Raw genomic sequence first — 56362 nt, forward strand, 5'->3', positions numbered from 1 at the left:
TACGGCAATACTCGCTCAGCTCGATCTCCGAAAGCGAGGCGGTTTCGATAACGACCGCCAGCTTGGCTTCAGCGGGCCAATCCTCGGCGCGATTCTTGTCTCCTGGCACTGCGGCTCCTCCGGCTTTGGCCTGTTTGCGCCAATTGTACAGAGTCTGCTCGGAGAGACCTTCCTGACGTGCCAGCTCAGCCACGGTCATGTTGAAAGGCGGTAACAGCTTCTTGAGTAAGGCCTCACGGCGCTCAGGTGAATAACGTGCCACGACATGGATCTTTCACCGCCCCCGGATGATGAGTTGATTCGATCTGAAGATACGACAACTACCCTAACACCGGGGGCCCTCGACGAAGCTGAGCAGCGGCTAGGTGAGTTTGAGGCCAAGTGGGATGATGAGTATTTGCCGATTGGTCAGTCCTGGCGGCGCAACTGGGCTCGGTTAACGCCATTCTTCGACTACCCGCCGGAGATCAGGAAAGTGATCTACACCACCAATGCCATCGAGTCGGTGAATATGAGTCTGCGAAAGCTGACCAAGAATCGGGGCTCGTTCCCGAGTGATGAGGCGTTGCTGAAACTGTTCTATCTGGGGCTGAGGAACATCAGTCAGAAGTGGACCATGCCGATTCGGGATTGGAAGGCAGCGCTGACTCGCTTTACCATTCAGTTCGAGGAACGCATTCCACAGGCGTAACCCAAACCCCGTTTACACAAAAATTCGGACAGGCTCTGCGTTGGCGTACATCCGGGGGAGTAGCGCGTTTCAGCGTGTCTGCATCCGAGGCTTGGCGGCGTGCTGCCAGCCAAGCCTCGACTTCGGCAAGATCCCACACGACGCAGCGCGGTGTCAGATTGAAGCGTCTCGGAAATTCGCCACGGCGCTCCATGTCGTAAATCGTTGTATCGGCAAGCGGAACCAATTGGTGCAGTTCAGTTCGGCGGATGGTGCGCCGGAACGGAAGGGGGGGGACAACAACAAGCCGGGGGCATTCTTCGTATCCTGCCACTCCGCGAGGTGATTCGGCCAATGTGCAGCGAACGTCGATGGGGTCGAGCTGCCTTGAATCCTGGTTATCCATCTTTTACTCCCCCAAGGGACGATGCTTGATGAGCCATCGTTCGAATTTGGTCACGTGGAGTAATGGTGGCTATCAACAGCTTTATCGACAACTCGTTCGGGCGTACTTGGGCAAGGAACTGCCAAGTTACCCTCCTGCCAATTTGACAAGTGTCAGAAGTATTCGCATAATTCTAACAAATAGGAGCGTTTCGTCATGCAAACCATTGCCAAACAAGTGCTGAAACACGCGGCCGGGTTGCCGGAAGGCACTCCTTTGGTCGCGAAAGAGCTTCTGCATTTGGGCGGTAGAGCTGCCGTTGATCAGGTGCTCTCTCGCCTGGTGAAGCGCGGTGCCTTGCTGCGGGCTGGGCGAGGTATTTACGTCTTGCCCGTGGAGAGCCGTTTCGGGGCACACGCTCCGTCCGCCAGCAAAATGGTCGAGGGGTTGGCTAGCCTGCGAGGGGAAACGATCGTGCTCCATGGGGCTGCCGCAGCCAATGCGCTTGGCCTCACCACCCAAGTGCCAATGAAGGCCATCTATCTGACATCCGGGCGTAATCGGCATCTGAAGGTTGGTGCGCAAACGGTCGAGTTTCGACACGCTCCCATCTGGCAACTGATCTTTCCCGGCCGTCCTGCAGGGGAAGTCGTGCGGGCGCTTGCTTGGTTGGGACCTGAGAAGGCCGGCGAAGCGCTGAGCAAGCTTCGCGCTAAACTGCAACCGTCCGAACTTGAAGAAGTCGCATCGGCGCGGGCGCGCCTGCCGACCTGGATGGCGCAAGAAGTTAGCGCTTTGCTGGCGCATGGCTGAGCTTTTCAAGCTCTCCGCTGATGAGCGTCTGGAGGCGCTCAACGCGGCTGCCAGTAGCTCCGGCCGTCTGCCTCATCTGCTTGAAAAAGATATCTGGGTCGTCTGGTCGTTGCGGCACCTGTTTGATGGCCCGCATGCTGATCATCTGGTTTTTAAGGGTGGCACCTCTCTGTCCAAGGCATATGGTGTCATCCGCCGGTTTTCTGAGGATGTTGATTTGACCTACGACATCCGTGCGATCGCTGGTGATCTGGTTGGAAGCGCCGATGCGCCCTTGCCAGTTACCAAGAGCCAGGAAAAGAAGTGGAGCAAAGAGATTCGAGCGCGCTTGGCCAAATGGGTTGCCAGCGAAATCGTGCCGAGGTTCAAGCAGGACCTTGAGCTACAGTCTCTACCCGCATCGGTACGCTCCGAGGATGACAAGGTTTTTATCGACTACGTTCCTTTAACCGCTGGTACAGGCTACGTAGCCCCGGCTGTCATGCTGGAGTTCGGTGCCCGCTCTACCGGCGAGCCCAGCGAACCGCGCCTCATCAAGTGTGATGCGGCTGCATATCTGCCGATGCTCGTTTTTCCCACGGCTACGCCGCAGGTGATGCGCGCCGAGCGTACCTTCTGGGAGAAGGCTACGGCGATACATGTTTTCTGTGCCCAAGGTACTTTCCGTGGCGGCGAACGCTTTGCCCGACATTGGCATGACGTGGCTCGTCTTGATTCTGCCGGATTCGTTGATGCAGCCATCGCGGACATGGCGCTCCGCAAGGCAGTTGCCGATCACAAGAGCATTTTTTTCGCGGAGAAATCTCTGCACGGTGAACTGATCGACTACCACGCGGCAGTTTCTGGCGGCCTACGACTTGTACCTGACGACGGTGCACTGGCAACGCTGGCTTCCGACTATCGGCACATGGTCGATGACGGCTTGTTTCTTGATGACGCCGAGCCTTTCGAAGCTTTGCTACAGCGATGTCGAGTCATCGAACAAAAGGCAAACAGTCCCGACAAACCATGGACGAAATGATGGGCGCGCCAACTCCGAAAGCTGCTCTCGACACCTTGAGAGACCGCATCGCTGAAGGAATCGCGGGAAATGTGAAGGCCTACAACGTCCCGGCAGTTTGCGTGCGGGTCGGCATTCAAGATGGTGTTGAACCAGGCGATGCTGACGAGGCTTTCCGCAGCCGAAGAGTCTATGTTAAGAACCGGCTCGTGCAGCTTGATAGGGGTGCATTACTGACGATCGCCGCAGCCCTCTTGAAGGAGTTCGACATCCCCAATTTGGCTGAGATCGTTAGCGAGCTGACTGTGCATGCGACGCACCGCATCACCGAAATTACGCGCAGAGACGCACTGAAGGTCTTGAGTTGCCTCGATACGCTGTTTAACGACGTTGATCTTTTCGACGGGCTCAACATCGTCTCATCTGAACACCTGTCGCATGATGGCATCGACAACAACCTTAACTTTCTTCCCTCTCTCGTCAGAGACATCGTTCAGCACTATGTGCGTAACTCGGATTACTCGACCGAAGAACTACTGATCCGGTGTGGTGCGGTGACGTGCAGTCAGACAAAGTTTTTCGCGTTATTGGAAAAATGGCTTCACCCGGTTGTTCGACGAGGCGATGAGCAGGTCGAGCTAGCAACCCACTTGAATGCCGTTCTAAGGCCCGATGGATTTCAGGTCGCTGTCGTCGGAGAGCAATCCACGCATCCGATCCCCTCCGGCCGCCAGGCTTGCCGATCATACGAAGTTGGGACGGCCGGGGAAAATTCAAGGAACCCGCTAGCTGGTGCCGCACGAAAGCTATCGCTTGGTGTACGAAATCAGGGGCGAAACCGTGTGGATGCTGGCCTTGGTTCCCACTGCGCACCAGTGGCCATTGGTCCGTGATTGAGTGAACGGAACGAGTGACTGAAATTTGCGGCTGACCGAGCTTGATATGACCGAATGTTGGTCGCTAACTCTTGCTAACGAATGAACATGGTACTTTTTATGGCATCGTCTGGGCTGGTAGGCTTGAAAGCCGCGCCGCAATTGGTTGTTTACGGTACATTGATAATTGAGTGGGAGTGATTCCGCGTCTGGCAGTGGCTGGCACGCACTAGCGCCCCCCCCGAAACCCGCATTCGTGCGGGTTTTTTCATGTCTGCGTCTGGCAAAAATTGGCACGGCCAAGCACTTACTTTTCGTGGCAACAAGTGAGCTGACAGGGTATGCCGGGGAAGAGACTCGCTTCCCATCCCCGGCGCCGGATGCCTGACGTCTTCACCCCTCCCTGTTCTGCCCGATCCATCCCTCTACGCCTTCGTGGCGCCGCCGGTTTTTCTTGCGCGCCAGGTTCACGCCAATCCGTTTGCCACGTCCTTGTAATAGACATGCACATGAGGGTCTGCCATGCAGATGACAACGTTACTGCTGCTTGCAAACCTGCTCGCCCGGGTAAGAAAACGGCCGGCGAAAAGTGAAGACGTGTCCCCCAGCCCGCCACCGGATCAGCCTGCAAAGGATAGCGTCATGCCTAACGAATTCGATTTTCTGGACAAGCATTTCAACGAAACCACCGAACCCTACCTCGCCGCCCAGGATGCATACGAGCGCTTCGGCAACTATCCGGCGGCGCGCACGAGCACCGTCGTCTACGCCATGAAGTGGGACGCTCTGGTCACGGACATCACCAATGCCGTGATCAACTATTCCTACGGCACGATCTTCAACTCGAACTGCTTCGCCACACTAGGCGAATACAAAGGCAGGCCGCAGTGGAATATCATCCTGACCGGGGTGAACTACGTGAACGCCGTGAAAGAGGTTGCCGGCGTCAAAATCTACAACTACACCAATGGCACGGTAATCATCAATGCCGATGTCGTCGGTGGCAACCCGCCCGGCCTCGGCGATATCGTGCATCTGCAAGCCGCGGTAGGGAGCTGCAGCGGCGAGATTCCACTCAAAAACTGAGCAGACCGGCAAACCCGGGCCGCCGCCACGCCCTGTCGCGCGGCGGCTCCCGCCGATCATCCATCCCCCCACCTTCCGTAACGCCCGCATGCGCCCCGCCCTGCTTCACGGGTGCAACACGGCGCAATCGTGGTCCTGCAATTCTTCGGCGGATGCGCGATCGCCGCTTGCCGGATCGGCGCGGTCGGCCAGCAGCACGAAGCCCTGGCGGCCGTCGGCAAAGGTCGTCGCGAGCATGGCCAGGGTGTAGCGCCCCATCTCGTCCCGCGCGGATGCAATCCCGTCGGCAAGCAGGCGGAACGGATTGGGCATGGCCGCATCATGCGGGCCGGCATCGATGCGGCGCGCCAGATAGCCGTGGCCGAGCAGCTTGCCGGGAAAAGGCTGCCAGCGCGAATCCAGGCGGTCCTGCACCTCGGCGAGACGCCGCCTGACTTCTGCCTTGACGCAGGAAACATGGATATGCAACTGCTCCTGCGTGCGGCCTGAAACCGAGTTGATCGCCAGCGAGACGGCCTCGCGCGGTATCGGCCGTCCATATCGGGCCGCCATGAAGCGGCGAGCCTCCCAGGCAGCCGCCCAGTAGCCGGGCGCATCGGCACCGAGCAGGGCCGGGCTCTCGATACCGCTCAGGCGAGCGGTGGGAATCAGCAGATACTGCAGTTCGCCCGTACGATCCTTGAGAATCGCATACCCGCCGCCTTCGTCCTGCGCGGACACGACCTCGGCGCATGGTGCGGGCACGCCGCCCTTCAGCTGGTTGGGTACGCATTGTTCGTGAACGATGCGCCACAACGCATTCGGGTCGGCGGCGATGCGAGCCGAAATAAAGGCGCCGGCCAGCGCCAGCCCGATCATGAACCATGATTTGCGCATTATCCTCCCCCGTCGATCGTGGCAACCGCGCCAGTATCGCCCATGGCAGGGGACGGCGGGAAGGCGACGTGGCAAAATGAACGCTCGCGCGGCGGCGCAAGACGGCACTGCCCGCGGCGGGCATTCTGATCTAACATGGAGGCTGCCTTCCGTCGCCGACGAGGCAAGAGACCCAATCCGTTGGAGAAACCTTCGAATGAATGATTTGTCGGCACTGCAGCACGCTGCCCTGCTCGAGTTGCTGAACGGCGGTTGCCGTGATGCGAAGACGGCATTGAGCGCGATGCGGCGCGAACCGATCGAGCTGTCCCTGTCTGACGTGCGCCTGCAGCCGCGTGCCGCGGCGGTCGCCGCGCTCGTCCGCCGCGACGCAGGACTCGTGTATGGGGTGATGCAGGAGCTCGGCGGCGAGCTGGGCGGAAACGCCGTCTTCGTCCTGCCCCGGGATCAGGGGCTGGGGCTGGTCCAGCTGCTGCTCGGCCGCCGCCTGCAGCCCAATACCTTGAGTGCGCTGGAGCAGGAGGCACTGCTTGAAGTCGGCAACGTCATCCTCGGCGCCTTGCTCGCGGCGCTGAGCGACAAGCTCGACCTGCCCAGTCCGAGCGCCCTGCCCACCCTCTACCAGGGCAACGCGGCCAATCTGCAGGAAAGCGGCGATTCCGACGACGAGGCGCTCAGCCTGCATCTGAGCTGCAATCTGAAATTCCATCGCGTCGAAAGCGATGTCCTGCTATTGCTGGATGCGCCGTCCTGCCTGCGCCTGCGGCAACAGCTCGAACGCTTCGCGCCGCCAGGAGCCGCGTCATGACGTCCAGCCTACCGATTTTTCCCGAGGTATTCGATACCCTGCCGCTGGGGCTGATGATCGTCGATGCCGAACGCCATGTCCGCCACTGGAACCGCTGGCTGGAAAACGCCTCCGGCCTCGCCCGCGAGCAGGTCGTCGGCCAGCGCTTCGCCAGGCTGTTTCCGGCTCTGGCACCGGGACGGGTCGGACTCGCGCTCGATGCGGCGCTCGACAACGGCCATGCGGCGCTGATTTCGCAAGCTCTGCACGGCGCCCCCTTCGACCTGAACACGGCGCAGGGGAGCAGTCGACCGATGCAGCAGACGGTACGCATCGTCGCGCTGACATCGCAGCAAGGCGAACGTTTCGCACTGCTGCAGATCAACGATGTCACCGACCAGGTCGTGCACGACGAGGACTGGCGCCGACAAGCGGTCGAGCTGGCCAGGTTCTCCCGCCTTGACGCGCTGACCGGACTTTGCAACCGCAAGGGGTTCGAAGAACGCCTCGAAATCGAATGCCAGCGTGCGCAACGCTCATTGCAGCCGCTGGCCGTGCTGATCATAGACATCGATAACTTCGAGGCCTACCGCGAAGAAATGGGTTCGCTGGCGGCTGACCAGTGCCAGGTCCGGCTGGCACGCGTGCTCACCGGCATCGTGAAACGGCCGGGCGATCTGCTGACCTGTTTCAACGCCGGCGCTTTCGCCGCCATTTTGCCGTCGACGATCGAAGCCGGCGCCGTCAAGGTGGCCGAGCGTGCGCTGGCCGCCGTAGCGCAGTTGGCCTTGCCGCATCCCCGCTCGGCGGTTGGCCCCCATATCACGGTCAGCATCGGTGCCGCCACCAGCGTCGACGGCAAGGAAACGGCAGACCGCCTGCGCAAACGGGCCGATGCCGCCCTGCGGCGCGCCCAGGCCTCGGGCCGCGCACGCCATGCGCTGGCCCCGGTGCAACTGAGTCCGGACGGATTCCGTCGCTTGCCGTGAGCGCCCCGATGCGAGCGGCGGCAGTATGATCGGGCCATGCTGACTTCCCCCCCCCTGCCCCCGAAGGCGCTCGCCTGGCTGGCCGAACTCGGCATCGCCGAGCGCGAACAATTGCTCGCCGCCGGCGTGGTGGCGACGTTCTTGCGGCTCAAGGCCGCCGGCCATACCGCCACCGAACGCCTGCTGTTCGCGCTGGAGGCTGCCGCACGCGGCGTGCACTGGTCCATGCTGACCGACGCGGATCGCGCGCGCCTGCGCGCGGCGCTCATGCAGCATCCCCCCGTGCGCCTGCCTCCCGACACCGGCGAGAGCCACCGCTTCATGCAGGCCGCGCTGGAGCTGGCCGCCCAGGCCGCCAGCAAGGGCGAGGTGCCTGTCGGGGCCGTCGTGGTGCGCGCGGGCGAAATCGTCGGCCGCGGCTACAACCGCCCGATCGCGCGCTGCGACCCATCGGCTCACGCCGAGATGCTGGCCTTGCGCGATGCGGCGGCACGCACAGGCAATTATCGTCTCGCCGGCTGCGACCTCTATGTCACGCTGGAACCCTGCCCCATGTGCGCGGGCGCCATCCTGCAATCCCGTCTCGACCGGGTCGTATTCGGCGCGCGCGATGCCAAGGCCGGCGCGGCCGGCAGCGTGATAGACCTGTTCGCCGATAGTCGCTTGAACCATCAGACCGCGCTGTTCGGCGATGTCGAGGCGCAAGCCTGCGCCGGACTGTTGTCCGGCTTTTTCCGTCAGCGCAGAGACAAGAACTGAACGGGGCGCGGCATCGCGCCCCGGAACGGGATCAGGATTTGTGATGCGGGAGCATGCGGCGCAGCGTATCGTCCTTGACGACAAGGTGATGCCAGAGGGCGCCGACGACGTGCAAGCCGACCAGAAAATACACGGCATTGCCCAGCAACTCATGCACGGCTTTCACCGCTCCGCGCAGTGACGGGTCATGTCCGACCAGCACAGGCAGGGTCCAGCCGAACAAGGCGACATCGCGCCCTCCCGCCTGGCTGAACACTATCCCGGTGACCGGCAGCAGGAACATCACCAGATACAAGGCCAGATGCACGAGCGCGGCCGCCTTGTCCTGCAGCGGCGAGCTGACGATCGCGGCGGGGACGCCGACGCGCCAGCGCACGCCCAGGCGGATCACGGCAGCCAGCAGAACCAGAATCCCGACACTGATGTGCCAGTTGCGCAATTGGTCGCGCAATGCCTGCCCGGTTTCGCGCGGGATCGTCCCGCGCAGTTCGATGAACAACAGGGCGGCGGCGAAAAGCAGGAACATCAGCCAGTGCAGGACGATGGACAAGGGATGGTAACTGGAACGGGACATAGAAACATCCTTCAGAATAGGGTTATTCCGTTCATGGTAGTCACTCCAGCTTAACTGAATATTAACGGTGGCGGCACCGGCGCGCCGCCACCGGACGCCAGTTTTCAGTCCAGTGCGATCTGTGCGATTTTCACCCGCCATTCGGCCGGCCCGCTCTGATGCACCGCCTGACCACAGGAATCGACCGCGACCGTCACCGGCATGTCGCACACATCGAACTCGTAGATCGCCTCCATGCCCAGGTCCTCGAACGCCAGGACGCGCGAAGCCTTGATCGCCTTGGACACCAGATAGGCGGCGCCGCCGACGGCCATCAGATAGACCGCACGGTTATCGCGGATCGCGTCGATTGCCAGCTGCCCGCGTTCGGCCTTGCCGACCATGCCCAGCAAGCCGGTCTGCTCGAGCATCTGGCGCGTGAACTTGTCCATGCGCGTCGCCGTGGTCGGGCCGGCCGGACCGACCACTTCGTCGCGCACCGGATCGACCGGTCCGACGTAATAGATAAAGCGGTTATTAAAGTCGACAGGCAGCGACTCGCCGCGATTGAGCATGCCGATCAGGCGCTGGTGAGCCGCATCGCGCCCGGTCAGCAGTTTCCCGTTCAGCAACAGGACTTCGCCCGGCTTCCACGACGCGACTTCTTCGCGCGTCACGCTATTGAGATCCACGCGCCGCCCCGCCGACGTGTCGTAGTCGATCTGCGGCCAGTCGGACAGCGACGGCGGCGCCAGCTCGACCGGACCGCTGCCATCGAGGTGGAAGTGGACATGCCGGGTCGCCGCGCAGTTCGGGATCATGGCGACCGGCAACGATGCCGCATGCGTCGGATAATCGAGAATCTTGACGTCAAGCACCGTGGTCAGCCCACCGAGGCCCTGTGCGCCGATGCCGAGAGCATTGACCTTGGCCAGCAGTTCCAGCCGCAGCTCTTCGACCCGGCCCAGCTTTTCGCCGCGCGCGGCGCGCGCCTGCAACAGGTGGATGTCGAGCGGAGCCATCAGCGACTCCTTGGCCAGCAGCATGGCCTTCTCCGGCGTGCCGCCGATGCCGAGACCGAGAATGCCGGGCGGACACCAGCCGGCGCCCATGGTCGGCACCGTCTTCAACACCCAGTCGACGATGGAGTCGGACGGGTTGAGCATGACCATCTTGGCCTTGTTCTCGGAACCGCCGCCCTTGGCCGCGCAGATCACCTCCAGACCGTCGCCGGCAACCATCTCGTAATGAACGACGGCCGGGGTATTGTCGCGCGAATTGCGGCGCGCCCCAGCAGGGTCGAGCAGCACGGATGCACGCAAGGTATTATCGGGATGGGTGTAGGCGCGGCGCACCCCTTCGTCAACCATCTCTTGCACGCTGAGACGGGCATCCCAGCGCAGATTCATGCCTATCTTGAGGAAAACCACGGCAATGCCGGTGTCCTGGCAGATCGGACGGCGGCCTTCGGCCGACATGCGGCTATTGATCAGGATCTGGGCCATCGCGTCGCGCGCGGCCGGGCTTTGTTCCTGTTCGTAGGCAGCGCCCAGCGCCTTGATGAAATCGACCGGGTGATAATAGCTGATATACTGAAATGCGTCGGCAATGCTCTGGATGAAATCGTCCTGGCGGATGGTGGTCATGGCAGATCCCGCAACGAGTTGAACACGATGGTCCCGCCCTGTGTCCGGGCGGTCCTCTTCAGTGTATCACAACGTCATCCGCTTGCCGTTCCGTTTTGCACCAAAATTGTGCATTGCATTGAAAATCATATCGCAGTCGAGTAAATTGAATACTATGTCACCCGCTTCTTCCGCCCCCAACAGTCGGGAGCGCCTGTTGGCCGTCGGCGAAGCCGCCGTTCTCGCGCAAGGCTTCTCCGCCCTCGATCAGGCCGCCTTCCTCAATCGCATCGGCGTTCGCCCCGAGGCTTTCCTGCGCGACTTCGCCTCCTGGGACGCATTCGGTGTCGCGCTGCTGCAACGCTATTTCCTGGCCTACGACCTGTGGCAGGAAAGCACGCTGACCCGCGGTCAGGGCACGATGCGCGAACGGCTGCTCGCCTACTTCCACGCCTGGTACGACGTCTATGCGGGGGGCAAGGAAAGCCTGGATGTCAAACTGTCGGGCGAAGCCGGCAAGCTGTCGGAAGCCATGCTCAAGGCCCTGTCAGAAGGCATGAACCAGATCATCCGTCGACTTTCCGACACTGTGCGCCGCGGCCAGATGGAGGGCTCGCTGCCGTGCATGTTATCGGCCGAACCTTTCGCGCAGATGCTGTACGGGCTATGGCTGGGCAGCTCGCAGCTGAGCCGGGTCCAGCAATCGGCGCACGTGCTCGAAATCGTCCTCGCCCAGACCGACGCCCTGCTCTCCCGGGACGATACCCTCTGAATCCCTCCGGCGCCCATGGCGCCGAACTGGCCGTCCCGGCCTGCGGCTGATAAACTAGAGGGTTGCATACTGGCGCCGGGTGATATCGATCCCGCGTGCCCGCCCACACCTCGACTGTTTATCGATGGAACATACCATGACAAACCCGCAACAAAAAGCGCTGGTCGTCCTTTCGGGCGGGCAGGATTCGACCACCTGTCTGTACTGGGCGATCGAACGCTTCGGCCACGGCAACGTCAGCGCCGTCACCTTCGACTATGGCCAGCGCCATCGCGTCGAACTGGAATCGGCACGCCATATCGCCGCCATGGCCGGCGTCCCGCAGACGGTTCTCCCCATCGACACGTTCGCGGCCATCGGTGGCAATGCGCTGACCGACGACGCCATCGTGCCCGAGACGGAAAAGGCCGCGCCCGACGCCTTGCCCAATACCTTCGTTCCCGGCCGCAATCTTGTATTTCTGACTTTCGCCGCCGCCCTCGCTTACACCCGCGGCTGCCGCCACCTGGTCACCGGCGTGGCGCAGACCGACTATTCGGGCTACCCCGACTGCCGCGAGAATACGCTCAAGGCGCTCGAACTCGCCTTGCGCCTCGGGATGGACTCGCGCATCGAGCTGCACGCGCCGCTGATGTATATGACCAAGGCCGAAACCGTCCATCTCGCGCAGCAATGCGGGGCAATGGAAGCGCTGGCCTGGAGCCATACCTGCTATAACGGCGAACAGCCCCCCTGCGGCCATTGCGCATCCTGCCTGCTGCGCGCCCAGGGCTTCGCCGAGGCCGGAGTGGCCGACCCGCTGGTCGAACGCTTCGGGCGGAACTGATCATGTACGCACCTCTGCTGCTGGCCGGAACCCGTTTCGAATCGGCACGCCATCTCGATGGCGCGCCGCCCCATGGCCATAGCTTCCGCGCCCTCGCCCGCGCGGACAGCTCGCATACCGACAGTGACACGCTGCGCGCCGAGTTGCAGGCCGCCGCCGCGCCGCTCGATTACACCCTGATCAACGATGCACTCGCCGATGCCGACGACCTCGGCATCGCCCGCTACCTGGTCGACAGTATTTCCTGCCCGGTCGCGCTGGCGCTCGCCAGCGCCCCCGCTTGCGGCGTCCTGGTCGAAAACGGCGATGCCATGCGTTACCTGAATACCGGCTTCGAAGCGGCACACCAGCTGCCCCATGTTCCCCCCGGCCATAAATGCGGCCGCCTGCATGGACATGGCTTCGGCGTCCGTCTGGTCACCGATGCTGCCCGCACACGCCTCCAGGACCTGGAACAGGCGTGGCAGCCCCTGTACGAGCAACTCAATCACCACTATCTGAACGACCTGCCCGGGCTCGGCAATCCGACCAGCGAAGTCATGGCACAGTGGCTTTATCAGCGGCTGTCGCTCACGCTGCCCGGGCTGAAATGGGTCGAAGTGCGCGAGACGCACAGCGCCGGCAGCCAGTTCGACGGCGTGCGTTTCCGCATCTGGAAAGAACAGCGCTTCGAAAGCGCCGTTCCCTTCGACGACGAAGGCAACTACACCGGCCACAGCTATCTGATTCGCCTGATGCTGGCCGGCAGCCTGGACCAGACCATGGGTTGGTTGATCGACTTCGGCGACGTCAAGGACCGCTTTCACCCGATTTACCGGCAACTCGACCACAATCCGCTAGACAAACTCAGTGGCATACGCAATGGCTCGCTCGCCTCGGTGGCGGAATGGACACATGCCCATCTGGCGCCGCTGGTGCCAGAGCTCGCGCGCATCGATCTGATGGAAAACCCCGGCTGCGGCATCTCCCTGCCGTTCGCCGACGATATGCGCTGGCCGCTGCTTCTGGAGTAGGCATGTACACCGTCAAGGAAATCTTCTACACCCTGCAAGGCGAAGGACGGCATGCGGGGCGCCCGGCGGTATTCTGCCGCTTCTCGGGATGTAATTTGTGGAGTGGTCTGGAAAGACAGCGCGCCGATGCCGTCTGCCGCTTTTGCGATACCGATTTTATCGGTGTCGGCCCCGATGGCGGCAAATTCGCCAGCGCCGATGCTCTTGCGCAACGCCTGGCCGATGCCTGGCCGGCGGTTGACGGCGGTCGGCGCTTTGTCGTCTGCACCGGCGGCGAGCCTCTGCTGCAGCTCGACACCGCACTGATAGAAGCCTTGCATCGTCATGGATTCGAAATTGCCGTCGAAACCAATGGCACGCTTGCGGCGCCCGACGGGCTGGACTGGATCTGCGTGAGCCCGAAGGCGGGGGCGGAGCTGCGACAACGGCACGGCGACGAGCTCAAACTGGTGTACCCCCAGGCCGGGCTCATGCCCGAGGCCGTGGCCGATCTGGACTTCAGCTACCGCTACCTGCAAGCAATGGACGGCCCCGACGCACACGCGAACACCCAGGCCGCGATCGCTTACTGTCTCGCACACCCGCAATGGATGCTATCCCTGCAGACGCATAAAATCACCCGGATCCGCTGACGCCGCTCGCGCCTGCGGCATGGCATAATCGGGGTATCGCCCACAACCCGCTCCGGCCAAGCCGGAACCGACGACCCCGATTATTCCGATGAACCAGCCTGCCTGCACCCTGGTCGTAATCGCCCCGGCATTCGACCCCGAACGACTCGACCTTGTCGCCCGCCTCGCCCACGCGGCTGCACCGCGTTTGACGAGCGCCGGCACGGCACGCTTCGATCGCGCCGATCCCGCTACCCGCCCGGCCGTCGCCGCCCAGTGCGAGCAATGGGGATGGGATGCCGCCTTCGTGCCGACCGGCATGCGTTTTGCCGATCTTGGCCTGATCGTGTCGGACATGGACTCCACTCTGATCACCATCGAATGCATAGACGAAATCGCCGACATGCAGGGGATCAAAGACAAAGTCGCCGCCATCACAGAACGATCGATGCGCGGCGAACTCGACTTTTCCGCTTCGCTGACCGAGCGCGTGGCACTGCTTGCCGGTCTGCCGGAAAGCGCGCTGGAAACGGTGTATCGTGAACGGTTGCGCCTGACCGATGGGGCGGAAGAACTCATTGCCGCCTGCCATCGGCATGGGGTTCGCTTCTTGCTGGTTTCCGGTGGCTTCACCTATTTTACCGATAAACTGCAACACCGCCTGGGCCTCGATTACACCTGCGCCAACCGCTTCGAAATTTGCGATGGACACCTGACCGGCCGCATCGACGGTGCGATCGTCGACGCCGAGGCCAAGCGCGGGCTCCTGCTGCGCTACCGCAGCGAGCTCGATCTCGAGCCACAGCAGGTACTGGCGGTGGGGGATGGGGCGAATGATCTGAAAATGCTCGCGGAAGCGGGCATGGGCGTGGCATTCCGCGCCAAACCGGTGGTCAGAAGCCAGGCCGATGTCGCGCTGAACTTCAGCGGGCTGGATGGCATTGTGCGACTATTTGCCGATGCATAACTGCAATCAGCCGTCAGGCTGGACCGAGGACAGCATGCCGCAACTTCCCGAACTCGATACCGTCAGTTTCGACGCCAATCTGCCTTTCGGCGCGCAACTGCTGCCAGGAGGCGTCTGTCCGCAATCGCTGCGCCGCGAAACGCGCCTCGCGTTGCGGGTTCTGGCCGCGCCGGTGGAAACCACGGAAAATCCGGACCCTCTGTTGCTACGCCTCGAGGCCAAACTCGATCTCGCGCTCGAGGTTTCACTACTCGACCGCCACCCGGAGCGCCCTCCGCTGCAACCATGCCGACTCGGACTCGAACAGCTCGCCTGGCAGCAGGATCAGGCGCAAGCGCCGGGCGAGAGCGTACTGATGACGCTCTACCCGAACGCGGATTCGTCCCTGATCGTCTTTATCGCGGGCCAGATCGTCGATTGCCGCGCCGTCGGCAGCGAGGGCTACCACATTCGAGCCGACATCAGCCGCGCCTTCGACGAAATCACCCGCCCGCTATGGGAAAAATGGGTGTTCCGCCGTCACCGCCGCGCGATACTCGGGCGCTGACCCCTCCCTCAGGTCAGGCGCGCGCGGCCGCCAGCCGTGCAAGCAGGGTTTCATGGATGCCGTTGAACCCCCCGTTGCTCATCACCAGAATCTGATCTCCGGGGCGAGCCTCCGCGACGATCGCATCGACCAGCGCATCGAAGTCGCGGAAGGTTGACGCACGGTCTCCCAAGGGCAGCAAAGCCTGCGACGGGTCCCACTCCAGCCCGACCGCAGAACAGAACACACGGTCGGCATCGATCAGCGATCCGGACAAGGCGTCCTTCATGGTGCCCAGCTTCATGGTATTGGAGCGCGGCTCCAGCACCGCCAGAATCCGTGCGGTGCCGACCCGCTGTCTGAGCCCGGCTACCGTCGTGGCGATCGCCGTCGGGTGATGGGCAAAATCATCGTAGACGGTAATGCCGGCCACCGTGCCGCGCACTTCCATCCGCCGCTTGACGTTCGCGAAGCGCGACAGCGCCGCGATGGAGGCAGCGGCCGGAACCCCGACATGACGCGCCGCCGCGATCGCGGCCAGCGCGTTCATCCGGTTATGCTCGCCCGACAAAGCCCACTGCACGACGCCTTGAACGGTGTCGGCCAGCAGAACCTCAAACCCGCCGTCATCCGCGACCTGCCCCACTTGCCAACCCGCCTCGACGCCGAAGCTCTCGCACGGTGTCCAGCACCCTCGCTCGAGAACGCGGGCCAGACTGGGCTCGCGGCCATTGACGATCAGGCGCCCATTGCCGGGCACGGTGCGCACCAGATGGTGAAACTGCGTTTCGATCGCGCGCAGATCGTCGAAAATATCGGCGTGGTCATACTCGAGGTTATTCAGTATCGCCGTGCGCGGGTGGTAGTGGACGAACTTGGAGCGCTTGTCGAAAAAGGCGGTGTCGTACTCGTCGGCTTCGATCACGAAAAACGGACTGCGGCTGGCCGGGTCCTGCGCCGGCGTTCCAGGCAGCCGCGCCGACACGCCGAAATTCTGCGGAATGCCCCCGATGAGAAAGCCCGGTGCGAGGCCGGCGTCTTCCAGTATCCAGGCAAGCATCGAGCTGGTCGTCGTCTTGCCGTGGGTACCGGCCACCGCCAGCACCCAGCAGGATGCGAGCACGTTTTCGGCCAGCCATTGCGGTCCGGAACGGTAGGGCAGGCCGCGGTCGAGGATTTCTTCCATCAGCGGCGTGCCGCGCCGGACCACGTTGCCGATGACAAAGACATCGGCGCCGATGTCGGCCTGCTCGCGACCGTAGCCCTGCATCAGTTCTATCCCCATCTCCTGCAGTTGCGTGCTCATCGGGGGATACACGTTGGCGTCGCAGCCGGTTACGGTATGGCCGGCCTGGCGGGCGATGGCGGCGATCCCCCCCATGAAGGTGCCACAAATGCCAAGGATATGGATATGCATAAGGTTCGAATCAATCAGCAGGCGTCAAACGGCGTAGCTTACGCGCGATTGACGCCCCCCTCAAGCTTCAGAAAAACAGCAGGGTCAGCACGGCGAACAAGGGCAGCAGTATGCTGCCCGACCATAGCAGATAGCGGAAAAACCCCGGCATGCGAATCCCCGCCCTCTCGGCGATGGCCTTGACCATGAAGTTGGGGGCATTGCCGATATAGGTCGCCGCTCCCATGAATACGGCGCCCATGGAAATGGCCAGCAGCGTCGTGGACAACGGGCCGCTGAGCACAGCGGCATCGCCTGATGCGAGATTGAAAAACACCAGATAAGTCGGGGCATTATCCAGAAGGCTGGACAGGATGCCGGTCAGCCAGAAATAGCGTGCATCCCACGGCGCGCCGGACGGGTGCGTGACGACGCCGGCGAGCCCGGACAGCGCGCCGCGCTCGCCGGCGTGCAAGATCGCGATCACTGGAGCGATGGTGACGAAAATACCGGCGAACAACTTGGCGACTTCGGCAATCGGCGCCCATTCGAAACCGTTCTCCACGCGCAGCCGGCGCGATGTCAAACATAGCGATGCCGCGGACACGGCCAGCAAAATCGCATCGCGCACGACATCCTGCGCCGCCAGCCGCGTGCCCGCGACATCAAAGGCGATGCCGGGCGACCACATTCCCGACATCAGCACGGTCGCGATGGTCACGGCAAGCAGCAGGACATTCACCCGCCCGGCGATATGAAACGGAATATCGGGATCGGGGTCCGGCGCGATGATGCCTTCCAGCCGATAGTAGTAACGGTCGATCACAAAAAAAACGAGCAACAGCACCGTCGTGCTAAACAGCACCGGAGCGAACAGATGCCGCAGCGGCCAATCGAAGGCGACCCCCTTCAGGTAGCCGAGAAACAACGGCGGGTCTCCGAGCGGACTCAGGCCGCCGCCGATATTGGCGACCAGAAAGATGAAAAACAGGATCACATGCGCGTTGTGGCGGCGGTTCGCGTTGGCCTTGATCAGCGGACGGATCAACAGCATCGCGGCACCGGTGGTCCCCATCACCGAAGCCAGCAGTACGCCGACGAGCAACAGGGCCGTATTGCGCTCGGGAGAACCATGCAGATTGCCGCGCAGCACGATTCCTCCTGAAACGATGAACAGCGTGAGCAAGACCGTGACGAACGGCAGGTATTCGACCAAAAAAGCATGCGCGAGCACATTCATCGAACGGCCCGTACCGAATACGACGGCGAAGGGCAGCAGAAAGGACAGTGTCCACGCCGCGACGATCTTGCCAAAATGATGATGCCAGAACGAGGCGAACAGGATGGGAAACACCGCAATGGAAAGCAGAATGCCGGCAAACGGCAAGGCCCATGCGAGGCTAAGCCCCGCGCCGTCGGGAACGGCAGGCAGACTGATAGGCACTAGCGAGAAAACGACTCCGGCCGTCAACGACACTTCTTACTCCTGAAAAATAGTAGCGCCCCCTCGTGCCGCACCGCGAGCGTGCAAGGAGGCGCAAGCACGGCGCGCGGCCGGAAGCGCAAGCCATGGCGCCGCACAGCCGCGCGCTGCGGTCAATGACGGTCTTCGATCAGCTCGATCTTGTAGCCATCGGGATCGCAGACGAAGGCGATCACCGTCGTGCCGTGTTTCATCGGCCCGGCTTCGCGCGTCACGACACCCCCACGGCGCTTGATCTCGGCACAGGCCGCATACGCGTCGGGAACGGAGACGGCGAGATGGCCGAAACCGGTGCCCGGCTCATAGCTGTCGACGCCATAGTTATACGTCAATTCGATGACCGCACCGTCGTCCTTGCTGCCGTAGCCGACGAAGACATTGGTGAATTTGCCTTCCGGGTAGTCGGAGCGGTCGATGACGCTCATGCCGAGGACTTCGGTATAAAACGCGATCGAGCGATCGAGATCGCCTACGCGGATCATGGTGTGCAGAATGCGCATGAATTGTTCTCTCAAAATAATCAGTCGGGAAAAACCGGCGGTCCGCCTGACGGCGGCCCGGGAGAGATGGCCCGCCACGGCGGACGGCGAAAGCGGGCGGGCCCGAACATCCCGCCAGTCGTCTGGCAGCGCGCGCAGCGTAAAGTTTCCGCGCGTCAGCCGAATTCGAACAGGGTACGCCCCTGTTCTCGCAACCAGTTGCGTGCGACCCGCCACTGCGGGCACAGGCGAGCGGTTTCCAGCCAGAAAGCGGGCGAATGGTCCATATGCCGCAGATGCGCGAGTTCGTGCGCGATCACGTAATCGAGAATCGCCAGCGGAGCCTGCACCAGGCGCCAGTTGAGCCGTATCATCCCTTGCCCGCTGCAACTCCCCCAGCGCGTACGCGCCGAGGACAGGGCAAAACCGGAGGGAGCACGCGCGGCGGCGCGGGCGGCGGCGGCCAGCCGCGGCGGAAAGCGCAAGGCCGCCTCGCGGCGCAAACCATCGGCCAGAACACGACGCAAGCCGTCGCCGTCGTCGGAGGCAAGGCCGAAGACGCGGGCGCGGTCGCCTTCGAACAGCACGCGACGCCGCGCTCCGTTTTCATGTACGAGCCGCAACCCGTGTCCGGCCAGCCGCACCGCTTCGGGCACCAGCGGCGCCCGGGCCGCATTCTGCAAGCGCCAGTGGCGCTCAATCCAGTCGCGACGGTCGTCGAGCACCTGCTGCAGATACGCGAGCGTCACGCGCGGATGCGCAACCAGCTCCACGCCGGCGGGACTCACGCGGATGCCTATGCTCTTGCGCGCCCGGCGCACTACCGTCACCGGCAGCGTAACGTCAGGCAGCGTCAGTGCGAGTGCTGTGTTCATGCCGCTGCGACGGGTGGGCAAAAGGACCGGCGCCGCCGATTTCCAGCTGCCGTGCCTCGATCCAGGATTCGGCTTGCGCCATGATCGCTTCGGAACGCAGTTCGGCGGAGGGAACGATAGCCGGCCCGATCACGACCGTCACCACGCCAGGGTATTTCAAAAACGAGTTGCGCGGCCAGAATTCGCCGGCATTGTGCGCGACCGGCACGAGCGGAATATCGAGCGTCTTGGCCATGCGCGCGGCCCCCAGCTTGTATTTGGCCCGCGTACCCGGCCGGATGCGCGTACCCTCGGGAAATACGGTGATCCAGAAGCCGTGGCTCAGGCGCTCGCGCCCCTGCCTGAGCAGCTGCTGGTTGGCGCCGGCACGGTCGGAACGATTGATCGCGATCGGATTCATCGCGGCCAGGCCCCAGCCGAAGAAAGGAATCCACAACAACTCGCGCTTGGCCACATAGATCTGAGCCGGGAACAACTTCTGCAGGGCCAGGGTTTCCCATCCGGACTGGTGCTTGGAGCAGATGATGGACGGAGTGGAAGGAATATTCTCCCGGCCGATCACGCGGTATTTGAGGCCGACCACATGCTCGAGCGTCCACAGCAGCATGATCGCCCATGCCATACCGAAAACGTGGCGCACGCGTCGCGGCAGCGGCAGCGCCAGCGTCAACAGCAGAAAGATGACCGGAGTGACAATCGCCAGCACCAGCCAGTAAGCAAGATTACGTATCCAAAGCAGCATGTAGTTTGAGCCGTCGTATTCAGGTTGAAGAAGAGTGCTGTATCAGGTAGCCGGCGGCATCATACAAATCGTCGAACACCCGTGTGCCGGGCGGCAGACTATCCTGCGCCAGCGTCTTCAACCCCTTGCCGGTGCGCACCAGGATAGGCTGTCCACCCGCGGCATGGATCGCCTCCAGGTCGCGCTGGCTGTCGCCTATCATGGGCAAGCCCTCGACCTTGGCGTTGAAACGTTCGACGATTTCCAGAATCATCCCGGGCTCGGGCTTGCGGCATTTGCAGCGATCGTTGGCCGTATGCGGGCAGATCACGACCGCATCGATGCGCCCGCCGGCCTGGTTGACCAGGCGGTGCATCTTGTCGTGCATGGCATTGAGCGCATGCATGTCGAACAGGCCGCGACCGATCCCGGACTGGTTGGTCGCCACCACCACGCGCCAGCCGGCCTGCGTCAGATTCGCGATCGCTTCCAGGCTGTGCTCGATCGGCACCCACTCCATGGTGCTTTTGACAAAGTCGTCCCGGTCCTGGTTGATCACACCGTCCCGATCCAGTATGACGAGTTTCATTGGCAAGCTTCCAGTGAGCGGGTCCGGCCTAGTCGGCCAGCAGCGAAATATCCGCCACGCGATTGAACAAGGCGGCCAGATTGGCCAGCAGCGCGATACGGTTGGCGCGTATCGCACCATCCTCGGCCATCACCATTACGGTATCGAAAAACGCGTCGACCGGTTCCTTCAGCTGCGACAACATCGCCAGCGCAGTCGCATAGTCCCCGGCGGCAAAGGTGGCGTCGACCTTGCCCGTCAGATCGCGTACCGCGGCATGGAGCGCCTGTTCCGCCGCTTCGACCAGCAAGGCGGCGTCGACCGGCCCCGGAGCGGCACCGGCCTTCTTCAGAATGTTGTTCACGCGCTTGTTGGCCGCGGCCAGCGCCGCCGCTTCCGGCAGACGCTTGAAGGCGGCCACGGCCGCCAGCAGCACCGGCAGCGGTTGCAGGCGCGTGGGCGCGAGCGCCAGAACGGCCTCCACCTCGTCCGCGCGGTACTCTGCGGCGAGGAAATTTTTCAGGCGTTCGAGGCAGAAGGCAAATACGTCGTCGGCCACCGCTGGCGCGAGCTTGCCGTCGGCGAAGGTGGCGGCGGTCAATGCCAGCAGCTCCTTCAGGTCCAGCGGCAACTCCAGCACCATGCGCAGCACACCCAGCGCTGCGCGACGCAAGGCAAACGGATCCTTGTCGCCGGTAGGGATCAGACCGATACCCCAGATGCCGACCAGCGTTTCCAGCTTGTCGGCCAGCGCCACCGCCGTCGCCACCGCGCCTTGCGGCAGCGAGTCGCCGGCGAAACGCGGGTGGTAATGCCCTTCGATCGCGAGGGCGACCGGCTCCGCTTCGCCGTCCAGGCGCGCATAGTGCATGCCCATGATGCCTTGCAGCTCGGGAAACTCGCCCACCATGTCGCTGACGAGGTCGGCCTTGGCCAGACGCGCGGCACGGCGGGCAAGCTGAACATCGGCCCCCAGGCGCTCGGCGATGCCGCCGGCGATGGCTTGCAGGCGTTCCACGCGCTCGAGCTGGGAGCCTATCTTGTTGTGGTAGACCACGTCGGCCAGACGCGCGAGCCGCGACTCGAGGCGGACTTTCTGGTCTTGCTCGAAGAAGAAACGCGCATCGGACAGACGCGCGCGCAACACGCGCTCATTACCCTGAATCACGGCGGAAGGGTCGCGGCTGGCCAGATTCGACACCAGCAGGAAGCGGTTCATCAAACGGCCCTGCGCATCGAGCAGCGGGAAATATTTCTGATTCTGCTGCATGGTCAGAATCAGGCACTCTTGCGGCACGGCCAGGAACTCGGCCTCGAAGCCGGCCTCCAGAACCACCGGCCACTCGACCAGCGCGGTCACTTCGTCCAGCAGCGCGTCGTCCGAGGCCAGCGTGGCTCCGAGGCGCTCGGCGGCCTGGGCAAGTTGCTGACGGATGCGTTCACGGCGCTCGCCGAAGCGGGCGACGACATGGCCTTCGCTTTCCAGCGTCGCTTCATAGGCATCGGCATGGCCGATCGCAACGACACCGGAGGACAGGAAACGGTGGCCGAGCGTCTGCGTACGACTGGACAGACCGAGCACACTGCCCGCGATCAGCGTCGCGCCATGCATCAGCACGAGGCCATGCACCGGCCGCACGAACTGGTGATCGGAATCGCCCCAGCGCATCAGCTTGGGCACCGGCAGTTTCTTCAGCGCGAGCGCGACCAGGTCGGACAGCACGTCGGACAACGATTGGCCGGCCTTGACGGTCTGCCAGGCATACACATCCTGCTTGCCGTCGTTCAGCGTGATCAGATCGGCCACTTCGACGCCGCAGGAACGGGCGAACCCCGCCAGCGCCGGCGTCGGCTTGCCGTCTTTCATCCCTGCGCTCACGGCCGGCCCCTTGCGCGTCAGATGCTGTTCGGGCTGCACGGCCAGCACCTCCGGCAGCGACAAGGCCAGACGGCGCGGACTGGCGAATACCGACGCCTCGGCATCGGCCGCGACGAACTGCATCTTTTTCAGTTCGTCGCACAGGGTCTGGGCGAAACTGGCCGCCAGCCTGGGCAGCGCCTTGGGCGGGAGTTCCTCGGTCAGGAGTTCAATCAGCAGGGTTGCGTTCATGTCTATTCGGGTTTCTTGCTGGGAGCGTTAGGGGTTCGGGCATACCGCGGCCATCATGGCGGCAGCCACCGATTCGTCGTCCGCATCCTGCCACTTCCAGGCATAGCGCGGAACGGGATACATCGTCGACCAGACCGACTTGTTGGACGCGCTGTAAAAGTCGCTGGACACCAGGGCGTAGCGGCCCTGCTTGCAGTCGGCGTAGACCGTGGTGCGGCGGATGGAAAAACGGACCTTGTAGCCGCGATCGAACTGCGGTTCGGCAAAACGCTCCTGGTTGATGAAGCGGATCAGACCGTCCGCCTGCCTCTGCACCGAATTGCGGTCGACGGCCAGTTCCAGCGCGTTGCCGCGCTGGTACACCTGCCAGTCGAATGTGGCGGCTGCGGCCGCGGCCGGCAGCGAGCACAGAATCAGGAAGACGGGAGTCCGCATGATCAGGCCTGCGGGCACATCGGAAAACCGAGCGCCTCGCGCGAGTCGTAATACGCCTGTGCCACTTGCCGTGCGAGCGCACGGATGCGGCCGATATAGGCGGCGCGCTCGGTCACCGAGATGGCGCCGCGTGCATCGAGCAGGTTGAACGAATGCGCGGCCTTCAAAATCATTTCATAGCCGGGCAAGGGCAGGCCGGCGTCGAGCAGGCGCTTGGCCTCCACTTCGAAATGGTTGAACTGCTCGAACAGGAAGACCACGTTCGAATGTTCGAAGTTGTAGCGCGACTGTTCGACTTCGTTCTGATGAAAGACATCGCCGTAGCTGACTTTCTGGCCGTTCGGGTAGACGGTCCAGGTCAGGTCGTAGACATTTTCCACGCCTTGCAGATACATCGCCAGACGTTCCAGGCCATAGGTGATTTCCCCCAGCACCGGCTTGCAATCGAGGCCGCCGACCTGCTGGAAATAGGTGAACTGCGTCACTTCCATGCCGTTGAGCCAGATCTCCCAGCCCAGGCCCCATGCGCCCAGCGTCGGGTTTTCCCAGTCGTCCTCGACGAAACGGATGTCATGCACCGTCGGGTCTATGCCCAGCTCCTTGAGCGAACCCAGATACAGTTCCTGAATATTGTCGGGCGACGGCTTGAGCACGACCTGAAACTGATAGTAATGCTGCAAGCGGTTGGGGTTCTCGCCGTAGCGGCCGTCCTTCGGACGCCGCGAAGGCTGCACATAGGCCGCGTTCCACGGCTCCGGGCCGATGGAGCGCAGGAAGGTCGCCGTATGCGAGGTCCCCGCGCCCATTTCCATATCATAGGGTTGCAACAACGCGCAGCCTTGGCGATTCCAATAGTTCTGCAGCGTGAGGATGATTTCCTGGAAAGTAAGCATGACCGCTGATCGAAAAAAGAAAATTAAGGATCGATTCTACCGGAGTTGGCCGAGATTCGCAGCGCTTCCGCCATCGATCGCCGCCAGGCTCTGCGCGAGTGCGCGCCCCTTGTCCAGGCAATCCGGTACGGAAACGCCGCCGAGCCAGTTGGCACAGACATGCAAACCGCGCGTGCGCCACGGCCGCAATGCGTCGCGCGCGCGCGGCAGCGCGGCATCGGCCTGCGGCAGCGCGGCGTCGAGGCGAATCCGTGTCTGCGCAGCGGGCGGGCGCGAGCAATCGAACAGGCGGACCAACTCGCGGTTGAGGGCAGGAAAAAACCGGGCATCGTCGAGACCGGCCTCGTGCCGGTACAGACGACCGCCGACATAGCTGGTCACCAGGTAGCGACCGGCGGCCACGGCATCGGGAAACAGGGCGCCGGTCATCAGGTGACCGGCGGCGAACGCCCGTTCGGCGCGCGGATGCAGACCGCCGAAACCGTGCAGCGGGCGATGCATGTCTTCGAGCGGACCGCGGCTGGCGACCACGTTCATGGGGGCATAGCGGATCGCATCCAGCGACCGCGCCAGCGCCGGATCGAGCGGCGCGAGCAGGCTTGCCGCCTGCGGCGCTGGCACGGCCAGCACGACCGCGCTTGCGCGCAGCTCGCCCCGATCGGTGCTCAACACCCAGGCGTCCCGATGGGGAGCGAGGGCGCGCACCGGACAGGACAGGCGCACGTCCAGTTGCGCGGCCAGCGCGCGCGGCAGCGACTCCAGGCCGCCGGCCAGCGAGAACGGCGCACGCCGACGCAAACCGCCGCCGATCGCGCGGCGCAACATGCCGCCGACGATGGAGCCGCTGTCGCGCTCGGCCGCCGCCAGCAGCGGCATGACCTCGTCGATCAGCAATTCCTCCGGGTCGCCGGCATAGATGCCGGCGACCAGCGGATTGATCACCAGATCGAGAAAATCCTGCCCGAGCCGGCGACGGAAAAAAGCGGCCACCGTCTCCGCCGCCACCGGGCGCGGCGGGCGGCGCCACACCTCGCTGAACAGCGCCCAACGCGTGTGCAGCGGGAAAAAATCGCCGCACAGCAAAGCGAGCGGCCCGCCCGGCACGGCCCGGTAGAGGCCATCGCGCAAAATATAGCGCTGGCGCGACAAGGGCGCAGCCGGCTGGGGGGTCAAGCCGAGCTCGCGCAGCCACTCGAGCAGAGCCGGCGCGGCGAGCAAGGTATTCGGCCCCGCCTCGAAGCGGCAGTCGTCGGCGACATGGGTGCGCACCATGCCGCCGACACGGGAGTCGGCCTCGAGCACGACGACCTCGCGCCCGGCCTGCGCGAGCCACCAGGCGCAGGACAGACCCGAGACGCCAGCGCCGACGACGGCGATCACGACCAGTCCAGAATCACCTTGCCGGACTGCCCCGACAGCATCGCCGCGAAGCCGTCTGCAAAACCGGACAGCGGGAAGTGATGGGTGATGATGGGACTGATGTCGAGCCCGGATTGCAGCAAGGCCACCATCTTGTACCAGGTCTCGAACATTTCCCGGCCATAGATGCCCTTGATTTCCAACCCCTTGAAAATCACCTGATTCCAGTCGATGGCGGTGTCCGCCGGCGGAATGCCGAGCAGCGCGACCTTGCCGCCATGATTCATGGTCTCGAGCATCTGGCGGAAGGCCTGCGGCTGTCCCGACATTTCCAGTCCGACGTCGAAGCCCTCGCTCATGCCCAGTTCGCGCATCACGTCGCCGAGTTGCTCGCGCGCGACGTTGACGCAGCGCGTCGCGCCGAGCCGACCGGCCAGTTCGAGACGGTAATCGTTGACGTCGGTGATCACGACATGGCGCGCCCCGACGTGGCGCGCGATCGCCGCCGCCATGATCCCGATCGGGCCGGCGCCGGTGATCAGCACGTCCTCGCCGACCAGGTTGAACGCCAGCGCGGTATGGACCGCGTTGCCGAACGGGTCGAAGATCGACGCCAGATCATCGGAAATGTCGTCGGGAATGGGAAAGGCGTTGAAAGCCGGAATCACCAGATACTCGGCGAAGGCCCCGGGGCGATTGACGCCGACCCCGACGGTGTTGCGGCACAGATGGCGGCGACCGGCGCGACAGTTGCGGCAGTGGCCGCAGGTGATGTGCCCTTCGCCCGACACGCGGTCGCCGACGGCGAAGCCTTTGACCTCGGAGCCCATCGCCTCCACCACCCCCACGTATTCATGCCCGACCGGCATCGGCACCGGAATGGTCTTCTGCGCCCAGTCGTCCCAGTTCCAGATGTGGATGTCGGTGCCGCAGATCGCCGTTTTGACGATGCGGATCAGCAAGTCGTTGTGCCCGACCTCGGGCACATCGACGTCGGTCAGCCACAGGCCGCGCTCGGCCCTGAGTTTGCTCAATGCTTTCACGATGTTTCGCCCCGCTCCTTACGCCTTGGCGCCGATCACGCCCAAATCGCGGCCGACGCGCACGAAGGCGGCCACCGCGCGGTCTATCTGTTCGGCCGTGTGCGCGGCCGACATCTGGGTACGGATGCGCGCGCGGCCCTTGGGTACCACCGGGAAGGAAAAACCGACCACATACACCCCCTCGGACAGCAGCGCGGCAGCCATCTCGCCGGCCAGACGCGCGTCGCCGAGCATCACCGGAACGATGGGATGCCGCCCCGGCACCAGATTGAAGCCGGCCTGCCCCATCTCGCGCCGGAAATGCTCGGCGTTGGCAGTCAGCCGCGCCCGTAGCGCATCGCCTTCGGCGGCCAGGATCTCGAACACCTTGAGGCTCGCCGCCGCGATGGCCGGCGCCAGGCTGTTGGAAAACAGATAGGGCCGCGAACGCTGGCGCAGCAGGTCGATGATGGGCTGACGGCCCGAGATATAGCCGCCGGACGCCCCCCCCAGCGCCTTGCCCAGCGTGCCGCTATAGATATCGACGCGGTCGGCCACGCCGCACAGCTGCGGCGTTCCGCCGCCGCTGGCGCCGATGAAGCCCACCGCATGCGAATCGTCGACCATGACCAGCGCACCGAAACGGTCGGCGACCGCGCACAGCGATTTCAGGTCGGCGATGATGCCGTCCATCGAGAACACGCCGTCGGTCACGATCAGCTTGAAGCGCGCGCCGGCGGCATCGGCCGCCTTGAGCTGCGTCTCGAGGTCGCCCATGTCGTTGTTCTTGTAGCGGTAGCGCTGCGCCTTGCACAGACGCACGCCATCGATGATGGAGGCGTGATTGAGCTCATCCGAAATGATCGCGTCTTCTTCGCCGAACAGCGTCTCGAACACGCCGCCGTTGGCGTCGAAGCAACTGGAATAAAGGATGCTGTCGTCGGTGCCGAGAAAGGCGGAGATCGCCCGTTCCAGATCCTTGTGCACCGTCTGGGTGCCACAAATGAAGCGCACCGAGGCGCAACCATAGCCGTAGCGGTCGAGGCCGGCGTGGGCGGCGGCGATCACGCGCTCGTCGTCGGCCAGCCCCAGATAGTTGTTCGCACAGAAATTCAGCACGTCGCGCCCGTCGGCGAGCGCGATGGCCGCACCTTGCGGGGTATCGATCACGCGCTCCGGCTTCTCGAAGCCATCGCTGCGCAGTTGCGTGAGAACGGCCCCGAGATGGGCCAGATAGGTATGGTTCATGGGCTCTCGTCCGAAGGGATGCGAAACGGCCACAGGGCGTCGTGACCGCGGATAGCGCGATTGTAGCCCCGTCCGGGGACGCCGGAAACAGGAAGCGGCGCCAGCGGCCGCAACCGGCATGGCACGCAGCTTGCTAGGACTGACGGGCGTCCTTTTCGTTCCCGCAGGATGCCGCCGCCTCCTCGACTTGCGGCGGCGGAGCCGGCGGACGGCGCGCGAGACGCGCAAGCGTCGCGACGGTCGTCACCACGGGCGAGAGGATGATCAGCATCCAAAACCAAGTTTGATGAATCATGCCTTGATTCTAGCTCATCCTCCTGCCAGGCGGAGTTCTTCCCGCGCCCACCGCAAATGCCAAAAGCATATAAAGATTTTGCAAGCGGCTGGGATTTTAAGCTTTTTCGATTTACTTCGAATATTGATATGAAAATTGGGATTAAGGCGAGAATTCAACATTTTTGCAACACTGCGCCAGCGGCGTCTCTGCCGACAAAAACATTAGCCGCATAGATTTTACTTTAGAAAATCAATAATTTAACAAAAACAAATTCCATGCGAATTTTTTCCAAATACCAAAATAACAACATATGGCACCACAGTTTAACTACTTGTGCGTCATTTCCGACACAAGTTGATTGACGAGATGCCACACAACTTTGCAAACTCATAGGCATCTGGCATCGACACCTGTTATTGAAAAAGGGCGCCGCCAGGAAAGTTCGCCGCGAGATCCGCGGACGAGACATCACCAATAACTATGGAAACAATGGGAAAATGAAGAAACTCGCTCTGGTCGCAGCTGTGGCTGCCGCACTGCCGGTACTGGCACACGCCGATGTCACCATCTACGGCACCGTCGCCATGGGTATCAACTCCTACGACAATGCCGGTCTGACCACGACTCGTGTTGATGACTACGGCTCCAAGATCGGCTTCAAGGGTAGCGAAGATCTGGGTAACGGCCTGAAGTCGATCTGGCAGATCGAGTCGGGCTATGACGCAGACGGCTCTCAAGCTGGCTACACCGGCACCTTCGCTTCGCGTACGACCTGGGTCGGCCTGCAAAGCGGCTTCGGTACCGTCCGCCTCGGCCGTCTGTGGGACATGATGGTTGAAACCGAGTCGACCGACACCTTCAACGGCCCTCACGTAGACGCGCACAATCTGACCTACCCGGTTTATGAAAACGGGATCATCCCCGGCTTCAACCTCGGTGGCGGCGTGGATGCGGGCTCCGGCATCAAGAATGCGGTCCGTTACGACGCTCCGAGCTGGAACGGTGTCGATGTCTCGGTTCTCTACGCTGCAGGCGAAAACAACACCACCACGACTAGCTCGACCGATCGTTATGGCTTCCATGTCAACTACCAGAACGAGCCGACCAAGCTGTTCGTAGGCGTGGCCTACGAAGCCCAGCGCAACCAGGCTGGCAGCAAGACCGGTGCGATGAGCCGTATCGAAGGTGGTTACAACGGCGACAAGCTGACGCTGGCCGCGACCTTCAACCATGACTCGCTGTACGCCTCCACCACCAGCAGCAGCACCTGGAACACGCTTGGTGCCAATAACAGCGCTTCGCACTTCTCCGGCAATTCCTGGGGCCTGCTGGCTGCGTACGCGATCGGTCCGTTTACCCCGAAGATCGAATACTCGCAACGCCAGGATGCTACCGTCGATGGCAGCAAAGTCAGCACCAACATCAAGCAGATCGGTCTTGCTGTCGACTACAGCCTGAGCAAGCGCACGACGGTTGAAGCTGCGTATGCACGTCAAAAAGAAGGCGACGCGCTGGTTGCCCTGAATGGCGACAGCTCGAACACTTCGCATACCGTTTACTTTGCCCTGATTCACAAGTTCTAAGATCGCCTCACCGCGTTTCTTTCGAAAACTTGAGCCGCTTCCCACGGGAAGCGGCTTTTTTTCGTACTCTCTGCTCAGAGCGCGCCATGCAGATGGCAGGCGACGAAGTGTCCGTCGCCGAGGTCGCGCAACGACGGCTCCACCTGCGCGCACGCGGCTTGCGCGCGCGGGCAGCGGCCATGAAAGCGGCAGCCGTCCGGGGGCTGGGCCGGACTCGGCAATTCGCCCTGCAGCACGATGCGCTGGCGCGGGGCATCCGGGTCGGCCAGCGGAATCGCCGACAGCAACGCCTCGGTATACGGATGCAGCGGATGCGCGAACAGCGCATCGCGCGGGGCCCGCTCCACGATCACCCCGAGATACATGACCGCGATGTCGTCGCACAGGTGCTCGACCACGGCCAGATCGTGCGAGATGAACAAAAATGTCACCCCCTGCTCTTCTTTCAGGTCCGAAAACAGATTGATGATCTGAGCCTGGATCGACACATCGAGCGCCGACACCGGTTCGTCGGCCACGATCAGATCGGGTTTCAGCGCGAGCGCGCGCGCGATGCCGATGCGCTGCAGCTGCCCGCCCGAGAACTCGTGCGGATAGCGCTCGTAATGGTAGGACGCGAGCCCGCAGATATGCATCACCTCCAGCACCCGCTCGCGCACGTCGGCGGCGGCGGCCATGCCATGCTCGAGCAGCGCCTCGCCGATCGCGTCGCCGACGCGCAGGCGCGGATTGAGCGAACCGTAGGGGTACTGGAACACCAGTTGCATGCGCGGGCGCAGCGCTTTCAGCTGGGCCGTGCCCAGAGCATGGACATCGCGCCCTTGAAACAGCACCTGCCCCGCCGTCTTCGCATGCAGACCGAGCACGGTCCGGCCCACCGTCGTCTTGCCGCTGCCCGACTCGCCGACCAGCCCCAGGGTGGTGCCGCGGCGCAGGCTGAAACTGACGCCGTCCACCGCACGCACCTGGCCGCTCACGCGGCCGAACACGCCCCCGCGGACAGGGAAATGTTTCTTCAAATCGCGGACTTCGAGTAGAACTTCGCTCTCAGCATTCATCATTCTTCCTTTCGGCACAGCACGCAGGCCGCCTGGTGGCCGTCGCCGAGGTCGACCGCTTCGGGAATGCCTGTGCGGCAGCGCGGCCCGGCCAGGCTGCAGCGTTCGGCAAATGCGCAATGCGCTGGCAGCCGGGCCGGATCGGGAACCTGCCCCGGGATGCTGGGCAGGCGCCGCAAGCGCTGTCCGGGCACCGGACGCGAAGCGAGCAGGCCGCGGGTATAGGGGTGGGCCGGCTGCTTGAATATCGTCCGCGCCGGGCCGCTCTCGACCACGCGGCCCGCATACATGACCAGCACATGGTCGGCCAGTTCGGTCACCACCCCCAGATCGTGGGTGATCAGCAATAGCGCCATGCCCTGCTCGCGCTTCAGTTTCTGCAGCAGGTCCAGGATCTGCGCCTGTATCGTCATATCCAGCGCCGTGGTCGGCTCGTCGGCGATCAACAGCGCGGGGCGGCAGCTGATGGCAATGGCGATCATCACCCGCTGCAACATGCCGCCCGACAACTCGTGCGGGTAACTTTCGACGATTTTCCCGGGACGCGGGATACCGACTTCGGCCAGCAAGGCGATGGCCCGTTCCCAGGCCGCCCGCGGCGTCAGGGCGCGATGCTCGATCAGGGGCTCGACGATCTGCTCGCCTATGCTCAGCACCGGGTTGAGCGAGGACATCGGCTCCTGGAAAATCATCGCTATCTCATTGCCGCGCAGCCGGCGCAGTTCTTCCGGTGCCAGAGTCAGCAAATCGCGCCCGCGGTAAAGCAGGCGACCGCCGGCGATCCGGCCGGCCGGCTTCGCGACGAGCCCGAGCAGCGACAGCGCGGCGACACTCTTGCCGCAGCCCGATTCGCCGACCAGGGCGACGGTTTCGCCCGCGCGAATGGTGAAGCTCAGGTCCTGTACCGCGCGGGCGATACCCTGCCCGGTATGGAAGTGGGTGGAGAGGTGGGAGAATTCGATCAAGGGCGGGTTCGCGTGCGTCATCATCGTGTCCTGCGTTCAGCGTTTGGGGTCGATCGCATCGCGCAAGCAGTCGCCGAGGACGTTGATCGCAATTACGGTACAGAAAATCGCCAGTCCGGGCGGCATCCACAGCCAGGGACGACGCTGGAAATCGACAAAGCTGTTGGCGGTATCCATCATATTGCCCCATGAAGGCGTCGGCGGCACCACGCCGAGCCCGAGGTAGCTGAGGTAGGATTCGTTGAGAATCGCGCCGGCCACGCCCATGGTCGCCGCCACGATCAGCAGCGGAACCGTATTGGGCAACAGGTGCCGGAACAGCCGGCGCCGCGTGGACAGGCCGAGCACTTCGGTCGCCAGCATGAAGTCGCGTTCGCGCAAGGACAGGATCTGCCCGCGCACGATGCGTGCGAGCGAGGTCCACGACAGCAGGCTCAGCATCAACATGACCATATAGATGCGGTAGTCGGGGTCCACCTTCAGTTCGGACAACACCGCCCCCATGATGATCAGCAAGGGCAGGCTGGGTATCGTCATCAGCAAATCGGCAAAGCGCATGATCAGCGCATCGACGATACCGCCAAGATAGCCGGCCAGCGCGCCGGCGGTATAACCGAGCAGCACCGACAGCAGCACCGAGACGAAGCCGACGCTCAGCGAGATGCGGCCGGCGACCAGCAAGCGGGTCAGGATGTCTCGACCGAGAAAATCCGTCCCCAGCCAGTGCCGGGCGCTGGGTGCGCTATTGCTCAGCAGCGCGTCGGTACTGTCCAGCTGCCATGGCGTCAGCCACGGTCCGAAGACACAGGCCAGCACCATCAGCCCCAGCACGGCGAGCGCCAGCAAAGCCGGCCGCGAGTGGCGCAGACGCCAGACGGCATCGCCCAGCGGCGAACGGGTACGTCCAAGGGTGCCCGCCAACGCTTCCAGTTCGGCCTGACGCCGGCGGCGGCGCCCGTTGAAATACGATCGCATGATTCACGCTCCTCAGCGAATGCGAATGCGCGGATCGGCCAGCGCATAGGCGATATCGGCCAGCAGATTGCCGAGAATCGTCAGCACGGCCAGAAACAGGGTAAAGCCCATCAGCACCGGGTAGTCGCGTGCGGCCAGGGTATCGATATGGATATGTCCGGCACCGGGCCAGTTGAACAGCTTCTCGGTCACGATGGCCCCCGAGAACAGGCCGGGCAGCTCGAAACCGAGCAGTGTTATCACCGGCAGCAGGCCGTTGCGCAGCGCATGCTTAAAAACGACGGTCCGTTCTTTCAGCCCCTTGGCCCGCGCGGTGCGCACGCAGTCGAGCGCCAGCGCTTCGAGCATGCTCGCTCGGAAATAGCGGGTCAGGCTGCCGGCTTGCAGCATGACCAGCGTCAGCACCGGCAGCACCATGTGCGCGGCAACCTCCAGCACATGCGCCCAGCCGCGGCTTTCGCTGCCGGTGGCGATCATGCCGCCCACCGGCAGCCATGCGAGATCGACGGCAAACCATTTGATCAGCAACAGACAGAGGAAAAACACCGGAAACGACATGGCGGCAAACACCAGCAGCGTGACCAGACGGTCGTACCAGGAATGCGGACGCACCGCCGCCGTGACGCCGATCAGCAGGGACAGCCCCCAGTACAGCACCAGTACCACGCTGGCCAGCAGAAAGGAATTCCACACATAGCGATCGAGCAGTTCGGTCACCGGGATCTGGTACTGCAGCGAAAACCCGAGATCGCCGTGCGCGAGTTGCCACAGCCAGTGCAGATAGCGTTGCCATGCCGGATGATCGAGACCGTACAGGGCCTTGAGTTCGAGCGCGCGCTCGGGGCTCAGGCTGATGCTGCCATCGACGAAATCACCGGGAGTCAGCGCGAAGATGAAAAAAATGACGGCCGATGCCCCGAGCAGGGTCGGGAACATCAGCAACACGCGGCGCAGAATGAATTGGCGCATGGGAACCTCGAAACAGGCGCCGCCGCGGCCCGTGCGGGCGGCGGCGGCGCGGTCGCAGCGATGACTACTTGACGATTTTCAGATGCGGCAGGCTGGTGATGATCCCGTTGTAGATATCAGGGGTAAAACCGCTGATGCGCGCGCTGCTGGCCGACAGAACCTTGCGATAGGCGAGATAGATCACCGGCGGATCGCCGGCCAGCACCTGATACAGCTGGTGATAAAGCTGTTTGCGGCGCTTCAGGTCCAGCGTGGCGTTGGCCTCGACCGTCAACCGGTCGACCTGGGGATTGTGATAACCGTTGACGCTCTGCGAGGTCAGAAAATCATGCACGCCTTCGTTCGGATCATTGATCAGCGAGGTGCTGAAGGTCGCCAGGTCGTAATGCCCGGCCTTGCGCTTCGCCAGCAAGGCGTTGAAATCGGAGACTTCGGGCCGCAGTTCGACGCCGATGGCCTTGTAGCTTTCCTTGGCGATCGGGATCAGGGCATCGGTCAGCAGTTTGCGCGTCGCCAGCAGGGTCAGCGTCAGGCGCTGGCCATCCTTGACGCGGATGCCGTCGGCGCCGACTTTCCATCCGGCCTGGTCGAGCAAGGTCCGGGCACGCGCGGGATTATACGCATACGGGTTCACCCCGCTCGGGTCATACGCCCACGACCCCGGCGCGACCGCTTCGGTCGCCACGCTGCCATAGCCCTGATAGACCACATCCACCAGTTTCTGCCGGTCGAGACCGTAGATCAGCGCCTGACGTACACGCACATCTTTCAGATAGGGCTTCTTGAGGTTGAATTCGACCAGGCTGTAATCGCTGGAGTTGTAGATGTCGATATTGGCGAACCCCAGACTCTTGAGCTGCTCGATATTGTCCTTGTTGATCGAGAAGCGGTCGTTGTCGACTTCCCCGGTCTGGAACAGCTGCAGTTTGGTCGCGTCCGACGTGATCCGGTAGATGAAAAACGGGACCGGCGGCTTGCCGGCATAGTAGTACGGGTTGGCATGGAAGCGGACTTCCTGCCCCGGAATGTACTTGTCGTAGACATACGGTCCGGCTCCGAGCGGGCGCGCGCTTTGCGTGCGCACGCCATCGAGATGACCGGGAGTGTAATTCTTGCCGTAATACGCACGCGACAGCACCGGCCCGCCGATCAAGGGCAAGGTCACCGCGCCGGCTTCCGTGGTCGTTATCCGTATCGTGCGCGGGTCGAGCACCTTGATCCCGCTGATCGTACCGGCGCGGCCGGCCTTGTAGTCGGCGCCGCCCTTGATATTGGCGAGCGAAATATCGGTCTCGCCGTCGTATTTGGGGTCGTGCAGCAGCGTGAGGGTGAATTCGACGTCGGATGCGGTCAGCGGCGAGCCATCGCTGAACTTGAGATTCGGCCGCAGCTTGAAGGTGTAGACGAGATTATCGCGGCTGACCTGCCACGACTCGGCCAGCTGCGGAACCGGCCTGCCCTGGCGGTCGAGGCCGACCAGATTGGCGAAGATGACCTGGGTGACGTTTTCGTCCCAACCGTTATGGAACAGATAGGGGTTGAAAATGCCTTGCGGTTCGGAGATGGCGCTGACCACGACATCGTGCCGCGCCCTGGCCGCCGCCGGAAGCCGCGACGGGTCGCTGGCGCGCAGCGATCCCTCTTCTGCCGCCTGGGCGGCTGCCATCGTCCCCAGGCCCCATACCATGGCCGCCAGCAGCAGCCGTCGGCGCGCAAACCGTATTCCACCCATCTTCTATATCCTTTTGTTTCATTAAAAACAATTTATATACATTTAGGATATATAGTGAGCTACGCGCAGCCTGCCGTCCAACAGATAGTAATGCTTTCGAAATATCAATTTATTATAAAACCCGACCTGCCCGCCAAGTGCCGGAGCCTGTCGCACCATGAAAAAAAACGGATGGCCGCGGCCATCCGTTTTCGCCCTGCCGCCGATGCAGCGCTCAGTCGAAGAACTCGCGCAATTTGTCCATGAAGGATTTGGCGCGCGGATTGTGCTTGGCGCTGTCGCCCAGGCTGATGGACTCGAACTCCTCCAGCAATTCGCGCTGACGCTCGGTCAGGTTGACCGGGGTTTCCACCACGACATGGCACATCAGATCGCCGATATCGCTGCCGCGCACGGCCTTGATGCCCTTGCCGCGCAAGCGGTAAACGCGGCCGCTTTGCGTTTCGGACGAGATCTTGACCTTGGCCATGCCCTCCAGCGTCGGAATCTCCACTTCGCCGCCGAGAGCGGCCGTGGTGAAGCTGATCGGCATCTCGCAATGCAGGTCCATGCCGTCGCGCTGGAACACCGCGTGCTGGCGGATATGCGTGACCACATACAGGTCGCCGGCCGGCCCGCCATTCTGGCCGGGTTCGCCTTCGCCCGACAACCGGATGCGATCGCCTTCGTCGACCCCCGGCGGAATCTTCACGTTCAGGGTCTTGTTGGTCTTCAGCTGGCCTGCGCCGTGGCACTTCGGGCACGGGTCGGCGATCTGCTTGCCACTGCCATGGCAGCTCGGGCAGGTCTGCTGGATGGAAAAGAAACCCTGGCTCATGCGCACCTGGCCATGCCCGCCGCAGGTGGAGCAGGTCTTGGGCTGGGTGCCGGGCTTGGCGCCGGAACCCTTGCAATGGTCGCACGCCTGATGCGAGGGGATGCGAATCTGCTTCTCGCAGCCGCGCGCCGCTTCTTCCAGCGTGATTTCCATGTTGTAGCGCAGATCGGCGCCACGATACACATTGGAACGGCCACCGCCGCCTGCACCGCGTCCGCCGCCGAAAATGTCGCCGAAGATATCCGAGAATGCGTCGGTGAAATCGCCGAAGCCTGCTCCGCCACGCCCGCCCGCGCCCGCATTGGGATCGACCCCTGCGTGACCGAACTGATCGTAGGCCGAACGCTTCTGGCTGTCGGAGAGGATCTCGTAGGCTTCTTTCGCCTGCTTGAATTTCTCTTCCGACTCCTTGCTGTCCGGGTTACGGTCCGGGTGGTACTTCATCGCCAGCTTGCGATACGCTTTCTTGATATCCTCATCGGACGCATCGCGATTGACGCCCAGTACCTCGTAGAAATCTCGTTTTGACATGCTGTGACCCTGCGTCCAACCATTACGAAAAAAGGCACAGGCGCGCCAAGGCGCCGCCTGTGCCCGGTGAAGAAGGCGGGCTTACTTGTCCTTCTTCACTTCCTCGAATTCGGCATCGACCACATTGCCGTCTTCCGGTTTGCCGGCCGAAGCGCCGCCGGCCGGAGCCGCTTCGCCTTCGGGCTGCTGCTGCGCATACATCTGCTCGGCCAGCTTGTGCGACACTTTCATCAAGGCTTCGACCTTGGCGTCGATCGCATCCTTGTCATCGCCCTTGACCGCTTCTTCGGCTTCCTTCAGCGCGGCTTCGATCGCGGTCTTTTCCTCGGCCGAGACCTTGTCGCCGAAATCGGCGAGCGATTTTCTCACCGAATGGACCAGGGTATCGCCCTGATTCTTGGCCTGAACCAGTTCGTGCAGCTTCTTGTCTTCCTCGGCGTTGGCTTCGGCATCCTGCACCATGCGCTGGATTTCTTCTTCCGACAGACCGCTGGAAGCCTGAATCGTGATATTGGCCTGCTTGCCGGTCGCCTTGTCCTTGGCGCTCACATGCAGAATACCGTTGGCGTCGATATCGAAGGTGACTTCGATTTGCGGCACGCCGCGCGGCGCGGCCGGAATATCGGCCAGATTGAACTGACCGAGGCTCTTGTTGGCAGCAGCCTTTTCACGTTCGCCTTGCAGCACGTGGATGGTCACCGCGGTCTGGTTGTCGTCGGCGGTGGAGAACGTCTGCGTCGCCTTGGTCGGGATCGTGGTGTTCTTCTGGATCAGCTTGGTCATCACGCTGCCCATGGTTTCGATACCCAGCGACAGCGGGGTCACGTCCAGCAGCAGCACGTCCTTGCGGTCGCCGGACAGGACCGAGCCCTGGATGGCGGCGCCGACAGCGACAGCTTCATCCGGGTTCACGTCGCGGCGCGGTTCCTTGCCGAAGAATTCCTTGACCTTGTCCAGGACCTTGGGCATGCGGGTCTGGCCGCCGACCACGATCACGTCGCGGATGTCGCCGACGGAGAGGCCGGCATCCTTCAGCGCCACGCGGCACGGCTCGATCGAGCGTTCGATCAGGTCTTCGACCAGGGACTCGAACTTCGCGCGGGTGATCTTCATCGACAGATGCTTGGGACCGCTGGCATCCATGGTGATATACGGCAGCGTCACTTCGGTCTGCTGGCCGGAGGACAGTTCGATCTTGGCCTTTTCCGCCGCTTCTTTCAGGCGTTGCAGCGCCATCACATCGGTCTTGAGATCGACGCCCTGTTCGCGCTTGAACTCGCCGATGATGTAATCGATCAGGCGCTGGTCGAAGTCTTCGCCACCGAGGAAGGTGTCGCCGTTGGTCGACAGCACCTCGAACTGATGCTCGCCATCCACGTCGGCGATTTCGATGATGGAGATATCGAAAGTGCCGCCGCCCAGGTCATACACGGCGATCTTGCGATCGCCTTCCTGTTTGTCGAGGCCGAACGCCACGGCAGCCGCGGTCGGTTCGTTGATGATGCGCTTGACTTCGAGGCCGGCGATGCGTCCGGCATCCTTGGTTGCCTGACGCTGGCTGTCGTTGAAGTAGGCCGGCACGGTGATCACCGCTTCGGTCACTTCTTCGCCCAGATAGTCTTCGGCCGCTTTTTTCATCTTGCGCAACACTTCGGCGGAGATCTGCGGCGGAGCCAGCTCGTCGTCGCGGACCTTGACCCAGGCGTCGCCATTCTTGGCCTTCTTGATTTCGAAAGGCATCAGATCGATGTCTTTCTGGACTTCGCGGTCTTCGAAGCGACGGCCGATCAGGCGCTTGATCGCGTACAGGGTGTTGCGCGGGTTGGTCACGGCCTGACGCTTGGCCGGAGCACCCACCAGGATTTCACCATCGTCCATGTAAGCGATGATGGACGGAGTGGTACGCGCGCCTTCGGCGTTTTCGATGACTTTCGGCACACCGTTTTCAAGAACGGCCACGCAGGAGTTGGTGGTGCCCAGGTCAATACCAATGATCTTACCCATTTTAAATTCCTTTCCTCTATATGCCCGCCACATCAATGTCGGCGGCACGGGGTCATGTTTGACAAGTCGTGGCTAAACCGGTGTTTTCAAGAGGGTTTGCCAGCTAAAGTCTTCTGAATCAATCGTTCTGGTCCGCAGGCTTGGCTACGACCACCATTGCCGGGCGCAAAACGCGGTCAGCCAGCAGGTAGCCTTTCAGTCTTACGCGCACGATGGTGTTCGGCGCGGCATCGGACACTTCGGTGTCGATCGCCTGGTGCTTGTGCGGATCCAGCGACTCGCCGAGCGGGTCGATCTCGCGCAGCTGAACCTTCTCGAAAGCGCCGACCAGTTGCTTCAGCGTCAGATCGACGCCGAATTTGAGCGCCTCGAACTGGCCGCTCTGATCGGCCAGCGCCATTTCCAGGCTGTCCTTGACGCCCAGCAGCTCGGACGCGAACTTGTTGATCGCATATTTCTGCGCATTGCCCACATCTTCCGAATTGCGACGGCGCAGGTTTTCCATTTCCGCGCGGCTGCGCAGAAACTGATCGCGGGCATCGGCCAGCTCGGCCTCCAGCTGCGCGATACGTTCTTCGGGCGACGACTCGCTGATGACGCTATGGCTGTCAGGCCCGGAGGCATTGCCGGCCTCGGCCGCCTCGACTTTGTTCTCTTCCTGCATGGCGATTCCTTGAATTGGATCAGCTTGATGATGTCCTGATGCAAGGTAGGGCCTTTCGCGGCAAATTCAAGTCAGTTTGCGCAATGATCGCGAAACAACACATATGTTCGTTTACGCAAATCAACAATGCACTTGGCATTTCGTTTTAAAACATCATTGTTAGTTACTGAAAATAAACAGATTTTTTTTGCTGCAGCGCACATCAACCGCTGTTTTATGCTTAAATTAAATGACGCGGCGATGTCGTCCGGCCCTATCCGCAAGGCCGGAATGGCCGCGCAACGGGGGTACACAAACCCCCGTCGACTAGAAGATTCCGGAACACCGGATCACGGTGCACCAGCGCGGCCTCCCCACGTATCGGGGGCACCCGGCTCGTGTCGGCCTGGGCGCGAACGCACCACACTCAAAGGGAATGCGGGGTTCGGCCCCGCCTGCAGAGAAACCGACTCGTAAAGGGTATCGCATGTCCACTCGTGAACAACGTATCGCCGCCATCCAGAAAGACTGGGACGAAAATCCGCGCTGGAAAGGGATTTCCCGCAGCTATAGCGCCGCCGATGTAGAACGGCTGCGCGGCTCGATCCAGATCGAGTACACCCTCGCGCGCAAAGGCGCCGACAAGCTGTGGAAGTTGCTGCACGACGAACCGTATATCAACGCGCTGGGAGCGCTGACCGGCAACCAGGCCATGCAGCAGGTCAAGGCCGGGCTGAAAGCCATCTATCTGTCCGGCTGGCAAGTCGCGGCCGACGCCAATCTCAGCGGCGAGATGTATCCCGATCAATCGCTGTATCCGGCCAACTCGGTCCCGGCGGTGGTCGAGCGCATCAATCGCGCCTTCCAGCGTGCCGACCAGCTGCACCATGCCGAAGGCAACGACGAAACGGACTTCTTCGCCCCCATTGTCGCCGACGCGGAAGCCGGTTTCGGCGGCGTTCTGAACGCGCACGAACTGATGAAGAGCATGATCGAGGCGGGGGCCGCCGGCGTCCACTTCGAAGACCAGCTCGCTTCCGTGAAGAAATGCGGTCATATGGGCGGCAAGGTTCTGGTGCCGACGCGCGAAGCGGTCGAAAAACTCGCCGCCGCCCGTCTCGCCGCCGATATCTATGGCGTGCCGACCCTGCTGGTGGCCCGTACCGATGCGGAGGCGGCCGATCTGCTGACGTCGGATGTCGACCCGCGCGACAGGCCGTTCTGCACCGGTGAACGCACGGTGGAAGGCTTCTATCGCACCAAGCCCGGTCTGGAACAGGCGATTTCGCGCGGTCTGGCCTACGCCGCCTACGCCGACCTGGTGTGGTGCGAAACCGGCAAGCCCGACCTCGAGTACGCGCGCAAGTTCGCCGAGGCGATCCACGCGAAATACCCGGGAAAAATGCTGGCCTACAACTGCTCGCCGTCGTTCAACTGGAAAAAGAACCTCGACGACGCGACCATTGCCCGCTTCCAGCGTGAACTCGGCGCCATGGGCTACCGCTTCCAGTTCATTACACTGGCCGGCTTCCACAGCCTGAACTACTCCATGTTCCACCTCGCGCACGGCTATGCGCGCGAAGGCATGACCGCCTTCGTCGAACTGCAGCAAAACGAGTTCGCCGCCGCGGAGCTGGGCTTCAGCGCCGTCAAGCACCAGCGTGAAGTGGGCACCGGCTACTTCGACTCGGTCACCCAGGCCATACAGGGCGGGCAGTCTTCGACGACGGCGCTCAAGGGCTCGACCGAAGAAGAGCAGTTCCACTAAGCCGCAAACCGCCGCCCGCCGGAGCGATCCGGCGGGCTTTGCGCGTCCGGGCACCAGGAAAGCGACGCCATGAAGACACGGTCCGTGCAGTCGGGTGAGGAAATGCGGCTATGGAAAATATTTCATAGCGCGGTGCACGCCATCGATGCCGCCTATTACAACGCCGAGCAGCGTGCGGCGTGGTCGCCGCCTGCCGTCGACGAGCAGGAATGGGTGCAGGCGATACGCGGCCTGTTGCCGCTGGTGGTCGAATACGATGGCCAGATCGTCGCCTACGCCGATCTCCAGTCCGATGGAACGATCACGCACTTTTTCGTTCACGCCGACTGGCAGCGTCGCGGCGTCGGCACTCTGCTGATGACGCGTCTGCACGACGGGGCACGCGAACGCGGCATCGGCCTGCTCACGGCCCAGGTCAGCCTGGCCGCCGAAGCCTTTTTTACCGCCTGGGACTTCCGGCTGCGCCAGCGGCAGACCGTCAGCCGTCGCGGCGCAATGCTGCCCAACGCGGTCATGGAGAAATGGCTGTCCCCCGCCGCCAGCGATTAATCCAGCGGCAGCCGGTCAATCAGCGCGCGAACGGCCTGGTCGATCGCCTGCGGCGTATCCTCGGCCAGCGCTTCGCTGTCCTCGCGCCAGGAGGGCGTTCCCGCCCCCCTGTTCACGCGCAGACTCAGCATGCGCACGATCTCGGCACGATACAGCGGTGCCCCGCCACGATAGTAGCCACCGCCGTACGCCGCGTCGGGCACCATGATCTGCCTCGCTTCGATGCGAAAGCACAGATGATAACCGCCGCTTTTCACATTCTCGCGCCAGTCATGCAGCTCAAGCCGGCTGCGGATCACCTCGGCCACGTTCAGGCCGGCATCCCCGCCCGGCAGGCAGTCGAGCACATATTCATGTTCGGCGGCCTCTGCCGCGAGCGTCGTCAGCGCGCACAAGGCCGCGACCGCTGCCCGTTTAATCCGCATCATGTCCGGACCTTTCCCGTCGCATCCGCTGCGGCGCCCTCAATCCCAGTATCCGGCGCGAGCGTAGACCGACTTCAGATAATCGATAAAATGCCGCACGCGCGGCGGCAGAAACTTGCGCTGCGCCACCACGGCGCACACAGGATAGTCCGGCGCCGAGAAGCGGTCGAGCACGGTGACGAGCCGCCCGGCGGCCAGGTCGTCCTTCACCTCCCACCACGAGCGCCAGGCCAAGCCGAGCCCCTCCACGGCCCAGTCGCGCAGCACGGCGCCGTCGTTGCACTCCAGCATGCCCGAGACGCGCAGGCCGCTCTGCCGGCCCTGATCGTGAAACACCCAGCCGCGGCTCTGGCTCTCTCCGAGCGACAGGCACTGGTGCTGCGCCAGATCGATGGGGGTCAGCGGTACGCCGCAGCGCTCGAGATAGGCGGGAGCGGCCACCACCACGCGCCGGTTTTCCGCGAGCCGGATCGCGACCAGGCCGGAATCGGCCAGCTCGCTGATACGGATCGCGCAATCGACCGGCTCGCGCAGCAGATCGACCAGGCGGTCGGACAGGTCGAGCGTCACGCGCAGATCGGGATGCGCTTGCTGGAAGGCCGCCACATGCGGCGCCACATGGCGGCGGCCGAAACCGGCGGGAGCCGTCAGACGCAAGTGGCCGCGCACCCGCGCCCCGCCGCTGCCGACCGCCGACTCGGCATCGCGCAGTTCGGCCAGAATGCGCAAGGTATCCTCGTAGAAGGCGCTGCCCTCCTGAGTCAGCGTCAGGCTGCGCGTCGTCCTGACCAGCAGACGCGCACCGAGCCGCTCTTCCAGCGCATTGAGCCGCCGTCCGATGACCGCCGCGACCACGCCGAGCTCGCGCGCGGCAGCCGACAGGCTGCCGTGCTTGACCACGGCGACAAAGCTCTCGAGTTGCTTGAAACCGTCCATGACGGCCCTCTCAATCGAACGCGAAGTATTAGATACTAAAAAGTAAAAGATGACTTGTCTAATTCGATCTTTTTTCTGGATGGCACAGCCTTTAGACTGATGTCATCTCCAACCCGCACGCCCGAGGAGTCCCAGCCATGGATCAGAGCTTGCCGCACGGTGTCACCCTCACCGCCCCGTCCAACGAACGCTATGCCGCCATCCTGAGCGAGCCGGCACTGGCCTTTGTCGCCATGCTGCACCGCCGCTTCGAAGGACGACGGCGCGAGCTGATGGCCGCGCGCGATCTGCGTCAGGTCGAACTCGATGCCGGTGTGCTGCCCGATTTCCTGTCCTCCACCGCGGCGGTCCGCGAATCCGACTGGCGCATTGCGCCCTTGCCCGCCGACCTGCTCAACCGTCGCGTCGAAATTACCGGCCCGGTCGAACGCAAGATGATGATCAATGCCCTGAATTCGGGCGCCAACAGTTTCATGGCCGACTTCGAAGACTCCAACTGCCCGACCTGGGACAACCAGATCGAAGGCCAGATCAACGTCTGCGATGCCTACCGCCGCACCATCGAGTGGACGAGTCCGGAAGGCAAGTCCTACCGCCTGGCCGACAGCATCGCCACCCTGATCCTGCGCCCGCGCGGCTGGCATCTGCTGGAGAAACACGTACTGGTGGACGGGGAAGCCGTGAGCGGCGCCCTGTTCGATTTCGCCCTGTCGTTCTTTCACAACATCCATTATCTGCGCGAGCACGGCTCGGCCACCTATTACTACCTGCCCAAGATGGAGAGCCATCTGGAAGCGCGCCTGTGGAACGACGTTTTCCTCGCCGCGCAGCAGGCGCTCGGGGTTCCCGCCGGTACGATCAAGGCCACTGTCCTGATCGAAACCATACTTGCCGCCTTCGAGATGGACGAGATCCTGTTCGAACTGCGCGAGCACAGCAGCGGCCTCAACGCCGGCCGCTGGGACTATATTTTCAGCTGCATCAAGAAATTCAAGCACAACCGCGACTTCTGTCTCGCCAATCGCGGCCAGATCACGATGACCGTGCCCTTCATGCGCTCCTATGCCCTGCTGCTGCTGAAAACCTGCCATCGCCGCTGCGCGCCGGCCATCGGCGGCATGGCGGCGCTGATTCCGATCAAGAACGATGCCGCCGCCAACGACAAGGCGCTGGCCGGCGTCCGCGCCGACAAGGAACGCGATGCCGGCGACGGCTACGACGGCGGCTGGATCGCCCACCCCGGCCTGGTGCCGATCGCGGCGGCGGCTTTCGCCGCGGTACTGGGCGACCGCCCCAACCAGATCGAAAAACAACGCGACGATGTCAGCATCTGCGCTGCCGACCTGATCCGTTTCCAACCGGAGACGCCGATCACCGAAGCCGGCCTGGCGATGAACATCAATGTCGGCATCCAGTATCTGGGATCGTGGATTTCCGGCAACGGCTGCGTGCCCATCCATAATCTGATGGAAGATGCCGCCACCGCCGAGATTTCCCGCTCGCAGATATGGCAATGGATACGCTCGCCCAAGGGCGTGCTCGACGACGGGCGCAAGGTCACGGTCGCACTGTTCCGCGAGCTGATGGCAGTCGAGATCGCGCGGCTGAAGCAGGAATACGGCGCACGCTGGACGCGGCAGTACGACGATGCCGCCGCCATGTTCGACCGGCTGACCACCGACGATCACTTTGTCGAGTTTCTGACGTTGCCCGGCTACGACTACCTCGACTGAGGCGAGCCCGCCCCCTGTCGCATCACGGGCACTTTCAGTTGCGACTCTGTTGAGCTAAAGTGAGCGGGTTACATATTTATGATGGCCCGCTCGCAAGGCCGGAGACAGCCGATACCAAAATGAAACTGATCGCGTCACTTACCAGCCCTTATGCCCGCAAGGTCCGCATCGTACTGGCGGAAAAGAAGATCGACTGCCCCATCCAGGTGGACGTCCCCTGGGATGCCGCCAGCGCCGTGCCCAGCTACAACCCGCTGGGCAAGGTGCCCGTGCTCGAACTCGACGACGGGATGACTCTGTACGATTCGCGCGTGATCGTGGAGTACCTCGATAACATCTCGCCCGTGTCGCGGCTGATTCCCGAAGGCAACCGCCAGGCCATACTCACGCGCCGCTGGGAAGCGCTGGCTGACGGTGTGGTCGACGCCCTGGTCGCCATCGTGCTCGAGCAGCGGCGCCCGGCCGAGAAGCAGATGCCGGAATGGATCGCCCGCCAGCACGAGAAAATCGAGCGCGCACTCGCGCGGCTATCCGCCGACCTCGGCGAGCGGGCCTGGTGTCACGGCGACGGCTACGGCCTGGCCGATATCGCCGTCGGCTGTTGTCTGTGCTACCTCGACTTCCGCCTGCCCGCGCTCGACTGGAAAACGCTATACCCGAATCTGGAAGCCTTGCGCGTGAAATTGTCGGCCCGCCCATCCTTCATCGACACCGCCCCGCCGGAAAACTGAATTCCGCCGTTCCATGACAAACGCCCCGCATTGCGGGGCGTTTGTCATGGAACGGCGGGCGGACTCGCCGCCCGCGACGCTCAGACCGACAACTCCAGCATCAGTGCGTTGATACGCTTGACGAAGGTCGCCGGATCGTCGAGTTTGCCGCCCTCGGCCAGCAGAGCCTGATCGAACAGCACCTGGGCCAGCGCCGTGGCGCGGTTTTCGTCCTGCTCGTCGGCCAGGCGCTTGACCAGCAAGTGCCCGGGATTGATTTCCAGCGTTGGCTTGACCGCATCGACGCTCTGCCCGACCGATTTGAGCATGCGCTCAAGGTGCGTGCTCATATCGTTCTCGCCCACCACCAGGCAGGCCGGACTGTCGGTCAGACGGGCCGTGGCACGCACCTCGGCCACCTTGTCGCCGAGCGCATCGCGGATGCGCTTGACCAGGGGGCGCGATGCTTCTTCCGCCGCCTCCTGCGCCTTTTTATCGGCATCGTCCTCGAGACTGCCCAGATCGAGCGCGCCCTTGGCCACCGACACCAGCGCCTTGCCGTCAAACTCGGTCAGGCTCGCCGTCACCCACTCGTCGACACGGTCGGTCAGCAGCAGAACCTCGACCCCCTTCTTCTTGAAGATTTCCAGATGAGGACTATTGCGCGCGGCGGACAGGGTTTCCGCCGTGATGTAGTAAATCTTCTCCTGGCCTTCTTTCATGCGGCCGACGTAGTCGGCCAGCGACACCGTTGCCGCATCGCTCTCCACGGTGCTCGACGCGAAGCGCAGCAAGGCGGCGATGCGATCCTTGTTGGCAAAATCCTCGCCCACGCCCTCTTTCAGCACCTGGCCGAAGGTATTCCAGAACGTGGTGTACTTCTCTGCGTCGTTGGCGGCCAGGTCTTCCAGCAAAGCCAGCACTTTCTTGACGCAGCCGGCGCGGATCGCGTCGATATCGCGCGACTGCTGCAGAATCTCGCGCGACACATTGAGCGGCAGATCGCTGGAGTCGATGACGCCGCGCACGAAGCGCAGATAGTGCGGCATCAGCTTCTCGGTATCTTCCATGATGAAGACGCGGCGCACATACAGCTTCACGCCCTGCTTGCGTTCGCGCTCATACAGATCGAAGGGCGCGCGCGACGGCAGATACAGCAACTCGGTGTATTCCTGGCGGCCTTCGACCCGCGCGTGGGTCCAGGCCAGCGGGTCGCTGAAATCATGCGCAACATGCTTGTAGAACTCGCGGTATTGCTCGTCGCTGATGTCGCTCTTCGCGCGCGTCCACAAGGCGGACGCCTGGTTGACCGCTTCGAAAGCGGGCTCTTCCCCGTCTTCCTTGGCGGCGGCCTTCATCTCGATCGGCACCGAGATATGATCCGAGTAGGTGTGCACGATCTGACGCAGGCGCCAATCGCCGAGGAATTCATCCTCGCCCTCTTTCAGGTGCAGCACGATCTCGGTACCGCGGCCGGCCTTGTCGACGGCTTCCAGCGTGTACTCGCCCTCGCCCTGCGACTCCCAGCGCACGGCCTCGGCCGCGCCTGCGCGGCGGGTGGTCAGCGTGATCTTGTCGGCCACGATAAACCCGGAATAGAAGCCGACGCCGAACTGGCCGATCAGGTTGGCGTCTTTTCTGGCGTCGCCGCTGAGCGAATCGAGAAAGGCGCGGGTGCCGGACTTGGCGATGGTACCGATATTCTCGATCACTTCTTCGCGGCTCATCCCGATGCCGTTGTCGGAGATGGTCAGGGTGCGCGCCTCGGCATCGGCGCTGATGCGGATGCGCAGTTCGGGGTCGTCACCGAGCAGATCGGGAGCGGCAATGGCTTCGAAGCGCAGCTTGTCGGCGGCATCGGAAGCATTGGAGACAAGTTCCCGCAGGAAAATTTCCTTGTTGGAATACAGAGAATGGATCATCAGGTGAAGCAGTTGCTTGACTTCGGTCTGAAAGCCCAGGGTTTCTTTCTGTGTACTCATGGTCAGGATTCGAGGTTGGTCAACGATAGGGCACAGATAGGGGCATCGGCTGCGTTTTCAATGCCGGGAACCCACACGATGCATAATGAGATAGGACTTGCCGGTCCAGCGATAGGCCGCCACGCGTTCGCGCAAAAAGGCGGGCGCCTCGCCCTCGGAGCAGATTTCGAAACCCGCCTGCCGGTAGAAAGCCTCGAGGTGGGCATAGGGCAGGCAGTAAATATCGCGCGAGACGCCGGCCACAGCCTGCAGCAGCAACTGTCGGCCCAGACCGCGACCGCGCCAGGCCGGACAAATGTACATCCCGCGCAGGACGGTGCAATCGTGATCGCAAGCCAGCCGCACGACACCGATCACGCGAGCCCCGGCCTCCAGCACCGTCATGACGTCGTCTGCTTCGACGCGACCGCCGTACCCCCATTCTTCGTACAGGCGGACGACCGAGGCAAAATCGTCCGGGCGCGCCGGACGACATGTAAAATCGGCGAGCACACTTGTCGCCACCGCGTCTTCCCTATCCAGGGTCATAAACTATCCGTCCAGTCTATCCGACGGCTTTATCATGCCTGTTCCCCGGAAGGGAGACAACTCAGGCCTCGCGCAGGCCTGGCGGCAGAGCGAAAGTCGTCGACTCCTCGACCCCCGATAATTCTTCGACCCGCGCTTCGCCCAGTTCGCGCAGACGCGAGATCACCGCCTGCACCAGCACGTCGGGGGCCGAGGCCCCGGCCGTCACGCCGATGATCTGGCAGCCTTCGAACCAGGCGGGGTCGAGCTGCTCCGCGTTATCCACCATATAGGCGGCCACGCCGAGCAGCGACGCGACTTCGCGCAGGCGGTTGGAGTTGGAGCTGTTGGGCGAGCCGACCACCACCACGGCGTCGCTGCGTGCCGCCAATGCCTTGACCGCATCCTGCCGGTTCTGCGTGGCGTAACAGATATCGTCCTTGCGCGGACCGGAGATGGCAGGAAACCGCGCGCGCAAGGCGGCCACGATACCGCGGGTTTCGTCGACCGAGAGCGTGGTCTGCGACACGAAGGCCAGGGCCGACGGGTCTCGCACCTGCAACGCCGCCACGTCGGCGACATCCTCGACCAGATGCATGCCGCCACCGATCTGGCCCATGGTCCCTTCGACCTCGGGGTGGCCCGCATGGCCTATCATGATGATTTCCATGCCCAGCTCGTGCATGCGCTTGACTTCGACATGCACCTTGGTCACCAGCGGACACGTCGCATCGAAAACCACGAGCCCGAGCGCCTGCGCCTGCGCACGCACCGACTGCGGCACGCCATGCGCCGAATAGATCAGCGTCGCGCCTGGCGGAACGTCGCCGAGCTCTTCGACGAACACGGCCCCCTTGGCGCGCAGCGAATCGACCACGAAACGGTTGTGCACGACTTCGTGCCGGACATAGATCGGGGCGCCGTAGCGCTCCAGCGCGCGTTCGACGATCGCGATGGCGCGGTCGACCCCCGCGCAGAATCCGCGCGGATTGGCCAGCATGATGGTCTTCGTCATCCCTTGGACTCCTTGCTGTCTCAGCGCTTGTTGGTGAGACTGTCGAGTATCATCAGCGCCGCACCCAGGCAGATGAAGGAATCGGCCAGATTGAACGCAGGATAGAACCAGTCGTGGTAATAGAGCAGGATGAAATCGATCACGTGCCCGTACAGCAGGCGATCGACGACATTGCCGAGCGCGCCGCCGATGATGAAGGAGGCGGCACAGTTCATCAGCAGGCTGAAGCGCCCGCGCACGACATTCCAGCCCAGCCAGCCGCTGACGGCGAAGGCCAGCCCGGTGAACAGATGCTTTTGCCAACCGCCGGCGCCGCCGAGAAAATTGAAGGCCGCGCCGGGGTTGTATACCAGCGTGAAACTGAAAAAGCCCGGAATCACCGCCCGCATCTCACCGTACTGGTAGCCGGTGTTGAAGTGGATCTTGGATATCTGATCCACCACGATGATCAACGCGGCAACGGCGAACCAGCCGCTACGGCGCCACGGATTGGCCGATCGATACGACACGAAATGCCCTCCCATCTCATGCATGCAGACGTTCCTCGCCCACCGGGCCCAGATTGTCGGCACAACGACCGCAAATCGCCCCGTGACCGGCGTGCTGACCGACGTCGGAACGATAGTGCCAGCAGCGCTCGCACTTGGTGTGGGATGAGGCGGTCACCGTGATGCGGGTGGTCTCGCCCGCGCGGACCGTCGCCTGCGACACGATGAGCACGAAGCGCAAATCGTCGCCCAGGCTCGCGAGCAGGGGATAGAGCTCGGCATCGGCCTCGATCGCGACTTCGGCCTGCAGCGACGAGCCGAGTTGCTCGGCGCTGCGCAGGGCTTCGATATCCTTGTTGACCTCGGCGCGCAGTGCGCGGATCGCGCGCCACTTGGCGCCCAGCCGCTCTTCGTGCGCAGCATCGAAAGACGGGAACTCGTGCCAGGTGTGGAACAGCGTCGATTCTTCATCGCTGCGGGTGAGGACTTCCCACGCTTCCTCGGCGGTGAAGCACAACACCGGCGCCAGCAGCAGCAGCAGGCTGCGCGTGATGTGGTAGAGCGCGGTCTGGGCCGAACGGCGCGCGCGCGAATCGGCGCGCGTGGTATACAGACGATCCTTCAGCACGTCCAGGTAGAAGGCGCCGAGATCCTCGGAGCAATAAGCGACCACTTCCTGCATCGCGTGATGGAAGGCGTAGCGCGCATAGTCCTCGCCCGCCACCCTCTCCTGCAGCGCCTTCGCGTTCAGAATCGCGTATTGGTCGAGTTCGAGCAGATCCTTGTGCGGCACCGCGTGCTCGAGCGGGTCGAAATCCGACAGGTTGGCGAGCAGGAAGCGCAGGGTATTGCGCAAGCGGCGATAACTTTCCGTCACCCGTTTCAGAATTTCGTCGGAAATCGCCAGATCGCCGGAATAGTCGGTCGATGCGACCCACAAGCGCAGGATGTCGGAACCCAGCGTATCGTTGATCTTCTGCGGCGACACCACATTGCCCTTGGACTTGGACATCTTGCGGCCGTTGCCGTCTACGACGAAACCGTGGGTCAGCAACTGCTTGTACGGCGCGCGGCCTATGGTCGCGCAGCCGGTCAGCAAGGACGACTGGAACCAGCCGCGGTGCTGGTCAGACCCTTCCAGGTACAGATCGGCGGGCCAGGCCAGCTCCTGCCGCTGCTTGAGCACGGCAAAATGGGTAGAGCCCGAATCGAACCACACATCCATGGTATCGGTCAGCTTGCGGTAATCCTCGGCCTCGTCGCCGAGCAGTTCGCGCGCATCGAGGCTGAACCAGGCTTCGATGCCGCGCTGCTCGATGCGCAACGCCACCTCTTCGAGCAATTGCGCCGAGCGCGGGTGCAATTCGCCGCTGACCTTGTGGGCGAACAAGGTCATCGGAACGCCCCAGCTGCGCTGCCGCGAGACGCACCAGTCCGGCCGGTTGCCTATCATCGCCTCGAGCCGGGCGCGCCCCCAGGCCGGGAAGAACTCGGTGGAATCGACCGCCTGGCTGGCATGGCTGCGCAAGGTGGTGCCGGCATGGCCGGCGCGATCCATGGCGATGAACCATTGCGCGGTGGCGCGGAAGATGATCGGCGTCTTGTGGCGCCAGCAGTGCGGGTAACTGTGGTCGATGCGTGCCTGGGCCAGCAGCGCGCCACCGGCCTCCAGGGTCGCGATCACCCTGGGGTTGGCCTCCCATACGCTCAAGCCGGCGAACAACGGCGTGCCGGGCTTGAAGCGGCCCGCGTCATCGACCGGATTGTCGACCGGCAATTGATAGCCGAGACCGGCATGGTAGTCCTCGAGACCGTGCGCCGGCGCGGTGTGCACGAGACCGGTACCGGCATCGGTGGTGACGTGCTCGCCGAGGATGAAGGGGACGACACGATCGAGAAAAGGATGCTGCAGCTCGAGGCGCTCGAGCGCGCGCCCTTCGCATTCGCCCAGCACGCGGAAATCCTCGACCCCGTAGCGCTTGAGCGCAGCCGGGGCCAGTTCGCGGGCGAGCAGCAACACGCCGCGTTCGCATTCGATCAGCTGATAGCTGAGCCCCGGATGCAGCGCGACGGCCTGGTTGGCCGGCAGGGTCCACGGCGTGGTGGTCCAGATCACCGCGCGCACGCCTTCCACCGGGGCAGCCAGGCCGAAGGCCTCAGCGAGCCGGGCGGCATCGAGCACGGCAAAGCCGACATCGATCGCCGGCGAGTTGCGGTCTTCGTATTCGACTTCGGCCTCGGCCAGGGCCGAGCCGCATTCGATGCACCAGTGCACCGGCTTCTCGCCCTTGAACAGGAAACCGTTCTCATGGATCTTGCCAAGCGTGCGCACGATGTCGGCTTCGGTCTTGAAGTCCATCGTCAGGTACGGATGCACCCAGTCGCCCAGCACGCCCAGACGCACGAAGTCCTTCTTCTGGCGCGCGATCTGCTCCTTCGCGTACTCGCGGCACAATTCGCGGAACTTGGCCGGCGGAATCTCCTTGCCGTGCAACTTTTCGACCATCAACTCGATCGGCAGACCGTGGCAATCCCAGCCCGGCACATAGGGGGCGTCGAAGCCGGCCAGCGTGCGCGAACGGATAATGACGTCCTTCAGGATCTTGTTGAGAGCATGACCGATATGAATATCGCCGTTGGCATAGGGCGGGCCGTCGTGCAGGATGAATTTGGGACGGCCAGCGGCCAGCGCCCGCAACTTCTCGTAGCGCTTCTGCTCTTGCCAGCGCTTGACCCACACGGGCTCGCGCTTCGCGAGATCGCCGCGCATGGCAAAAGGGGTGTCCAACAGATTTACGGTTTTTCGATAATCGATGCTCATGCCTGCTCTCGATGCAAACGGGTCAAATAGGTTCTGGCGTCGGTCGCGTCGCGTTCTATCTGCGCGACCAGCGCGGCTAAATCATCATAACGCGCTTCGTCGCGTAATTTCTTCAGGAAATGGACACTGATGCGACTGGCGTACAAGTCGCCGCTGAAATCGAAGAAATGCACTTCCAGCTTGAAGTCGCGGCCCTCGCTCACGGTCGGATTGCGGCCTAGGCTGGCCACGCCCTGTAAACGGCCGAACGGCGTATCCGCCTCCACCGCAAACACGCCCTGCAGCGCGGGCAGCCGATGCGGGAGATGAACATTGGCAGTGGGAAAGCCGATGGTGCGTCCCAGCTTGCGGCCATGCACCACGCGACCCGATATCTGGTAGTCGCGCCCCAGCAGCTGCCGCACCGCGTCCAGGTCGCCATCGGCCAGCCGGTGGCGCACGCGGGTGCTCGACGCGCGCTCGCCGTGCACCAACACCGATGGCATGGCGACCGTTTCGAGCCCAGGCGTCGCCGACAACAAGGAAAAGTCGCCGCAGCGGTCGGCTCCGAACTGAAAATCGTCGCCGATCAGCAGATAGCGGGCGTTGAGTTCGACCTGCAGCACCTCGTCGACGAAGCGCCGGGCCGACATGCGCGAAAAGCCGTGGTTAAAGCGATAGACGAACAACTCGTCGACCCAGCCCGACTGGGCGAGAAACTGGATTTTGTCGCGCAACGTCGATAGCCTGGCCGGCGGCGTGCCGTGCGCGAAAAACTCGCGCGGATGCGGCTCGAAGGTCAACACTGCCGTCGACATTCCGCGCTCGGAGGCATCGCTGCGCAAGCGGGCCAGCATCTGCTGATGCCCGAGGTGCACGCCATCAAAATTGCCGATCGTCAACGCGCAAGGGGGCAGCCCGAAACGGCGCGGATCTCCGAAAAATACCTGCATTGTCCGAGAAGCCGTGGTGAAAACTTCCGATTGTAGCCGTGCCCTTGCCAGCGAGTCCAGCCATCGGCAGGAATCACCGCCATAAACGGCGAAATCGGGCTCGTACAAATAAAAAGCCCGCCGAAGCGGGCTTTTTTCGAAGCAGGCAGAATTACTTGGCCGGCTGTTCGACGACCTTGAAGGTGTCGATGTTCAGCTCTACACGACGATCCGGCTCCAGGCAGGCCTTCAGAGCGGTGTTGGCTGCATGGCGCTTGTACTTGAACTTGGCCTTGCATTCGTCGGTGAACTTGGCATCGGCGTTGCCCTTGCCCATGGTCACGATCTTGTCGTTGGAGATGCCAGCAGCGGTGAAGTAATCACGCACGGCGTCGGCACGCTTCTGCGACAGGCTCAGGTTGTACTTCTCGGTGCCCAGGTAGTCGGTGTAGCCATCGATTTCAACGCTCTTCAGGTTGGCATCGTTTTTCAGGCGGGCAACCAGCGGATCCAGTTCGTTCGTGGCATCGGCACGCAGGGTAGCCTTGTCGAAGTTGAACAAGACCTTGGCCGACAGGGTGACTTTTTCTTTCACTTCAACCATCGGAGCAGGCTTCGGAGCTTCGGTTACGACCGGAGCGGCGGCAGCCTTGTCGCCACATTCAACCAGACCGTTGGCGGCCTTGTCGAAAGAGGAGGTCTTCCAGCATTCGTTGTAGTTGTCGCGCACGACGCTGTCGTTGGCATCCACTGCGTAGCCCGATTTAGCGGCAAAAGAAGTGGCAGAAACCAGCATAGCAGCTACAAGAGCGCTCAGTTTCAGCTGTTTGGTCATGTTATTCCCTCATTATTTTCGAACGAATCAAAGCGTTCGTCAGCAAAGACGCACCAGATCAAGCTTACTGCAAACAACAGGGTTATGGCGGAACTGTGTTTATGCAGTTACTCGGCACTATAGAAATGCCCCCATACCCCTGTCAACAGGGGTGGGGACGCCGCAACACCCTATCCCATATGGAAAATCCATCTCCCGGGCATTGCCGATATGATATGTGTAACGATAATACAACATCTCACGTCGCAGGGCGACTCCGCTTGAACAAGGGCTGCGGATCGCGGTAATTGCCTTGATAGTGTTCACTAAAGCAGTCAAGCCCGGCAAGGCTTTGCGCGACATCTTGGCCCGCCTTGATTACAAAAGCATTAAAGCCGACTTGCCACAGCAATTGCAGCTGGTCACGCCCGACATCGCCTATCGCACGCAACTCGCCGTCAAAATTGTATCTTTCACGCAACAAACGTCCGATGCTATACCCGCGGCCATCGGTGAATACCGGGAAATCCACCGCCAGCAGCGGCAGCCCGGCCACAAGGGCGCCCGCCGGGCCAAGATCGGCGTCCGGCGCCAGCCACACGCCGCAACGACCGGGACGATCGCTCCAGAAAGCGGGGTCGGCGAGCCAGGCATCCAGCGGAACAATCACATCGTCGTCGTCCGCGCAGGGCGGCAGCTCGCCGAGCTCGCCGCGCCGCAGCACAATCCAGCGATCATCGACGAGCTGGCCGTCCTTAATGATGCGGGGCATAGATTTTCTCCTTGAACGGATCGATGCCGACACGGCGGACCACGTCGATGAACGCTTCGTCGGCATGGCGCAATTCGACATAGGTCGCCAGCACGCTGGCGACGACCTCCGGCACCCGCTCGCGCGCGACCGAGGGGCCGATGACGCGACCGAGCGCGGCATGGTTGCCCTGGCTGCCCCCGAGCGTAACCTGGTACCACTCTTCGCCATTCTTGTCGACGCCGAGAATGCCGATATTGCCGATATGATGATGACCGCAGGCATTCATGCAGCCCGACATGTTCAACGATATTTCACCGAGATCGTGCAAATAATCCAGGTCGTCGAGCCGACGCTGGATCGCCTCCGCCACCGGGATAGACTTGGCATTGGCCAGCGAGCAAAAGTCGCCGCCCGGACAGCAGATCACGTCGGTCACCAGCCCGATATTCGGCGTGGCGAAACCCTGCTCGCGCGCCAGCTGCCAGACGGCGAACAGATCGCCGGCGCCGATGTCGGCCAGCAGCAGGTTTTGTTCATGCGAAACGCGCAGTTGCCCGTGCGCAAAGCGATCGGCCCAGTCGGCGGCGGCCTCCATCTGCTCGCTCGTGATGTCGCCGGGAGGCGTGCCGGTTTTCTTCAGGGACAGGGTGACGGTGTAGTAGCCGGCCTGCCGCTGCGCGTGCACATTGCGCTCGAACCAGCGCGCGAACGCGCGCTCGGCGCCCAATGTGCGTTCCAGTTCCTCCTGCGCCGAGGCATCAGGCTTTGCATACGCCGGTGCGCTGAAATAGCCCGCAAACCGTTCGGCATCGCCGGCTTCCAGCGTGGCCGGTCCGTCTTTCAGATGCGACCACTCCTCTTCTACCTTGGCGGCAAAGCCGGGGACGGTCAGAGCCTTGACCAGGATCTTGATGCGCGCCTTGTATTTATTGTCTCGGCGGCCGTAACGGTTATAAACGCGCAGGATCGCGTCGAGATAGGTCAGCAAGTGCCGTGCCGGCAGAAAATCGCGCACGACCTCGCCGATCATCGGCGTGCGTCCGAGCCCGCCGCCGACCAGCACGGTAAAACCGATCTCGCCTTCGTCGTTGCGGCGCGCCCACAGGCCGACATCGTGAACCTGGGTCGCCGCGCGATCGGCCACGCTGCCGCTGACCGCAATCTTGAATTTGCGCGGCAGGAAGGTGAATTCGGGATGGAAAGTACTCCATTGCCGTATCAGTTCGCACCATGGGCGCGGATCGAGGATCTCGTCCGCGGCCACGCCGGCGTAAGGATCGGTGGTGGTATTGCGGATGCAATTGCCCGACGTCTGTATCGCATGCATCTCGACCTCGGCCAGCTCGGCCAGGATCTCCGGCACCTGCGCCAGCTCGGGCCAGTTCAATTGCATGTTCTGGCGCGTGGTGAAATGGCCATAGCCGCGATCATAGCGGCGCGCCACATCGGCCAGCGTGCGCAGCTGGGCACTCGACAGCAGTCCATAGGGTATGGCGATGCGCAGCATAGGCGCATGGCGCTGCACATAGAGACCGTTCATCAGGCGCAGCGGGCGGAATTCGTCTTCCGTCAGTTCTCCCGCCAGAAAACGTCGCGTCTGATCGCGAAACTGCTCTACCCGCTCGCGCACGAGGCGGGCGTCGACTTCATCGTACCGGTACATGTGGGGTTCC

56 protein-coding genes and 1 pseudogene (1 of these 57 cut by a window edge) are annotated in these 56362 nt (G+C 62.9%); 19 read left to right on the forward strand and 38 right to left on the reverse strand.

The genetic code is table 11. From position 1 onward, the window contains the following. Positions 1-262: transposase (locus G520_RS22345; RefSeq protein ID WP_036665994.1), on the reverse strand; the 262-nt coding region annotated here is incomplete at its 3' end. An 81-nt stretch (positions 263-343) separates the two neighbouring features. Between G520_RS22345 and G520_RS0109930 the strand changes: the two are divergent. Beyond that, positions 344-691 (forward strand): annotated as a pseudogene (locus tag G520_RS0109930) (transposase); the annotation flags it as partial. Here G520_RS0109930 and G520_RS24390 read toward each other — a convergent pair. After that, positions 654-1076 carry a helix-turn-helix transcriptional regulator gene (locus G520_RS24390; RefSeq protein WP_084637565.1) on the reverse strand — a complete coding sequence of 141 codons (423 nt, stop codon included), beginning with the start codon at positions 1074-1076 and terminating at the stop codon, positions 654-656. The pseudogene G520_RS0109930 and the gene G520_RS24390 sit on opposite strands and share 38 nt — an antisense overlap. A gap of 195 nt (positions 1077-1271) precedes the next feature. Between G520_RS24390 and G520_RS0109935 the strand changes: the two genes are divergently transcribed. The 4 genes from G520_RS0109935 (at position 1272) to G520_RS22355 (ending at position 4829) form a co-directional block, all read left to right on the forward strand. Continuing rightward, entirely contained in the window at positions 1272-1868 is a 597-nt protein-coding gene (locus tag G520_RS0109935) for a DUF6088 family protein (protein ID WP_028535526.1), read from the forward strand. Continuing rightward, on the forward strand, positions 1861-2889 hold the full coding sequence (locus G520_RS0109940; RefSeq protein WP_028535527.1) for a nucleotidyl transferase AbiEii/AbiGii toxin family protein: 1029 nt from the start codon (positions 1861-1863) through the stop codon (positions 2887-2889). Before G520_RS0109935 ends, G520_RS0109940 begins: the two co-directional genes overlap by 8 nt. Then, a complete protein-coding gene (locus tag G520_RS24900; RefSeq protein ID WP_051229307.1) occupies positions 2877-3761 on the forward strand; it encodes an AbiJ-related protein in 885 nt (294 codons plus the stop codon). Before G520_RS0109940 ends, G520_RS24900 begins: the two co-directional genes overlap by 13 nt. A gap of 624 nt (positions 3762-4385) precedes the next feature. Continuing rightward, the gene (locus G520_RS22355) at positions 4386-4829 is read left to right on the forward strand and encodes a hypothetical protein (protein ID WP_036665979.1); all 444 of its coding nucleotides are present in this window, start codon (positions 4386-4388) and stop codon (positions 4827-4829) included. 105 nt (positions 4830-4934) lie between these two features. Here G520_RS22355 and G520_RS0109955 read toward each other — a convergent pair whose 3' ends face one another. Further along, positions 4935-5705, reverse strand: coding sequence for a CDP-diacylglycerol diphosphatase (locus tag G520_RS0109955; RefSeq protein ID WP_036665980.1), 771 nt, complete (start codon positions 5703-5705; stop codon positions 4935-4937). Positions 5706-5901: 196 nt separating this feature from the next. On the opposite strand from G520_RS0109955, the gene G520_RS0109960 reads away from it, so the two are divergent. From G520_RS0109960 to tadA, 3 genes are read left to right on the forward strand one after another with little or no spacing between them, the layout of a single operon-like run. Next, positions 5902-6513: a chemotaxis protein CheC gene (locus tag G520_RS0109960; RefSeq protein ID WP_028535530.1), complete on the forward strand. Its 612-nt coding sequence runs from the start codon at positions 5902-5904 to the stop codon at positions 6511-6513. Then, entirely contained in the window at positions 6510-7481 is a 972-nt protein-coding gene (locus G520_RS0109965; RefSeq protein ID WP_028535531.1) for a GGDEF domain-containing protein, read from the forward strand. Before G520_RS0109960 ends, G520_RS0109965 begins: the two co-directional genes overlap by 4 nt. A gap of 36 nt (positions 7482-7517) precedes the next feature. Then, a complete protein-coding gene (gene tadA / locus G520_RS0109970) occupies positions 7518-8240 on the forward strand; it encodes a tRNA adenosine(34) deaminase TadA (RefSeq protein ID WP_028535532.1) in 723 nt (240 codons plus the stop codon). A gap of 31 nt (positions 8241-8271) precedes the next feature. Here tadA and G520_RS0109975 read toward each other — a convergent pair whose 3' ends face one another. Together G520_RS0109975 and G520_RS0109980 are read right to left on the reverse strand one after the other, a co-directional pair. Then, positions 8272-8814, reverse strand: coding sequence for a cytochrome b (locus tag G520_RS0109975; RefSeq protein WP_028535533.1), 543 nt, complete (start codon positions 8812-8814; stop codon positions 8272-8274). Between the two features lie 104 nt (positions 8815-8918). After that, positions 8919-10439 carry a fumarate hydratase gene (locus tag G520_RS0109980; protein WP_028535534.1) on the reverse strand — a complete coding sequence of 507 codons (1521 nt, stop codon included), beginning with the start codon at positions 10437-10439 and terminating at the stop codon, positions 8919-8921. Positions 10440-10593: 154 nt separating this feature from the next. Between G520_RS0109980 and G520_RS0109985 the strand changes: the two genes are divergently transcribed. The 6 genes from G520_RS0109985 to G520_RS0110010 all read left to right on the forward strand — a co-directional run bounded on the left by G520_RS0109985 (position 10594) and on the right by G520_RS0110010 (position 15154). Further along, positions 10594-11190 carry a TetR/AcrR family transcriptional regulator gene (locus tag G520_RS0109985; protein WP_028535535.1) on the forward strand — a complete coding sequence of 199 codons (597 nt, stop codon included), beginning with the start codon at positions 10594-10596 and terminating at the stop codon, positions 11188-11190. A gap of 136 nt (positions 11191-11326) precedes the next feature. Then, entirely contained in the window at positions 11327-12016 is a 690-nt protein-coding gene (gene queC / locus G520_RS0109990) for a 7-cyano-7-deazaguanine synthase QueC (protein ID WP_028535536.1), read from the forward strand. A 2-nt stretch (positions 12017-12018) separates the two neighbouring features. After that, positions 12019-13029 carry a 6-pyruvoyl trahydropterin synthase family protein gene (locus G520_RS25810; protein WP_028535537.1) on the forward strand — a complete coding sequence of 337 codons (1011 nt, stop codon included), beginning with the start codon at positions 12019-12021 and terminating at the stop codon, positions 13027-13029. A 2-nt stretch (positions 13030-13031) separates the two neighbouring features. Beyond that, positions 13032-13661, forward strand: coding sequence for a 7-carboxy-7-deazaguanine synthase (queE, locus tag G520_RS0110000; protein WP_028535538.1), 630 nt, complete (start codon positions 13032-13034; stop codon positions 13659-13661). A gap of 88 nt (positions 13662-13749) precedes the next feature. Continuing rightward, positions 13750-14607, forward strand: a complete 858-nt coding sequence (gene serB / locus G520_RS0110005) for a phosphoserine phosphatase SerB (RefSeq protein WP_036665981.1) — start codon at positions 13750-13752, stop codon at positions 14605-14607. Positions 14608-14641: 34 nt separating this feature from the next. Further along, the gene (locus G520_RS0110010; protein WP_028535540.1) at positions 14642-15154 is read left to right on the forward strand and encodes a hypothetical protein; all 513 of its coding nucleotides are present in this window, start codon (positions 14642-14644) and stop codon (positions 15152-15154) included. A 13-nt stretch (positions 15155-15167) separates the two neighbouring features. Here G520_RS0110010 and mpl read toward each other — a convergent pair whose 3' ends face one another. The 13 genes from mpl to G520_RS24905 all read right to left on the reverse strand — a co-directional run bounded on the left by mpl (position 15168) and on the right by G520_RS24905 (position 28017). Then, the gene (gene mpl, locus G520_RS0110015; RefSeq protein WP_028535541.1) at positions 15168-16550 is read right to left on the reverse strand and encodes a UDP-N-acetylmuramate:L-alanyl-gamma-D-glutamyl-meso-diaminopimelate ligase; all 1383 of its coding nucleotides are present in this window, start codon (positions 16548-16550) and stop codon (positions 15168-15170) included. 67 nt (positions 16551-16617) lie between these two features. Next, positions 16618-18006 (reverse strand): sodium:proton antiporter, encoded by a 1389-nt coding sequence (locus tag G520_RS0110020; protein WP_028535542.1) that lies wholly within the window; start codon positions 18004-18006, stop codon positions 16618-16620. 119 nt (positions 18007-18125) lie between these two features. Beyond that, complete coding sequence (gene gloA / locus G520_RS0110025) at positions 18126-18512, reverse strand: lactoylglutathione lyase (protein WP_028535543.1); 387 nt, start codon at positions 18510-18512, stop codon at positions 18126-18128. Positions 18513-18667: 155 nt separating this feature from the next. Continuing rightward, positions 18668-19366 (reverse strand): M48 family metallopeptidase, encoded by a 699-nt coding sequence (locus tag G520_RS0110030; RefSeq protein WP_036665984.1) that lies wholly within the window; start codon positions 19364-19366, stop codon positions 18668-18670. After that, positions 19335-20105: a lysophospholipid acyltransferase family protein gene (locus G520_RS0110035; RefSeq protein WP_028535545.1), complete on the reverse strand. Its 771-nt coding sequence runs from the start codon at positions 20103-20105 to the stop codon at positions 19335-19337. Before G520_RS0110035 ends, G520_RS0110030 begins: the two co-directional genes overlap by 32 nt. A gap of 22 nt (positions 20106-20127) precedes the next feature. Next, positions 20128-20676, reverse strand: a complete 549-nt coding sequence (gene gmhB / locus G520_RS0110040) for a D-glycero-beta-D-manno-heptose 1,7-bisphosphate 7-phosphatase (protein ID WP_028535546.1) — start codon at positions 20674-20676, stop codon at positions 20128-20130. 28 nt (positions 20677-20704) lie between these two features. Next, a complete protein-coding gene (glyS, locus tag G520_RS0110045; RefSeq protein ID WP_028535547.1) occupies positions 20705-22765 on the reverse strand; it encodes a glycine--tRNA ligase subunit beta in 2061 nt (686 codons plus the stop codon). Positions 22766-22792: 27 nt separating this feature from the next. Next, positions 22793-23200 carry a surface-adhesin E family protein gene (locus G520_RS0110050; RefSeq protein WP_028535548.1) on the reverse strand — a complete coding sequence of 136 codons (408 nt, stop codon included), beginning with the start codon at positions 23198-23200 and terminating at the stop codon, positions 22793-22795. 2 nt (positions 23201-23202) lie between these two features. Continuing rightward, positions 23203-24093 carry a glycine--tRNA ligase subunit alpha gene (glyQ, locus tag G520_RS0110055; RefSeq protein ID WP_028535549.1) on the reverse strand — a complete coding sequence of 297 codons (891 nt, stop codon included), beginning with the start codon at positions 24091-24093 and terminating at the stop codon, positions 23203-23205. 36 nt (positions 24094-24129) lie between these two features. After that, positions 24130-25473 (reverse strand): protoporphyrinogen oxidase, encoded by a 1344-nt coding sequence (hemG, locus tag G520_RS0110060; protein ID WP_028535550.1) that lies wholly within the window; start codon positions 25471-25473, stop codon positions 24130-24132. Then, positions 25470-26495, reverse strand: a complete 1026-nt coding sequence (gene tdh, locus G520_RS0110065) for an L-threonine 3-dehydrogenase (protein WP_028535551.1) — start codon at positions 26493-26495, stop codon at positions 25470-25472. Before tdh ends, hemG begins: the two co-directional genes overlap by 4 nt. Before the next feature lie 18 nt (positions 26496-26513). Continuing rightward, complete coding sequence (locus tag G520_RS0110070) at positions 26514-27722, reverse strand: glycine C-acetyltransferase (RefSeq protein ID WP_028535552.1); 1209 nt, start codon at positions 27720-27722, stop codon at positions 26514-26516. A gap of 133 nt (positions 27723-27855) precedes the next feature. Beyond that, on the reverse strand, positions 27856-28017 hold the full coding sequence (locus G520_RS24905; RefSeq protein WP_156876916.1) for a hypothetical protein: 162 nt from the start codon (positions 28015-28017) through the stop codon (positions 27856-27858). Between the two features lie 479 nt (positions 28018-28496). Here G520_RS24905 and G520_RS0110080 point away from each other — a divergent pair, with 479 nt between their 5' ends. Then, a complete protein-coding gene (locus G520_RS0110080) occupies positions 28497-29582 on the forward strand; it encodes a porin (RefSeq protein ID WP_028535553.1) in 1086 nt (361 codons plus the stop codon). Positions 29583-29656: 74 nt separating this feature from the next. Here the strand turns inward: G520_RS0110080 and G520_RS0110085 are convergent, their stop codons facing one another. The 8 genes from G520_RS0110085 to grpE all read right to left on the reverse strand — a co-directional run bounded on the left by G520_RS0110085 (position 29657) and on the right by grpE (position 39297). Continuing rightward, positions 29657-30643 (reverse strand): ABC transporter ATP-binding protein, encoded by a 987-nt coding sequence (locus tag G520_RS0110085; protein ID WP_211222801.1) that lies wholly within the window; start codon positions 30641-30643, stop codon positions 29657-29659. Beyond that, positions 30640-31629: an ABC transporter ATP-binding protein gene (locus G520_RS0110090; RefSeq protein WP_028535555.1), complete on the reverse strand. Its 990-nt coding sequence runs from the start codon at positions 31627-31629 to the stop codon at positions 30640-30642. Before G520_RS0110090 ends, G520_RS0110085 begins: the two co-directional genes overlap by 4 nt. A 12-nt stretch (positions 31630-31641) precedes the next feature. Continuing rightward, positions 31642-32580 carry an oligopeptide ABC transporter permease gene (opp4C, locus tag G520_RS0110095; protein WP_211222802.1) on the reverse strand — a complete coding sequence of 313 codons (939 nt, stop codon included), beginning with the start codon at positions 32578-32580 and terminating at the stop codon, positions 31642-31644. A 12-nt stretch (positions 32581-32592) separates the two neighbouring features. Further along, positions 32593-33549 carry an ABC transporter permease gene (locus tag G520_RS0110100; RefSeq protein WP_028535557.1) on the reverse strand — a complete coding sequence of 319 codons (957 nt, stop codon included), beginning with the start codon at positions 33547-33549 and terminating at the stop codon, positions 32593-32595. Between the two features lie 64 nt (positions 33550-33613). Continuing rightward, on the reverse strand, positions 33614-35281 hold the full coding sequence (locus G520_RS0110105) for an ABC transporter substrate-binding protein (protein WP_028535558.1): 1668 nt from the start codon (positions 35279-35281) through the stop codon (positions 33614-33616). A 214-nt stretch (positions 35282-35495) separates the two neighbouring features. After that, positions 35496-36629, reverse strand: a complete 1134-nt coding sequence (dnaJ, locus tag G520_RS0110110) for a molecular chaperone DnaJ (protein ID WP_028535559.1) — start codon at positions 36627-36629, stop codon at positions 35496-35498. 81 nt (positions 36630-36710) lie between these two features. After that, the gene (dnaK, locus tag G520_RS0110115; RefSeq protein ID WP_028535560.1) at positions 36711-38633 is read right to left on the reverse strand and encodes a molecular chaperone DnaK; all 1923 of its coding nucleotides are present in this window, start codon (positions 38631-38633) and stop codon (positions 36711-36713) included. Between the two features lie 118 nt (positions 38634-38751). Then, on the reverse strand, positions 38752-39297 hold the full coding sequence (grpE, locus tag G520_RS0110120; protein ID WP_028535561.1) for a nucleotide exchange factor GrpE: 546 nt from the start codon (positions 39295-39297) through the stop codon (positions 38752-38754). Between the two features lie 466 nt (positions 39298-39763). Here grpE and aceA point away from each other — a divergent pair, with 466 nt between their 5' ends. Continuing rightward, complete coding sequence (gene aceA, locus G520_RS0110125; protein WP_028535562.1) at positions 39764-41044, forward strand: isocitrate lyase; 1281 nt, start codon at positions 39764-39766, stop codon at positions 41042-41044. 69 nt (positions 41045-41113) lie between these two features. Further along, on the forward strand, positions 41114-41593 hold the full coding sequence (locus G520_RS0110130) for a GNAT family N-acetyltransferase (RefSeq protein WP_028535563.1): 480 nt from the start codon (positions 41114-41116) through the stop codon (positions 41591-41593). Here G520_RS0110130 and G520_RS0110135 read toward each other — a convergent pair. Both G520_RS0110135 and G520_RS0110140 read right to left on the reverse strand, forming a co-directional pair. Continuing rightward, the gene (locus tag G520_RS0110135) at positions 41590-42021 is read right to left on the reverse strand and encodes a hypothetical protein (RefSeq protein WP_028535564.1); all 432 of its coding nucleotides are present in this window, start codon (positions 42019-42021) and stop codon (positions 41590-41592) included. The genes G520_RS0110130 and G520_RS0110135 overlap by 4 nt on opposite strands. Before the next feature lie 36 nt (positions 42022-42057). Then, entirely contained in the window at positions 42058-42954 is an 897-nt protein-coding gene (locus G520_RS0110140) for a LysR family transcriptional regulator (protein ID WP_028535565.1), read from the reverse strand. A gap of 137 nt (positions 42955-43091) precedes the next feature. Between G520_RS0110140 and aceB the strand changes: the two genes are divergently transcribed. Both aceB and G520_RS0110150 read left to right on the forward strand, forming a co-directional pair. Beyond that, positions 43092-44687 carry a malate synthase A gene (aceB, locus tag G520_RS0110145; protein WP_028535566.1) on the forward strand — a complete coding sequence of 532 codons (1596 nt, stop codon included), beginning with the start codon at positions 43092-43094 and terminating at the stop codon, positions 44685-44687. A 119-nt stretch (positions 44688-44806) separates the two neighbouring features. Continuing rightward, positions 44807-45418 carry a glutathione S-transferase N-terminal domain-containing protein gene (locus G520_RS0110150; protein ID WP_028535567.1) on the forward strand — a complete coding sequence of 204 codons (612 nt, stop codon included), beginning with the start codon at positions 44807-44809 and terminating at the stop codon, positions 45416-45418. 80 nt (positions 45419-45498) lie between these two features. Here G520_RS0110150 and htpG read toward each other — a convergent pair whose 3' ends face one another. From htpG to G520_RS22365, 10 genes are all read right to left on the reverse strand, one after another. Beyond that, positions 45499-47379 carry a molecular chaperone HtpG gene (gene htpG, locus G520_RS0110155; RefSeq protein WP_028535568.1) on the reverse strand — a complete coding sequence of 627 codons (1881 nt, stop codon included), beginning with the start codon at positions 47377-47379 and terminating at the stop codon, positions 45499-45501. Between the two features lie 57 nt (positions 47380-47436). Beyond that, positions 47437-47907, reverse strand: a complete 471-nt coding sequence (locus G520_RS23965) for a GNAT family N-acetyltransferase (protein WP_051229309.1) — start codon at positions 47905-47907, stop codon at positions 47437-47439. Between the two features lie 61 nt (positions 47908-47968). Continuing rightward, positions 47969-48901 carry a 4-hydroxy-3-methylbut-2-enyl diphosphate reductase gene (gene ispH / locus G520_RS0110165; protein ID WP_028535569.1) on the reverse strand — a complete coding sequence of 311 codons (933 nt, stop codon included), beginning with the start codon at positions 48899-48901 and terminating at the stop codon, positions 47969-47971. A gap of 20 nt (positions 48902-48921) precedes the next feature. Next, a complete protein-coding gene (gene lspA / locus G520_RS0110170; RefSeq protein ID WP_036666003.1) occupies positions 48922-49425 on the reverse strand; it encodes a signal peptidase II in 504 nt (167 codons plus the stop codon). A gap of 1 nt (position 49426) precedes the next feature. After that, on the reverse strand, positions 49427-52210 hold the full coding sequence (ileS, locus tag G520_RS0110175; protein WP_028535571.1) for an isoleucine--tRNA ligase: 2784 nt from the start codon (positions 52208-52210) through the stop codon (positions 49427-49429). Further along, on the reverse strand, positions 52207-53142 hold the full coding sequence (locus G520_RS0110180; RefSeq protein WP_028535572.1) for a bifunctional riboflavin kinase/FAD synthetase: 936 nt from the start codon (positions 53140-53142) through the stop codon (positions 52207-52209). Before G520_RS0110180 ends, ileS begins: the two co-directional genes overlap by 4 nt. Before the next feature lie 151 nt (positions 53143-53293). Further along, positions 53294-53956, reverse strand: coding sequence for an OmpA family protein (locus G520_RS0110185; RefSeq protein WP_028535573.1), 663 nt, complete (start codon positions 53954-53956; stop codon positions 53294-53296). Between the two features lie 238 nt (positions 53957-54194). Then, positions 54195-54707, reverse strand: coding sequence for a DUF934 domain-containing protein (locus G520_RS0110190; protein WP_028535574.1), 513 nt, complete (start codon positions 54705-54707; stop codon positions 54195-54197). After that, a complete protein-coding gene (locus G520_RS0110195; RefSeq protein WP_028535575.1) occupies positions 54691-56352 on the reverse strand; it encodes a nitrite/sulfite reductase in 1662 nt (553 codons plus the stop codon). The genes G520_RS0110190 and G520_RS0110195 overlap by 17 nt, the downstream gene beginning before the upstream one ends. After that, positions 56336-56362: the end of a phosphoadenylyl-sulfate reductase gene (locus tag G520_RS22365; protein ID WP_051229310.1), read on the reverse strand. It continues 702 nt past the right edge of the window; the window shows 27 of its 729 coding nt (coding positions 703-729); the start codon falls outside the window, past its right edge — the gene reads right to left on this strand; it ends in the stop codon at positions 56336-56338. Before G520_RS22365 ends, G520_RS0110195 begins: the two co-directional genes overlap by 17 nt.

Origin of the sequence: Paludibacterium yongneupense DSM 18731 (assembly GCF_000422925.1) — a bacterium.
Taxonomy (GTDB): Bacteria; Pseudomonadota; Gammaproteobacteria; order Burkholderiales; family Chromobacteriaceae; genus Paludibacterium; species Paludibacterium yongneupense.

What these genes read in the sequence shown, in the direction of transcription:
- G520_RS24390 (WP_084637565.1), bottom strand. Translation starts at nt 1,076, where the DNA reads ATGGATAACCAGGATTCAAGGCAGCTCGACCCCATCGACGTTCGCTGC.
- G520_RS0109935 (WP_028535526.1), top strand. Translation starts at nt 1,272, where the DNA reads ATGCAAACCATTGCCAAACAAGTGCTGAAACACGCGGCCGGGTTGCCG.
- G520_RS0109940 (WP_028535527.1), top strand. Translation starts at nt 1,861, where the DNA reads ATGGCTGAGCTTTTCAAGCTCTCCGCTGATGAGCGTCTGGAGGCGCTC.
- G520_RS24900 (WP_051229307.1), top strand. Translation starts at nt 2,877, where the DNA reads ATGGACGAAATGATGGGCGCGCCAACTCCGAAAGCTGCTCTCGACACC.
- G520_RS22355 (WP_036665979.1), top strand. Translation starts at nt 4,386, where the DNA reads ATGCCTAACGAATTCGATTTTCTGGACAAGCATTTCAACGAAACCACC.
- G520_RS0109955 (WP_036665980.1), bottom strand. Translation starts at nt 5,705, where the DNA reads ATGCGCAAATCATGGTTCATGATCGGGCTGGCGCTGGCCGGCGCCTTT.
- G520_RS0109960 (WP_028535530.1), top strand. Translation starts at nt 5,902, where the DNA reads ATGAATGATTTGTCGGCACTGCAGCACGCTGCCCTGCTCGAGTTGCTG.
- G520_RS0109965 (WP_028535531.1), top strand. Translation starts at nt 6,510, where the DNA reads ATGACGTCCAGCCTACCGATTTTTCCCGAGGTATTCGATACCCTGCCG.
- tadA (WP_028535532.1), top strand. Translation starts at nt 7,518, where the DNA reads ATGCTGACTTCCCCCCCCCTGCCCCCGAAGGCGCTCGCCTGGCTGGCC.
- G520_RS0109975 (WP_028535533.1), bottom strand. Translation starts at nt 8,814, where the DNA reads ATGTCCCGTTCCAGTTACCATCCCTTGTCCATCGTCCTGCACTGGCTG.
- G520_RS0109980 (WP_028535534.1), bottom strand. Translation starts at nt 10,439, where the DNA reads ATGACCACCATCCGCCAGGACGATTTCATCCAGAGCATTGCCGACGCA.
- G520_RS0109985 (WP_028535535.1), top strand. Translation starts at nt 10,594, where the DNA reads ATGTCACCCGCTTCTTCCGCCCCCAACAGTCGGGAGCGCCTGTTGGCC.
- queC (WP_028535536.1), top strand. Translation starts at nt 11,327, where the DNA reads ATGACAAACCCGCAACAAAAAGCGCTGGTCGTCCTTTCGGGCGGGCAG.
- G520_RS25810 (WP_028535537.1), top strand. Translation starts at nt 12,019, where the DNA reads ATGTACGCACCTCTGCTGCTGGCCGGAACCCGTTTCGAATCGGCACGC.
- queE (WP_028535538.1), top strand. Translation starts at nt 13,032, where the DNA reads ATGTACACCGTCAAGGAAATCTTCTACACCCTGCAAGGCGAAGGACGG.
- serB (WP_036665981.1), top strand. Translation starts at nt 13,750, where the DNA reads ATGAACCAGCCTGCCTGCACCCTGGTCGTAATCGCCCCGGCATTCGAC.
- G520_RS0110010 (WP_028535540.1), top strand. Translation starts at nt 14,642, where the DNA reads ATGCCGCAACTTCCCGAACTCGATACCGTCAGTTTCGACGCCAATCTG.
- mpl (WP_028535541.1), bottom strand. Translation starts at nt 16,550, where the DNA reads ATGCATATCCATATCCTTGGCATTTGTGGCACCTTCATGGGGGGGATC.
- gloA (WP_028535543.1), bottom strand. Translation starts at nt 18,512, where the DNA reads ATGCGCATTCTGCACACCATGATCCGCGTAGGCGATCTCGATCGCTCG.
- G520_RS0110030 (WP_036665984.1), bottom strand. Translation starts at nt 19,366, where the DNA reads ATGAACACAGCACTCGCACTGACGCTGCCTGACGTTACGCTGCCGGTG.
- gmhB (WP_028535546.1), bottom strand. Translation starts at nt 20,676, where the DNA reads ATGAAACTCGTCATACTGGATCGGGACGGTGTGATCAACCAGGACCGG.
- glyS (WP_028535547.1), bottom strand. Translation starts at nt 22,765, where the DNA reads ATGAACGCAACCCTGCTGATTGAACTCCTGACCGAGGAACTCCCGCCC.
- G520_RS0110050 (WP_028535548.1), bottom strand. Translation starts at nt 23,200, where the DNA reads ATGCGGACTCCCGTCTTCCTGATTCTGTGCTCGCTGCCGGCCGCGGCC.
- glyQ (WP_028535549.1), bottom strand. Translation starts at nt 24,093, where the DNA reads ATGCTTACTTTCCAGGAAATCATCCTCACGCTGCAGAACTATTGGAAT.
- G520_RS0110070 (WP_028535552.1), bottom strand. Translation starts at nt 27,722, where the DNA reads ATGAACCATACCTATCTGGCCCATCTCGGGGCCGTTCTCACGCAACTG.
- G520_RS24905 (WP_156876916.1), bottom strand. Translation starts at nt 28,017, where the DNA reads ATGATTCATCAAACTTGGTTTTGGATGCTGATCATCCTCTCGCCCGTG.
- G520_RS0110080 (WP_028535553.1), top strand. Translation starts at nt 28,497, where the DNA reads ATGAAGAAACTCGCTCTGGTCGCAGCTGTGGCTGCCGCACTGCCGGTA.
- G520_RS0110085 (WP_211222801.1), bottom strand. Translation starts at nt 30,643, where the DNA reads ATGATGAATGCTGAGAGCGAAGTTCTACTCGAAGTCCGCGATTTGAAG.
- G520_RS0110090 (WP_028535555.1), bottom strand. Translation starts at nt 31,629, where the DNA reads ATGATGACGCACGCGAACCCGCCCTTGATCGAATTCTCCCACCTCTCC.
- opp4C (WP_211222802.1), bottom strand. Translation starts at nt 32,580, where the DNA reads ATGCGATCGTATTTCAACGGGCGCCGCCGCCGGCGTCAGGCCGAACTG.
- G520_RS0110100 (WP_028535557.1), bottom strand. Translation starts at nt 33,549, where the DNA reads ATGCGCCAATTCATTCTGCGCCGCGTGTTGCTGATGTTCCCGACCCTG.
- G520_RS0110105 (WP_028535558.1), bottom strand. Translation starts at nt 35,281, where the DNA reads ATGGGTGGAATACGGTTTGCGCGCCGACGGCTGCTGCTGGCGGCCATG.
- dnaJ (WP_028535559.1), bottom strand. Translation starts at nt 36,629, where the DNA reads ATGTCAAAACGAGATTTCTACGAGGTACTGGGCGTCAATCGCGATGCG.
- dnaK (WP_028535560.1), bottom strand. Translation starts at nt 38,633, where the DNA reads ATGGGTAAGATCATTGGTATTGACCTGGGCACCACCAACTCCTGCGTG.
- grpE (WP_028535561.1), bottom strand. Translation starts at nt 39,297, where the DNA reads ATGCAGGAAGAGAACAAAGTCGAGGCGGCCGAGGCCGGCAATGCCTCC.
- aceA (WP_028535562.1), top strand. Translation starts at nt 39,764, where the DNA reads ATGTCCACTCGTGAACAACGTATCGCCGCCATCCAGAAAGACTGGGAC.
- G520_RS0110130 (WP_028535563.1), top strand. Translation starts at nt 41,114, where the DNA reads ATGAAGACACGGTCCGTGCAGTCGGGTGAGGAAATGCGGCTATGGAAA.
- G520_RS0110135 (WP_028535564.1), bottom strand. Translation starts at nt 42,021, where the DNA reads ATGATGCGGATTAAACGGGCAGCGGTCGCGGCCTTGTGCGCGCTGACG.
- G520_RS0110140 (WP_028535565.1), bottom strand. Translation starts at nt 42,954, where the DNA reads ATGGACGGTTTCAAGCAACTCGAGAGCTTTGTCGCCGTGGTCAAGCAC.
- aceB (WP_028535566.1), top strand. Translation starts at nt 43,092, where the DNA reads ATGGATCAGAGCTTGCCGCACGGTGTCACCCTCACCGCCCCGTCCAAC.
- G520_RS0110150 (WP_028535567.1), top strand. Translation starts at nt 44,807, where the DNA reads ATGAAACTGATCGCGTCACTTACCAGCCCTTATGCCCGCAAGGTCCGC.
- htpG (WP_028535568.1), bottom strand. Translation starts at nt 47,379, where the DNA reads ATGAGTACACAGAAAGAAACCCTGGGCTTTCAGACCGAAGTCAAGCAA.
- G520_RS23965 (WP_051229309.1), bottom strand. Translation starts at nt 47,907, where the DNA reads ATGACCCTGGATAGGGAAGACGCGGTGGCGACAAGTGTGCTCGCCGAT.
- ispH (WP_028535569.1), bottom strand. Translation starts at nt 48,901, where the DNA reads ATGACGAAGACCATCATGCTGGCCAATCCGCGCGGATTCTGCGCGGGG.
- lspA (WP_036666003.1), bottom strand. Translation starts at nt 49,425, where the DNA reads ATGGGAGGGCATTTCGTGTCGTATCGATCGGCCAATCCGTGGCGCCGT.
- ileS (WP_028535571.1), bottom strand. Translation starts at nt 52,210, where the DNA reads ATGAGCATCGATTATCGAAAAACCGTAAATCTGTTGGACACCCCTTTT.
- G520_RS0110180 (WP_028535572.1), bottom strand. Translation starts at nt 53,142, where the DNA reads ATGCAGGTATTTTTCGGAGATCCGCGCCGTTTCGGGCTGCCCCCTTGC.
- G520_RS0110185 (WP_028535573.1), bottom strand. Translation starts at nt 53,956, where the DNA reads ATGACCAAACAGCTGAAACTGAGCGCTCTTGTAGCTGCTATGCTGGTT.
- G520_RS0110190 (WP_028535574.1), bottom strand. Translation starts at nt 54,707, where the DNA reads ATGCCCCGCATCATTAAGGACGGCCAGCTCGTCGATGATCGCTGGATT.
- G520_RS0110195 (WP_028535575.1), bottom strand. Translation starts at nt 56,352, where the DNA reads ATGTACCGGTACGATGAAGTCGACGCCCGCCTCGTGCGCGAGCGGGTA.